At 64.3% G+C, this 57,548-nt stretch carries 52 protein-coding genes and 1 other RNA gene (2 of these 53 running past the window's edge); 26 read left to right on the forward strand and 27 right to left on the reverse strand.

All coding sequences use genetic code 11. The features are described 5' to 3' along the window. The 4 genes in view from ybgC to tolA are tightly spaced (at most 22 nt apart) and all read left to right on the forward strand, a layout consistent with a single transcriptional unit that may run on beyond the window. Positions 1–229 carry the 3' portion of a tol-pal system-associated acyl-CoA thioesterase gene (gene ybgC / locus C513_RS0101925; RefSeq protein WP_018714339.1) on the forward strand. Its footprint begins 200 nt before the window's first position, so only the last 229 of its 429 coding nucleotides appear in the window; its start codon lies beyond the left edge, outside the window; its stop codon occupies positions 227–229. 22 nt (positions 230–251) lie between these two features. After that, a complete protein-coding gene (gene tolQ / locus C513_RS0101930) occupies positions 252–932 on the forward strand; it encodes a protein TolQ (protein ID WP_018714340.1) in 681 nt (226 codons plus the stop codon). Positions 933–944: 12 nt separating this feature from the next. Then, positions 945–1,376: a protein TolR gene (tolR, locus tag C513_RS0101935; protein ID WP_018714341.1), complete on the forward strand. Its 432-nt coding sequence runs from the start codon at positions 945–947 to the stop codon at positions 1,374–1,376. A gap of 7 nt (positions 1,377–1,383) precedes the next feature. Beyond that, the gene (gene tolA / locus C513_RS12455; protein WP_018714342.1) at positions 1,384–2,484 is read left to right on the forward strand and encodes a cell envelope integrity protein TolA; all 1,101 of its coding nucleotides are present in this window, start codon (positions 1,384–1,386) and stop codon (positions 2,482–2,484) included. Between the two features lie 93 nt (positions 2,485–2,577). Here the strand turns inward: tolA and dnaE are convergent, their stop codons facing one another. From dnaE to C513_RS0101965, 5 genes are all read right to left on the reverse strand, one after another. Then, positions 2,578–6,105 (reverse strand): DNA polymerase III subunit alpha, encoded by a 3,528-nt coding sequence (dnaE, locus tag C513_RS0101945; protein ID WP_018714343.1) that lies wholly within the window; start codon positions 6,103–6,105, stop codon positions 2,578–2,580. A gap of 62 nt (positions 6,106–6,167) precedes the next feature. Then, positions 6,168–6,563: a hypothetical protein gene (locus C513_RS0101950; protein WP_018714344.1), complete on the reverse strand. Its 396-nt coding sequence runs from the start codon at positions 6,561–6,563 to the stop codon at positions 6,168–6,170. A 3-nt stretch (positions 6,564–6,566) separates the two neighbouring features. Next, on the reverse strand, positions 6,567–6,797 hold the full coding sequence (locus C513_RS0101955; RefSeq protein WP_018714345.1) for a hexameric tyrosine-coordinated heme protein: 231 nt from the start codon (positions 6,795–6,797) through the stop codon (positions 6,567–6,569). Positions 6,798–6,897: 100 nt separating this feature from the next. Next, positions 6,898–7,458, reverse strand: a complete 561-nt coding sequence (locus tag C513_RS0101960; RefSeq protein WP_018714346.1) for a flavodoxin family protein — start codon at positions 7,456–7,458, stop codon at positions 6,898–6,900. A 47-nt stretch (positions 7,459–7,505) separates the two neighbouring features. Continuing rightward, positions 7,506–7,940 carry a DoxX family protein gene (locus tag C513_RS0101965; RefSeq protein WP_018714347.1) on the reverse strand — a complete coding sequence of 145 codons (435 nt, stop codon included), beginning with the start codon at positions 7,938–7,940 and terminating at the stop codon, positions 7,506–7,508. Positions 7,941–8,074: 134 nt separating this feature from the next. Between C513_RS0101965 and C513_RS0101970 the strand changes: the two genes are divergently transcribed. The 6 genes from C513_RS0101970 (at position 8,075) to adk (ending at position 13,606) form a co-directional block, all read left to right on the forward strand. Next, a complete protein-coding gene (locus tag C513_RS0101970) occupies positions 8,075–9,034 on the forward strand; it encodes a LysR family transcriptional regulator (RefSeq protein ID WP_018714348.1) in 960 nt (319 codons plus the stop codon). A 27-nt stretch (positions 9,035–9,061) separates the two neighbouring features. Further along, a complete protein-coding gene (gene gluQRS, locus C513_RS0101975) occupies positions 9,062–9,976 on the forward strand; it encodes a tRNA glutamyl-Q(34) synthetase GluQRS (RefSeq protein ID WP_018714349.1) in 915 nt (304 codons plus the stop codon). Between the two features lie 109 nt (positions 9,977–10,085). After that, a complete protein-coding gene (locus C513_RS12460; RefSeq protein WP_245552783.1) occupies positions 10,086–10,328 on the forward strand; it encodes a hypothetical protein in 243 nt (80 codons plus the stop codon). Positions 10,329–10,437: 109 nt separating this feature from the next. After that, on the forward strand, positions 10,438–11,193 hold the full coding sequence (trmB, locus tag C513_RS0101985; RefSeq protein ID WP_026320447.1) for a tRNA (guanosine(46)-N7)-methyltransferase TrmB: 756 nt from the start codon (positions 10,438–10,440) through the stop codon (positions 11,191–11,193). 70 nt (positions 11,194–11,263) lie between these two features. Next, positions 11,264–12,760, forward strand: coding sequence for a malonyl-CoA decarboxylase (locus C513_RS0101990; RefSeq protein WP_018714352.1), 1,497 nt, complete (start codon positions 11,264–11,266; stop codon positions 12,758–12,760). A gap of 189 nt (positions 12,761–12,949) precedes the next feature. Beyond that, on the forward strand, positions 12,950–13,606 hold the full coding sequence (adk, locus tag C513_RS0101995; protein WP_018714353.1) for an adenylate kinase: 657 nt from the start codon (positions 12,950–12,952) through the stop codon (positions 13,604–13,606). A gap of 147 nt (positions 13,607–13,753) precedes the next feature. On the opposite strand, the gene C513_RS0102000 is transcribed toward adk, so the two are convergent. Next, the gene (locus C513_RS0102000) at positions 13,754–14,740 is read right to left on the reverse strand and encodes an asparaginase (RefSeq protein ID WP_033394738.1); all 987 of its coding nucleotides are present in this window, start codon (positions 14,738–14,740) and stop codon (positions 13,754–13,756) included. A 105-nt stretch (positions 14,741–14,845) separates the two neighbouring features. Between C513_RS0102000 and lexA the strand changes: the two genes are divergently transcribed. From lexA to ffs, 5 genes are all read left to right on the forward strand, one after another. Further along, positions 14,846–15,496: a transcriptional repressor LexA gene (gene lexA / locus C513_RS0102005; RefSeq protein WP_018714355.1), complete on the forward strand. Its 651-nt coding sequence runs from the start codon at positions 14,846–14,848 to the stop codon at positions 15,494–15,496. 135 nt (positions 15,497–15,631) lie between these two features. Then, entirely contained in the window at positions 15,632–16,069 is a 438-nt protein-coding gene (locus C513_RS0102010; protein ID WP_018714356.1) for a hypothetical protein, read from the forward strand. A gap of 150 nt (positions 16,070–16,219) precedes the next feature. Then, the gene (locus C513_RS0102015) at positions 16,220–17,245 is read left to right on the forward strand and encodes a D-2-hydroxyacid dehydrogenase family protein (RefSeq protein WP_018714357.1); all 1,026 of its coding nucleotides are present in this window, start codon (positions 16,220–16,222) and stop codon (positions 17,243–17,245) included. Between the two features lie 99 nt (positions 17,246–17,344). Next, positions 17,345–17,662 carry a DMT family transporter gene (locus tag C513_RS0102020; RefSeq protein WP_018714358.1) on the forward strand — a complete coding sequence of 106 codons (318 nt, stop codon included), beginning with the start codon at positions 17,345–17,347 and terminating at the stop codon, positions 17,660–17,662. 67 nt (positions 17,663–17,729) lie between these two features. Then, positions 17,730–17,826, forward strand: an RNA gene (gene ffs / locus C513_RS13820) — signal recognition particle sRNA small type. 167 nt (positions 17,827–17,993) lie between these two features. Here the strand turns inward: ffs and C513_RS0102025 are convergent. From C513_RS0102025 to C513_RS12465, 3 genes are all read right to left on the reverse strand, one after another. Further along, entirely contained in the window at positions 17,994–18,854 is an 861-nt protein-coding gene (locus tag C513_RS0102025; protein ID WP_026320449.1) for a ferritin-like domain-containing protein, read from the reverse strand. 129 nt (positions 18,855–18,983) lie between these two features. Continuing rightward, the gene (locus C513_RS0102030; protein WP_018714360.1) at positions 18,984–22,313 is read right to left on the reverse strand and encodes a UvrD-helicase domain-containing protein; all 3,330 of its coding nucleotides are present in this window, start codon (positions 22,311–22,313) and stop codon (positions 18,984–18,986) included. Further along, a complete protein-coding gene (locus tag C513_RS12465; protein ID WP_051084369.1) occupies positions 22,310–24,979 on the reverse strand; it encodes a PD-(D/E)XK nuclease family protein in 2,670 nt (889 codons plus the stop codon). The genes C513_RS0102030 and C513_RS12465 overlap by 4 nt, the downstream gene beginning before the upstream one ends. A gap of 136 nt (positions 24,980–25,115) precedes the next feature. Here C513_RS12465 and trxA point away from each other — a divergent pair, with 136 nt between their 5' ends. Together trxA and rho are read left to right on the forward strand one after the other, a co-directional pair. Then, positions 25,116–25,448 carry a thioredoxin TrxA gene (gene trxA, locus C513_RS0102040; protein ID WP_018714362.1) on the forward strand — a complete coding sequence of 111 codons (333 nt, stop codon included), beginning with the start codon at positions 25,116–25,118 and terminating at the stop codon, positions 25,446–25,448. 283 nt (positions 25,449–25,731) lie between these two features. Continuing rightward, on the forward strand, positions 25,732–26,994 hold the full coding sequence (gene rho, locus C513_RS0102045; protein ID WP_018714363.1) for a transcription termination factor Rho: 1,263 nt from the start codon (positions 25,732–25,734) through the stop codon (positions 26,992–26,994). An 88-nt stretch (positions 26,995–27,082) separates the two neighbouring features. On the opposite strand, the gene C513_RS0102050 is transcribed toward rho, so the two are convergent. Further along, on the reverse strand, positions 27,083–28,069 hold the full coding sequence (locus C513_RS0102050; RefSeq protein WP_018714364.1) for a diaminopimelate dehydrogenase: 987 nt from the start codon (positions 28,067–28,069) through the stop codon (positions 27,083–27,085). A 213-nt stretch (positions 28,070–28,282) separates the two neighbouring features. Between C513_RS0102050 and C513_RS0102055 the strand changes: the two genes are divergently transcribed. The 3 genes from C513_RS0102055 to C513_RS12470 all read left to right on the forward strand — a co-directional run bounded on the left by C513_RS0102055 (position 28,283) and on the right by C513_RS12470 (position 31,822). After that, positions 28,283–28,531, forward strand: a complete 249-nt coding sequence (locus C513_RS0102055; protein ID WP_018714365.1) for a type B 50S ribosomal protein L31 — start codon at positions 28,283–28,285, stop codon at positions 28,529–28,531. A 172-nt stretch (positions 28,532–28,703) separates the two neighbouring features. Then, positions 28,704–30,452: a hypothetical protein gene (locus tag C513_RS0102060; protein WP_018714366.1), complete on the forward strand. Its 1,749-nt coding sequence runs from the start codon at positions 28,704–28,706 to the stop codon at positions 30,450–30,452. A gap of 20 nt (positions 30,453–30,472) precedes the next feature. Next, positions 30,473–31,822, forward strand: a complete 1,350-nt coding sequence (locus C513_RS12470; protein WP_018714367.1) for an MATE family efflux transporter — start codon at positions 30,473–30,475, stop codon at positions 31,820–31,822. 6 nt (positions 31,823–31,828) lie between these two features. Here C513_RS12470 and phoR read toward each other — a convergent pair whose 3' ends face one another. From phoR to pstS (C513_RS0102105), 8 genes are all read right to left on the reverse strand, one after another. Continuing rightward, positions 31,829–33,223, reverse strand: a complete 1,395-nt coding sequence (phoR, locus tag C513_RS12475) for a phosphate regulon sensor histidine kinase PhoR (protein ID WP_051084376.1) — start codon at positions 33,221–33,223, stop codon at positions 31,829–31,831. A 126-nt stretch (positions 33,224–33,349) separates the two neighbouring features. After that, a complete protein-coding gene (phoB, locus tag C513_RS0102075) occupies positions 33,350–34,060 on the reverse strand; it encodes a phosphate regulon transcriptional regulator PhoB (protein WP_033394740.1) in 711 nt (236 codons plus the stop codon). A gap of 23 nt (positions 34,061–34,083) precedes the next feature. Then, entirely contained in the window at positions 34,084–34,788 is a 705-nt protein-coding gene (gene phoU, locus C513_RS0102080) for a phosphate signaling complex protein PhoU (RefSeq protein WP_018714370.1), read from the reverse strand. 27 nt (positions 34,789–34,815) lie between these two features. Continuing rightward, the gene (pstB, locus tag C513_RS0102085; RefSeq protein ID WP_018714371.1) at positions 34,816–35,592 is read right to left on the reverse strand and encodes a phosphate ABC transporter ATP-binding protein PstB; all 777 of its coding nucleotides are present in this window, start codon (positions 35,590–35,592) and stop codon (positions 34,816–34,818) included. A 21-nt stretch (positions 35,593–35,613) separates the two neighbouring features. After that, positions 35,614–36,489 (reverse strand): phosphate ABC transporter permease PstA, encoded by an 876-nt coding sequence (gene pstA / locus C513_RS0102090; protein ID WP_018714372.1) that lies wholly within the window; start codon positions 36,487–36,489, stop codon positions 35,614–35,616. After that, positions 36,486–37,400, reverse strand: coding sequence for a phosphate ABC transporter permease subunit PstC (gene pstC / locus C513_RS0102095; protein WP_245552795.1), 915 nt, complete (start codon positions 37,398–37,400; stop codon positions 36,486–36,488). Before pstC ends, pstA begins: the two co-directional genes overlap by 4 nt. A 210-nt stretch (positions 37,401–37,610) precedes the next feature. Then, on the reverse strand, positions 37,611–38,729 hold the full coding sequence (gene pstS, locus C513_RS0102100) for a phosphate ABC transporter substrate-binding protein PstS (RefSeq protein WP_018714374.1): 1,119 nt from the start codon (positions 38,727–38,729) through the stop codon (positions 37,611–37,613). A gap of 240 nt (positions 38,730–38,969) precedes the next feature. After that, entirely contained in the window at positions 38,970–40,007 is a 1,038-nt protein-coding gene (gene pstS / locus C513_RS0102105; protein WP_018714375.1) for a phosphate ABC transporter substrate-binding protein PstS, read from the reverse strand. 212 nt (positions 40,008–40,219) lie between these two features. Between pstS (C513_RS0102105) and C513_RS0102110 the strand changes: the two genes are divergently transcribed. Then, a complete protein-coding gene (locus C513_RS0102110) occupies positions 40,220–41,722 on the forward strand; it encodes a Ppx/GppA phosphatase family protein (protein ID WP_018714376.1) in 1,503 nt (500 codons plus the stop codon). 10 nt (positions 41,723–41,732) lie between these two features. Here the strand turns inward: C513_RS0102110 and C513_RS0102115 are convergent, their stop codons facing one another. From C513_RS0102115 to rplM, 7 genes are all read right to left on the reverse strand, one after another. Then, positions 41,733–42,194 (reverse strand): SixA phosphatase family protein, encoded by a 462-nt coding sequence (locus C513_RS0102115; protein WP_018714377.1) that lies wholly within the window; start codon positions 42,192–42,194, stop codon positions 41,733–41,735. A gap of 203 nt (positions 42,195–42,397) precedes the next feature. Continuing rightward, complete coding sequence (locus C513_RS0102120; protein WP_018714378.1) at positions 42,398–43,291, reverse strand: GNAT family N-acetyltransferase; 894 nt, start codon at positions 43,289–43,291, stop codon at positions 42,398–42,400. Between the two features lie 142 nt (positions 43,292–43,433). Continuing rightward, a complete protein-coding gene (locus tag C513_RS0102125; protein WP_018714379.1) occupies positions 43,434–44,375 on the reverse strand; it encodes a cation diffusion facilitator family transporter in 942 nt (313 codons plus the stop codon). 137 nt (positions 44,376–44,512) lie between these two features. Beyond that, positions 44,513–45,955, reverse strand: coding sequence for a multidrug transporter subunit MdtD (gene mdtD, locus C513_RS0102130; RefSeq protein ID WP_018714380.1), 1,443 nt, complete (start codon positions 45,953–45,955; stop codon positions 44,513–44,515). 87 nt (positions 45,956–46,042) lie between these two features. Beyond that, positions 46,043–46,423: an iron-sulfur cluster insertion protein ErpA gene (gene erpA, locus C513_RS0102135; protein ID WP_018714381.1), complete on the reverse strand. Its 381-nt coding sequence runs from the start codon at positions 46,421–46,423 to the stop codon at positions 46,043–46,045. Positions 46,424–46,575: 152 nt separating this feature from the next. Beyond that, positions 46,576–46,968 carry a 30S ribosomal protein S9 gene (gene rpsI, locus C513_RS0102140; RefSeq protein ID WP_018714382.1) on the reverse strand — a complete coding sequence of 131 codons (393 nt, stop codon included), beginning with the start codon at positions 46,966–46,968 and terminating at the stop codon, positions 46,576–46,578. A 12-nt stretch (positions 46,969–46,980) separates the two neighbouring features. Then, the gene (rplM, locus tag C513_RS0102145) at positions 46,981–47,409 is read right to left on the reverse strand and encodes a 50S ribosomal protein L13 (RefSeq protein WP_018714383.1); all 429 of its coding nucleotides are present in this window, start codon (positions 47,407–47,409) and stop codon (positions 46,981–46,983) included. A gap of 250 nt (positions 47,410–47,659) precedes the next feature. Between rplM and C513_RS0102150 the strand changes: the two genes are divergently transcribed. Continuing rightward, positions 47,660–48,541: a 23S rRNA (adenine(2030)-N(6))-methyltransferase RlmJ gene (locus tag C513_RS0102150; RefSeq protein ID WP_026320453.1), complete on the forward strand. Its 882-nt coding sequence runs from the start codon at positions 47,660–47,662 to the stop codon at positions 48,539–48,541. A 146-nt stretch (positions 48,542–48,687) separates the two neighbouring features. Next, complete coding sequence (locus C513_RS0102155) at positions 48,688–50,136, forward strand: tryptophanase (protein WP_018714385.1); 1,449 nt, start codon at positions 48,688–48,690, stop codon at positions 50,134–50,136. A 76-nt stretch (positions 50,137–50,212) separates the two neighbouring features. Here C513_RS0102155 and C513_RS0102160 read toward each other — a convergent pair whose 3' ends face one another. Together C513_RS0102160 and C513_RS12480 are read right to left on the reverse strand one after the other, a co-directional pair. Beyond that, a complete protein-coding gene (locus tag C513_RS0102160) occupies positions 50,213–51,310 on the reverse strand; it encodes an anhydro-N-acetylmuramic acid kinase (protein WP_051084377.1) in 1,098 nt (365 codons plus the stop codon). 74 nt (positions 51,311–51,384) lie between these two features. Further along, positions 51,385–52,770, reverse strand: coding sequence for a M23 family metallopeptidase (locus C513_RS12480; RefSeq protein ID WP_018714387.1), 1,386 nt, complete (start codon positions 52,768–52,770; stop codon positions 51,385–51,387). Positions 52,771–53,193: 423 nt separating this feature from the next. Here C513_RS12480 and tyrS point away from each other — a divergent pair, with 423 nt between their 5' ends. The 3 genes from tyrS to C513_RS0102180 form a co-directional block, all read left to right on the forward strand. After that, positions 53,194–54,384, forward strand: a complete 1,191-nt coding sequence (tyrS, locus tag C513_RS0102170) for a tyrosine--tRNA ligase (protein WP_425386757.1) — start codon at positions 53,194–53,196, stop codon at positions 54,382–54,384. A 133-nt stretch (positions 54,385–54,517) separates the two neighbouring features. Further along, positions 54,518–56,695, forward strand: coding sequence for a PhoX family protein (locus C513_RS0102175; protein WP_018714389.1), 2,178 nt, complete (start codon positions 54,518–54,520; stop codon positions 56,693–56,695). 183 nt (positions 56,696–56,878) lie between these two features. Next, positions 56,879–57,548, forward strand: the 5' portion of a protein-coding gene (locus tag C513_RS0102180) for a DUF808 domain-containing protein (RefSeq protein WP_018714390.1). It continues 242 nt past the right edge of the window; the window shows 670 of its 912 coding nt (coding positions 1–670); it begins with the start codon at positions 56,879–56,881; its stop codon lies beyond the right edge, outside the window.

The raw sequence follows: 57,548 nt of genomic DNA on the forward strand, positions 1-57,548 counted from the left end.
GGCACGACTGGACGATGTGCTGTATGTCAGTGCGGAACCGGTGCAGCTGGGCCGAGCCTCGGTCGTGATCGGCCAGACTGCACGTCTGGGCGCACCGGACGGACCCCTGCTGTGCGAAGGCACCATCCGCATCGGCTGGGTGGATGCCGCGCGCATGCAATCGGCACGCCTGCCGGCCGGACTGCTGCAGGCGCTGCAATCCGGTAACGCGGACGACAGTGCTGCCTGAAGGCAGCCAACAAGGGATCAGGATGAACAACGACATGAATATCGTGCAGCTGGTGCTGAATGCCAGCTGGATCGTGCAGGCCGTGATGGCGGTGCTGCTGGTGGTGTCGGTGGCCAGCTGGGCCGCCATCTTTGCCAAGATCGGCCAGCTGCGCAAGGCACGTTCGCAGAACGCCGAATTCGAGCGCAGCTTCTGGTCCGGCAAGAGCCTGCAGGAACTGCATGCCGCCGCCAGCCAGAATGCCAGGCTGGCCGGCCCGATGGAGCGCATGTTTGCCAGCGGCATGCGCGAGTTCCTGAAACAGCGCGAGCGCCAGGTCGATGAGGCCACGGCACTGGATGGCACGCGCCGTGCCATGCGCGCCAGCTACCAGCGCGAAGTGGATGCGCTGGAAGGCAAGCTGTCCTTTCTGGCGTCGGTCGGCTCCATCTCGCCCTATGTCGGCCTGTTTGGCACTGTCTGGGGCATCATGCACGCCTTTACCGGCCTGTCAGCCATGGAGCAGGTGACCCTGGCCAGCGTCGCGCCCGGCATCGCCGAAGCGCTGGTTGCCACGGCGCTTGGCCTGTTTGCCGCGATTCCGGCCGTGCTGGCCTACAACCACTTTGCGCGCGACATCGACCGTCAGTCGGTGGACATGGAAACCTTTGCCGAGGAATTCCTCAACATCCTGCAGCGCCAGAACCACGCTGCAGCGCACTGAGCGGAGCCCGCCATGCCCGGATTTGCGCCCCGCAGCCGTCGCCGCCGCGCCATGAACGAGATCAACATGGTCCCGTTCATTGACGTGATGCTGGTGTTGCTGATCATCTTCATGGTCACCGCCCCGATGATCCAGCCCTCGCGAGTGGATCTGCCCAGCGTGGGCAACAGCGCCAGCCAGCAACAGGACGCGGTACGCGTGGTGATCCGTGCCGATGGCGCGATCAGCGTCGGCCGCGACCGCCAGGGCCAGCCGCAGGATATCGGCAGCTCCGGTCTGGCGGCAGCCGTGCAGGCGGCCCAGGCCGGTTCGCCCGAGGTGCCGGTGCTGATCAGCGCCGACAAGACGCTGCCCTACGACAGCGTGATGCAGGTCTACAGCCAGCTGAAGCAGGCTGGTGTACAGCGGATTGCCCTGGCGGTGCAGCCGGTGACAACACGCTGATTCGCCCATGACCAGCCTGCAGTCCGCCCACGACAGCCTGATGCCGCCGGCCACGCCCCGCCGCGGCCTGTCACTGGTGGCTGCGCTGCTGGTGCACGGCGTCCTGATCGGCCTGCTCGCACTGGGAGTGCAATGGCAATCCGCGCCTCAGGACAGCGATTTCGTGGCCGAGATCTGGGATGCCCAGCCGCAGGAAGAAGGTGCGCGCGGGGATGACGGTACGCCGCCGCAACAGCCCCAGCCACCCGCCCCCGATGATGCAGCCGAACAGCAGGCCCGGGCCGCCGCCGCGGCACAGCGCGAGGCCGAGCAGCGCCAACAGGCTGCTGCCGCCGAAGCGCAACGTGCAACCGAACAGCGCCAGCAGGCCGCCGCCGAACGCGCAGCCGCCGCCCGCCAGCGCCAGGCGGAAGCCGCTGCAGCGCGCCAGTCTGCTGCCGAGCAGGCGCAGCGCGAGGCTGACATTGCCGAGCGCCGCCGCAAGGAACAGGAACAACAGCGCCAGGCCGCACAACAGAAGCAGCAAAAGCAGCAGGAACAGCAGCGCCAACAGGCCGCCCGCGACAAGGCCGAAGCCGATCGCAAACAGGCCGAAGCACGCCAGCAACAGCAACAAGCCGCTGCAGCTGCCGCCGAGCAGAAACGCAAGGCCGCCGCTGCTGCCGCAGCCGAACAGAAGCGCAAGGCCGATGCAGCCGCAGCAGCCCGTGCGCGCGCCGAAGCCGCCGATCACGCGGCGCAGCTGGCACGCCTGCAGGCACAAGCCGGTGGCAGCGGTAGCGGATCGGCCCAGGCCAGGGGCACGCAAGGCAGCGGCCAGGCCGCCCGCAGCAAGGGCGGCCCGTCAGCCGGCTATGCCGCCAAGGTACGCGCCCGCGTTCGCCCGCATATCGTCTATACCGATAACGATGGCGACAACCCGCGCGCCGACGTGGAAGTCCGCGCCGCGCCTGATGGCACCATCACCAGCCGGCGTCTCGTCCGCCCCAGCGGCAACAAGGCCTGGGACCAGGCCGTGCTACGCGCTGTCGACAAAACCGGCACCCTTCCCAAGGATGTGGATGGCAGCGTGCCGGGGGTGATGATTCTGGAGTTCAGGCCGAGGTAAGTCGCCCGGTGTCAGCACATCAACCGGCACTCCCAGGATTTCCTGCATCTCATCCTGGAAGCCCCCAGATAGCAAACCCGCGATCCCCCTGCCTCACTCGTACACCACCCGCACCTCCCCCCGAGGCAACAACGCCATCCACCCGGCCAATGCCGCATCGCTGGGGTAAAACCGCGAGGCATCGCCCAGCTTGAGCATGCCCTGCACCTGCTCCTCCGGGTAACGCTGCAACAGCTGCAGACGCACCGGCAGGCCGCGCACGATCTCATCACCGGTATCGAGCACTTCCCGTTTGGCGGGATGCTCACGCAGCACGCGCTGCAGATCCGGGCCGGCGGCATCGCCCGCCAGCTGCACGCTGGCCAGCAGGTACTTGCCAAAGCGCACGCGCGCCGAGGGCAGATCCCAGATCTGCTCCAGGTTCAGGCGCAGGTTGCCGCTGAAGCGGTCAAAGCGCGTGACTGCCTGCACGATGATCAACGCATCGTCCTTGAGCAGGCTGGGCTGGCGACCCCAGACCTGCTCGTCGGCGCTGACTTCATACACTGCCGACTTGTCATCCAGCTTGAACAGCGCCAGCTTGCCGCTGCGGCCATTGATGACACGGAAATCGCTGACGATGCCGGCCAGCACCACGGTGTCGCGGCTGTCGCTCAGGTCGTCCAGGCGGGTGCGCGCAAAGCGGCGGATTTCGATTTCGTGCTCGTCAAACAGGTGGCCGGACAGGAAGAAGCCGATCGCGGTCTTCTCCTGCACCAGCCGCTCCTTGATGCCCCACGGCGCGGTTTCGACCAGCGGCGGCTCGTCGGTGCTGGAGCCGGGGCCATCGAGCATGTCGAACAGGCCGCCCTGATTGGCGTTGGCCGCCTGCGTGGCGGCAAATTCAAAGGCCAGATCGACGCTGGCAATCAGCTCGGCACGGTTCAGGTGCAGGTTGTCGAAGGCACCGCCACGGATCAGCGCTTCCACCGTGCGCTTGTTCAGGCGCGTGCGGTCCACCCGGTTGCAGAAATCGAACAGGCTGGTAAACGGCCCGCCCTCCTCGCGCGCGTCGGTGATCGCCTTGATGGCGTTCTCGCCCGTGCCCTTGATCGCGCCCAGGCCGTAGCGGATCACCTGGTCCGTCACCGGCTCGAAGCGGTAGTTGCTGCGGTTCACATCCGGCAGCTCGAAACCCATGCCCATCTTGCAGGCATCTTCGTACAGCACCTTGAGCTTGTCGGTGTTGTCCATTTCCACCGTCATGTTGGCGCAGAAGAATTCGGCCGTGTAGTGCACCTTGAGCCAGCCAGTCTGGTAGGCCAGCAGCGAATAGGCGGCAGCGTGCGACTTGTTGAAACCGTAGCCGGCAAACTTCTCCATCAGGTCGAAGATCTCGTCGGCCTTCTGCTCGCTGATGCCGTTGCCGGCGGCGCCCTTGCGGAAGATCAGGCGGTGCTCCGCCATTTCCTCGGCCTTTTTCTTGCCCATGGCACGACGCAGCAGGTCGGCACCGCCCAGCGTGTAACCGCCGAGAATCTGTGCCGTCAGCATCACCTGCTCCTGGTAGACCATGATGCCGTAGGTCTCGCTCAGCATGTCGGCCACCAGCGGGTGCGGGTATTCCACTTCCTCGCGGCCGTGCTTGCGCGCGACAAAGCTCGGAATCAGATCCATCGGGCCCGGACGGTAGAGCGCGTTCAGCGCAATCAGGTCTTCCAGCCGCGTCGGACGCGCATCGCGCAACATGCCCTGCATGCCGCGGCTTTCAAACTGGAATACGGCTTCGGTCTTGCCTTCCTGGAACAGCTTGTAGGTTGGCTTGTCGTCCAGCGGAATATCGTCAAAGCTGAAGTTCTCACGGCCCTGGTGGCGCTGGCGGATGAACTCGCGCGCCAGTTCCATGATGGTCAGCGTGGCCAGCCCCAGAAAGTCGAACTTGACCAGACCAACCGCTTCCACGTCGTCCTTGTCGTACTGGCTGACGGCCGATTCGCTGCCGGGCTGCTGGTACAGCGGGGTGAAATCGGTCAGCTTGCCCGGCGCGATCAGCACGCCACCGGCGTGCATGCCGATGTTGCGCGTCACGCCCTCGAGCTTCTGCGCCATCTCGATCAGGGTACGCACCTCGTCATCGTTCTCGATGCGTTCGGCCAGCTGCGGCTCGGCCGCAATCGCGTATTTTTCCAGCGCCTCGCCGCTCAGGCCCTCGGGCGGATACTGGATTGTCACCGGCTTGCCCGGCTTGTTCGGAATCAGCTTGCTGATGCCATCGCAAAAGGTATAGCTCAGGTCGAGCACGCGGCCGACGTCGCGGATCGCGGCGCGCGCCGCCATCGTGCCGAAGGTGGCAATCTGGCTCACCGCCGCGCGGCCGTACTTGTCCTTCACGTAATCGATCACGCGATCACGGTTGGTCTGGCAGAAGTCGATATCGAAGTCGGGCATGGAGACCCGTTCCGGATTCAGGAAACGCTCGAACAGCAGGCTGTACTCCAGCGGATCCAGATCGGTAATCTTGAGCACATAGGCGACCAGCGAGCCGGCACCGGAACCCCGGCCCGGCCCCACCGGGCAGCCGTTGTTCTTGGCCCAGTTGATGAAGTCCTGCACGATCAGGAAGTAGCCCGGGAAACCCATGTTGATGATGGTGCCGAGCTCGAACTCCAGCCGCTCCACATAGCGCGGGCGTTCGGCATCGCGCCTGGCCGGATCGGGATAGAGATGTTGCAGGCGCTGTTCCAGCCCCTCGAAGGAGAGCTGGCGGAAATACTCGTCCATGGTCAGGCCATCGGGAATCGGGTAGTCCGGTAGCTGCGCCTTGCCCAGCGTCAGTGTCAGGTGGGTGCGCTTCGCAATCTCGACGGTGTTTTCCAGCGCCGAGGGAATATCGGCAAACAGCGCCTGCATCTGGGCGCTGCTGTGGAAATACTGCTGCTCGGTGAAATGGCGCGGGCGGCGCTGGTTGCCCAGGATTTCGCCTTCGGCGATACAGACGCGTGCCTCATGCGCCTCGAACTCGGCCGGGGTCTGGAACTGGATCGGGTGGGTGGCCACCACCGGCAGCTGCATGCGCTGCGCCAGCTGCATGGCGGCGATCACATGCGGTTCGTCGGTGCTGCGGCCGGCACGCTGCAGCTCCAGGTAGAAACGGTTCGGAAAAGCCTGCACGCATTGCATGGCCACGTCATGCGCCTGCTCCGGATCGCCGGCGAGCAAGGCCGGGCCAAGCGGACCGGCCTGCGCGCCCGACAGCATGATCAGGTCATCGGACAGCTCCTGCAACCATTCCCAGCGCAGGCTGGCCTGGGCCTTGTTGCCAACGTGGATCCAGCCACGCGACAGCAGCTCGCACAGGTTGAGATAGCCCTGGTGCCCCTGCGCCAGCAGCAACACGCGCGGCAGCGGACGGTCCTTGACGGGCGGCAGCAGGTCTTCCAGCATCACCTCCGCGCCCAGAATCGGCTGCACGCCCTTCTTCTGCGCCGTCTTGTAGAACTTGACCGCGCCAAACATGTTGTTCAGATCGGTCAGAGCCATGGCCGGCTGGCCATCGCTGGCCGCAGCGGCTACGGCGTCATCGATGCGGACGGTGCCATCGACGACAGAGAATTCGGAGTGGAGGCGGAGGTGGACAAACATCCGGGCATTTTAAGCCGCGGGCTGTGTCCCGGCTGGCTGCCGGCAGGTAACAGCGTAGCGGCTCAGGGCCACTGCAGTTGGTGGTCAGGACGGTCGTGGCGCGCCTCGGTCCAGCGCAATGCTGCCTGGCAGCCCTGGCGACGCAGAAAGCGGGCAATTTCGCGCGAATAATGGCTCAGGCTGTCAAAGGCATCTTCACCACGCGAATGCAGGTACAAGGTGTAGCCTTCCAGGTAGCCCTGCACGCCGCCGGCATAGACGATGGCGCGCTCCACGCCATCTACCCGGGCACGATCCTGGTGCTGCTGCGCCACCCAGTCCGCCAGCGCCTGGGCGCAGGCCGGATCATGGCCGGCATCGGCCAGCAGCAGCACATCGGTATGGACATCCCAGCGGCCGCCACGGCGCGACCAGTCGTAGTCGAGCGGCCAATACGCCTTGTCTGGTATCGAGGTCATGGCTTACTGGCGCCAGTAGTTGTTGGCGGCAGCCACGGTCTGGAAGTTCACCGCAATCACCTGCGAGGCTGCTGTCAAGCCATCGGCCGAATTGGCATAGTCGGCCCGCAAGCGCTTCAGCACCTCGGGATCAGGCTGGGTGGACTTGACGCCGCGCCGGCTGAGAGTAATGGCCAGCTCAAAACCTTGTTGCGGGGTGTCGGTGATCAGGGATGTCAGCCAGATATCGCTCATGGGGGGCTCCTTGCAGCCAGTGGGGCTGTGGCCCATGCTAGCCGATTTGCCAGGTCTGGGCAGCGATATGCCCACTGAAAGCAGGGAGGTTTCGGCAGATTCAGCCCTGTTTCCAGCGCGCTGCCACCGCCGCCACACGCTCGCCATAGGCTCGCGCCGTATCCAGATCGCCCTGCAGCATGTCTTCCACGCTGGCGTCGGAAGGCGTTTGTGCCATGGCGCCGGCATAGGCTCCCAGGTAATTGGGATCGTGGCGGCCTGCCTCCTTGCTGCTGGACGGCAGGACGCCCAGGCTGATCCAGAGGCCGCCGTGCTGGCTGGCCAGCGCCTGCAGGTATTGCAGGGTGTTCTGCTTGTCCCCGTTCATGCCGGCGCTGTTGGTAAAGCCGCCAAACAGCTTGTCTTTCCAGGCCTGCACAAACCATTGTTTGGAGGTGGCATCGGCAAAGCGCTTGAACTGCCAGCTCGGGCCGCCCATGTAGGTCGGGGTACCCAGGATGATGGCGTCTGCGGCATCCAGCAGCTTCCAGGCCGGCTCGGGCAGCTGGCCGTCGGCATCGATGGCAATGGCGCGTGCGCCCGCCCCGTCCGCCACGGCCTGGGCCATGCGCTGGGTATGGCCGTAGCCGGAGTGGTAGACGACAACAATCTTGGCGGACATGGGCAGCTTCTCCTGGGAATCGGTCAGGCAGCTAGCTTAGCAAACTCTCAGGCGCGGCGTGCGTCGATGGACAGACGGCCTGCACCTGCAGCAGCCAGCACCAGCAGACCACCCACAACGGCGATGTTCTTGTTGAACAGCAGCTGTTGCACCATCTGCGCATCTGCCGGAGCCGACCAGTAGGCGTGGAAGAAGAAGCTGGCCACCAGCGTGAAGCCGCCCAGTACCAGGGCTGCGATGCGGGTGCGGAAACCGATGATCAGCGCCAGTGCGCCCAGGATTTCGACAGCCGCGCCCACAATGGCCGCCAGCTCCGGCAGCGGCATGCCGACCGACTGGATATAGCCTACGGTACCGGCAAAACCGGTCAGCTTGCTGATGCCGGCCGGCAGAAACAGTGCTGCCAGCAGCAGGCGACCGATCAGGTTGGCGGAATCGGCCGCCGTGGTGGAAACAGTCTGGGAAGTCGTAGTTTGGGACATGATGAATACTTGTATATGAAAATGAATGAAGGATTGGTCCAGACCTTCTGGCCGAACCACGATGTGTATGGTAGAACCCGATACATCAACGAATAACAACCTTAATTGATCTCATCGATCAAATTTTTTGAACCATGAATCTCGACCACCTGCATGACCAGCTCCACCCGGCGAATCTGCGCATGCTGCAGGCGATTGCCGATCACGGCAGTTTTGCCGCCGCGGCGCGTACGCTGGATCTGGTACCCAGCGCCCTCAGCTACCGCGTGCGCCAGATGGAAGACGCGCTCGATGTGCTGCTGTTCAACCGCCAGGGCCGCCGCGCCATCCCCACGGCCGCCGGCCTGGAACTGCTGCAGGAGGGCTCCCGGCTGCTGAGCGAAACCGGCCGCATTGCCCAGCGCGTGCGCCGCATCGCCACCGGCTGGGAGTCGCACCTGAATATCGTGATGGACAACCTGATTGATACCGGCACCGTGCTGGAGTTGTGCCAGGCGTTTTTCGAACTCGGTGCGCCCACGCGCATCCGCATCCGCGAAGAGGTGATGAGCGGCACGCTGGAGGCGCTCAGCCTGGGTCAGGCCGATCTGGCAATTGGCGCAGTGCTGGACACCGGCTGGAGTGACCATCTGATCGATGCCCGCCATCTGGGCGATGTCGAGTTCATCTACGCGGTAGCCCCGGACCATCCGCTGGCCATGCTGGAGCAGCCGCTGACACCCGACGACCTGCGCCAATACCGTGCCGTTGCTGTCGCCGACAGTGCCGCACACGGCCAGGGACGCACCGTCGGCCTGCTCGCCGGACAGGAGGTGCTGGCCGTGCCGAACATGGCGGCCAAGATTTCCGCCCAGCTGCGTGGCATCGGTGTCGGTCATGTACCGCTGCACCTGGTGCAGCCGCATCTGGACAACGGTACCCTGATCCGCAAGCAGCTGGCGCAGGAGCAGCATGAAACCCATTTTTCCAGCTACTACGCCTGGCACCGCGGCAAGCAGCTGCAAGGCCAGGCCCTGCAATGGTGGCTGCAGCAACTGGACAGTTCCGCAACCCAGTGCGCGCTGCTCTCCGGCCACGCGCATCCGCGCGGCTGAGGTGCTTGCTACACTGCAGGCTGCACCATGACCATCGGCCGATTCGCTCCTTCCCCCACCGGCGCGCTGCACGCCGGCTCGCTGGTGGCCGCGCTCGCCAGCTGGCTGGATGCGCGCGCCCAGGGCGGGCGCTGGCTGGTGCGTATAGAGGACGTCGATACCCCGCGCTGCAGCCCGGCGCACACCGCGCAAATCCTGCAGCAGCTGCACGATCACGGCATGCGGCCGGATGAAGCACCGCTGCTGCAATCGCAGCGCCACCCCCATTACGAGCAGGCCCTGCAGCAACTGACCGATGCCGGCCTGGCCTACCCCTGCGGCTGTTCGCGCAAGGACATTGCGGCCGTCCTGGCCCGCAGCGGCCAGCAGCAGGCCCGTCATGGCGAACTGGTCTATCCCGGCACCTGCCACCCCTCGCGCGGTGGCCTGCAGGGCCAACCGGCACGCGCCTGGCGACTCGATGTGGCCGCCTGCCTGCAGCGCAGCGGGCAGCCCCCCGATGCCATCGTGTCCTGGCACGACCGCCGCCTGGGCGCACAACAGCAGCCGGTGCGGCAGGCCGTGGGCGACTTCGTGCTGCGCCGCGCCGATGGCCTCTGGGCCTACCAGCTGGCTGTCGTCGTGGACGACGCACTGCAGGGCATCACCGACGTCGTGCGCGGCGAAGATCTGGCCGACAACACCGCGCGCCAGATCGTGCTGCAGCAGGCGCTCGGCCTGCCCACGCCGCGCTATCTGCACACGCCGCTGGTACTGGGCCCGAATGGCGAGAAACTCTCCAAGCAGAATGCGGCGCAACCCCTGCCCGCCGGACAGGAGCCGGACAACCTGCAGCGCGCGGCCCAGGCGCTCGGCCTGCCCGCCGGCCAGACCGGCACACCGGACGCCCTTTTGGCGGGCTGGATCCCGCACTGGCAGCAGCGCTACCCGGTTACGCCCTGACACCACTTGCCCACCCGGAGTCACACCAGCATCACACGGTCCTGCTAAGGTGGTCCGGTGGCATTTGCATCTGCCCGTCCCTGTCCTTCTGATGCGCAAGGAGATTCCCGTGAGCGATACCGCAAAGCTGCTGGCTGCCGCCGATCTGGCTGACCGCTACATCGAAACCATCCTGTCCACCCAGCCTGATCTGCTGGTAGGCGATATCGTCGATTGCGACAGCTCCGAAGTCGGCGCACTGGCCGAACGCCTGGCGCACTACCGCGAAGCCCTCATCAACGAGCTGCAGGGCCAGCCGCTGCCCTACGATTACTACGAAGACGAAGACGACGAGGAAGAGAGCGAGGACTGAGTCACATCAGCGCCCTGCCGGGATCGCCGATCCCGGCGCGCATCGGGTACGATGCAGTCTGACCGGTCGCCCCTGCGGGCGGCCTCCCTGCATTGCCGCTCCTACATCCATGAGTTCCGATACCCCGTCCCAGCCATCCCCAGATTCCCCCGATGCCGCCCAGCCCCCGGAAGGCGTGGCGCATCCGCGTACCATCCGCAGCTTTGTGCGCCGCACCGGCCGCGTCACCACCGGCCAGGCCAAGGCCTATGCCGAGTTCGGTGACCGATTCCTGCTGCCCTACGCCGCCGAACCCCTGGACATGGAACAGGCCTTCGGCCGCCCGGCCCCGGTCGTGCTGGAAATCGGCTTTGGCATGGGCGAAGCCACGGCGCATATCGCCGGCGTGCTGCCCGACACCAACTTCCTCTGCTGCGAAGTGCACGAACCCGGCGTGGGCGCCCTGCTCAAGCGCATCGGCGAACAGGGCCTGCAGAATATCCGCATCTGCGCGCACGATGCCGTGGAAGTGATCGATCACATGCTGCCGCATGGCAGCCTGCATGGCGTGCACGTGTTCTTCCCCGACCCCTGGCACAAGAAGCGCCACAACAAGCGCCGTCTGATCCAGCCGGCACTGGTGCGCAAGCTGGCCGAACGCCTGGCTCCCGGTGGCTATATCCACTGCGCCACCGACTGGCAGCCCTATGCCGAACAGATGCTGGAAGTGCTGGGTGCCGAGATCCTGCTGCGCAACACCAGCCCGCACGCACAGGGCTACGCCGACAAGCCGCACTACCGTCCGCTGACCAAATTCGAAAACCGCGGCCTGCGCCTGGGCCACGGCGTCTGGGATCTGGTGTTCGAACGCCAGCCACTGGATTGAGCCTCTCCCGTTGAAGCCGCCCTGACCACCCCCAGCTACAAAGATCACCCACAGTACCAGGAGGAAACCCATGCCCGCATCCAGCCCCACCAGCAGCACCTTCAGCCGCCATCTGGCCCGCCTGCTGCCGCAGGCGCTGTCTAGTGTGGGCATGAGCGGTCTGGTCGATGCGCCGCGCCAGGGCAGCAGCCAGCCGGACCCGCACACCCCCGGCCGCTCCACCCAGGAGCGCATGGATGCCTACCTGCGCGTGGAGCCGGAGCAGCTCAGTCCCCGCAATCTGCGCAAGCTGCTGGCGGATCTGCAGGCCATTGTCGAACCGCGCATCAGCGAGGCCGAGGCGATCCGGCAGGCCCAGCCTTTCGTCGACTGGTACCTGGAAGCCGACACCGAAGCCCGCGCCGATGCCTGGCGCCTGATGACCGAGCAGTTTGCGCCGGATGCCAGCAAGGTACGCCAGGCCAAGGAGCAGTACGATGCCGCCCTCGGCACCGCCGAAGAGGCCCAGGCCGAAATCCGCCTGCGCAAGGCCTTTCACTCGCCGCGCACGCGCCTGCTGCAGCGCATCAGCGCCACCCGCCACGGCATGCGCTTCCTGCTGGATCTGCGCACCGAACTGATGCGCCAGCTCAAGCGCGAACCGGCGCTGCTGCCGCTCGACGCCGAGCTGGAACACCTGTTCACCGGCTGGTTCGACATCGGCTTTCTGCAACTGCAGACCATCAACTGGGATTCGCCCGCTTCGCTGATCGAAAAACTCATCAAGTACGAAGCCGTGCACGATATCGTCAGCTGGGACGATGCCAAGAACCGGCTGGACCACGACCGCCGCTGCTTTGCCTTCTTTCACCAGCGCCTGCCCAACGAACCGCTGATCTTCGTCGAAGTGGCCCTGACGCGCGAACTGGCCGACAACATGGTCCCGCTGCTGGACGTCAGCGCCGGCGATGTCGACCTGGCGCGTGCCAACACCGCCATCTTCTACTCCATCAGCAACACCCAGACCGGCCTGCGCGGCGTCGGTTTTGGCGATTCGCTGATCAAGCGCGTGGTCGAGGCATTGCAGACCGAGCTGCCGCAAATCAAGCGCTTTGCCACACTGTCGCCGATTCCGGGTTTCCGCAAGTGGCTGGAGCAGGCGCAGAACGCCGAAAGCGTGGCCCAGGCGGTGTCGCCAAAGTTGCGTCAGCCACTGGTCGAGGCCAGCGGCCTGTCCGAGGAAGACTGGCTGCGCCAGTGGCCAACCGGCATCGACAGCACACAGCCGCGCGATGCCAACAACCCGGCCCAGCTGCTGCTGCGTGGTGCCGCCGCACGCTACCTGAGCCGCCTGAATGAACGCGGCCAGCCGCTTGATCCGGTGGCACGCTTCCACCTGGGCAACGGTGCCCGGCTCGAGCATGTGCATTGGCTGGCCGACCCCTCGGCCAAGGGGCAAAAGCAGTCCTATGGCCTGATGGTCAACTACCTGTACGACCTGGGCCGGCTGGACCGCCACCGCGCCATGCTGGCCGAAGGCAAGACCGCCCTCTCGCGCGAAGTGATGCGGCTGGCCCAGCTCGGCTGAAGCCACTCGGGCAAACCCTAGGCATCGTGCACTGACAAACTGTTGTTACAGCTGGTTGCCATGGTATTCTTGGGTGTTCCCTTGCGCCAGTTGGCGCGGGAGGAAGACAGGTCGCCTGCGGGCCGCCCATGACAAACACGCATCCCGGAAGGCATTTCCGGGCTCCGAACCAGACCAAGGATCCACACCATGAAACTGATTCTCCTGGGCGCACCCGGCGCCGGCAAAGGTACGCAAGCCAACTTCATCTGCCAGAAATACGGCATTCCGCAGATTTCCACCGGTGACATGCTGCGTGCTGCCGTCAAGGCCGGCACCCCGCTGGGCATCGAGGCCAAGAAGGTGATGGACGCCGGCGGTCTGGTCAGCGACGACCTGATCATCAATCTGGTGAAAGAGCGCATCGCCCAGCCCGACTGCGCCAACGGTTTCCTGTTCGACGGCTTCCCGCGCACCATTCCCCAGGCCGAGGCCATGAAGGAAGCCGGTGTCAACCTGGATTACGTGCTGGAAATCGACGTGCCCTTCGAGGCCATCATCGAGCGCATGAGCGGCCGCCGCAGCCACCCCGCTTCCGGCCGCACCTACCACGTCAAGTTCAACCCGCCCCAGGCCGAAGGCGTGGATGACATCACCGGCGAGCCGCTGGTGCAGCGCGACGACGACAAGGAAGAAACCGTCAAGAAGCGCCTGGAAGTCTACAGCCAGCAAACCCGTCCGCTGGTGGACTACTACAGCAACTGGGCCAAGGAAGATCCGGCTGCCGCTCCCAAGTACCGCGCCATCAGCGGCATGGGCAGCGTAGAGGAGATCACCGCCAGCGCCTTCCAGGCCCTGGAAAGCTGATTCCCCCTCCCTCATCCTGCAAGGGGCTGGCAACAGCCCCTTTTTTGCGCAAGGGCTTTCATGAGCACACCGCCCGTTCCTGCCAGCTGGCACGCCCCCAGCCAGGCCTTGTGGCAGGTGCAGCACCTCAACCAGTGCGGCCCGGCCCTAACCTGCCTGCAGCAACAACTGCAGCAACAGCGCGATACGCGCCTTCACCGGCGACAAGGGCTGCCCCTCCTGCAACGCCAGCGGAATCGCGCTGCTGCCGCCAGGCACCACCTGACCAGCCAGACATCGGCTGCTGCGCCAGACCGGCACCCCTTGCTGCTGCGCCAGCACTGCGGCCTGCTCCAGCTGGTGGTGCACGGTGGCATTGCCGGTACCGGCCAGTACCAGCCCGTCCACGCCCGCTTGCACCAGCGCCTGCAATGCACGTGCGCTGCTGCCGGCATGGCTGGACAACAGTTCCACCCAGGGCCAGTCATCTGCCGGGGTATCCTGCACCCGGCGCCACAACTCGCTGTCCGTTCTTGGCCACGGCGGCGCAGCGCGCAGCCAGCGCACCTCGCCCTCTTCCAGCCAGGCCAGCAGGCCGGCATCACCGGCTGAAAACGCATCCAGCCGATAAGGATAAATCTTGCTGATGTCGCGGGCTGCAAACACCTTGCCTGCCACCACCGCCAGCACGCCACAGGCCGCCGGATCAGAGGCCAGTGTCAGGGCATCGGCCAGATTCTGCGGCCCATCACTCAGACGGGCCGTCGCCGGACGCATCGCTGCCGTCAGCACCACCGCCTTGCCCTGCGCCTGCCAGCCGCCCGGGGCCGCAGCCAGTACGCGCTGCAGGAAGTAGGCGGTTTCTTCCAGTGTGTCGGTGCCGTGCGTGATCACCACGGCACGCACATCCCCACGCGCGAGAGCATCGGCACAGGCCTGCGCCAGCTGTTGCCAGACCGCCATGTCCATGTCCTTGCTGTCGATTTGCACCAGCTGTTGCGCCTCCAGCACCTGGCGGCCATCACCCAGTACGCTGGCAGCTGCCAGCAGGGCTTCCACCGGGCGCTGTGCGGCCTGATAGCCAACCGCATCTGCCGCGCTGGCGGCTTCGCCGGCTATCGTGCCCCCTGTGGCCAAAACAACAATTTTTCCCATTTGGGCGATTTCCTCTTGCCAAAGACAAAAAGCTGGTTAAAAATACAGGTACTGTATGTGCAAACAGCATGTATGCATCCCCAAATCCAACCAGCAGTGTAGACCATGAAACCCGCCATCAAACTCACCGCTCGCCAGCAACAGATCCTGGACCTGATCCAGCAGGCCATTGCCAATACCGGCGCACCCCCCACGCGTGCCGAAATCGCCGCCGAACTGGGCTTCAAGTCGGCCAACGCCGCCGAAGAACACCTGCAGGCGCTGGCACGCAAGGGGGCCATCGAACTGGTCAGTGGCACGTCGCGCGGCATCCGCCTGCGCCACCCGGAGGGTGACGCCCAATCCGGCATACTCGAGGCCCTGTCACAACTGGCCCTGCCGCTGATTGGCCGCGTCGCGGCCGGTTCGCCGGTCCTGGCGCAGGAGCATGTCGATACCGTCTACCACGTGGCCCCCACGCTGTTTGCCCACAAGCCCGACTACCTGCTGCAGGTACGTGGCATGTCCATGCGCGATGTCGGCATTCTTGATGGCGACCTGCTTGCCGTGCAGGCCACGCAAAACGTGCGCAACGGCCAGATCGTGGTCGCCCGCGTGGGAGATGAAGTCACCGTCAAGCGCTACGAACGCCGTCCGGACCACATCGCCCTGCACGCCGAAAATCCGGACTACCCCACCATTGTGGTGCAGCCCGGCGAACCCTTCGCCATCGAAGGTCTGGCCGTCGGCCTGATCCGCAACAGCGTGCTCATGTAAGCACCATTCCCCATCAGGCTGCCACAAGGTGGCGGGCGTTGTACATGCTGCCTTGCAGGTGGCAGGGACAACCCTTGCGGTCAGCCAGCATTCCAATCCTGCCTATGTGTCAACACCGCCCATAGGAGCAACACCATGAATGCCGCAACCACCTTCCAGACCATCCGCAACTGGTTCACCGGCCAGCAGGCCGATCCCGTCCAGCGCCCCATGGCCATCCTGCGCGATGCAAGCCAGGCCTACAAGTCCGATGCCGACATCGCGGCCACCCATCCACCGCAGCCGGCAGCGCGCCCCTGCAGTGCCGCCGCCCGCCTCGCGCTGCGCCAGGCCAGACAAGCCCAGCTGCCCTTGTCCCCAATGCCCTTGCAGCTGGTCCCAGCCCCTCTGCAACACGCCCCCGCACGCCTGTATGCGGCAGCAGGCACACCTGCACTGCAAACCGGCGCCCGTCCGCATCCGCTGCCTGCCGCCACGCCGGATCGTCTCTACCTGAGCGGCAAACTGGCGGACGTCTGCCAGCAACTGGAGCAGCTCGTCGCCCAGGAAGAGCATTTCCTGCGTCTGGGCTAAGCCGCCTGTTGTGCACCTCCCGGCCCGGGGCATCTTCTGCACGGAGCGCACCGCACCGGCAGATGTGTCAAATTGCAAGCTTTCTGCAGTGAATGCAAATTTGCCCTCTGCCATCGCGGTTTTTACTTCAGCTTTAGGCACAATGTGCGCATGAACATTGTGATTCTGGACGACTATCAGGATGCCGTGCGCAAGCTGCCCTGCGCCAGCAAGCTGGATGCCTTTAACGCCAAGGTGTACACCAACACCGTCAAGGGCATCGGCCAGCTGTCCGTACGCCTGAAGGATGCCGACATCATCGTCCTGATCCGCGAGCGCACGGCACTCAACCGCGCCCTGCTGGAAAAGCTGCCGCGCCTCAAGCTGATCGTGCAAACCGGCCGCGTAGGCGACCATATCGATCTCAATGCCTGTACCGATTTCGGCATTGCCGTGGCAGCCGGTACCGGCTCCCCCTATGCCGCTGCCGAACTGACCTGGGGCCTGATCATGGCCGCCAGCCGACGCATTCCGCACTACATGGCCAACCTGCGCCATGGCGTCTGGCAACAATCCGGCCTCAAGGCCTTGTCCATGCCACCCAATTTCGGCATTGGCACCGTGCTCCGTGGCAAGACGCTCGGCCTGTGGGGCTTTGGCCAGATCGGCAAGCTGGTAGCCGGCTACGGCAAGGCCTTCGGCATGCAGGTGCTGGTGGGCGGCAGTGATCGCGCCCGCAATGAAGCCACGCAACTGGGTTATACGCCGGCACTCAGCCAAGAGCAGCTGTTCAGCGACAGCGACTACCTCAGCCTGCATCTGCGCCTCACGCCCGAGACCCGCGGCACTGTGCGGCTGGAAGACCTGCTCCGCATGAAGCCCACGGCCACCCTGATCAACACGGCACGTGCCGAACTGCTGCAGCCCGATGCGCTGATCACCGCCCTCAATCGCGGTCGTCCCGGCATGGCCGCCATCGATGTGTTCGAAAACGAACCGGTGCTGCAGGGCCAGGCCCTGCTGCGACTGGAAAACTGCCTGTGCACGCCGCATATCGGCTATGTCGAACAGGAAAGCTACGAGCTGTATTTCAGCCAGGCGTTTGACAGCATCCTGGCCTGGCTGGACGGCAAGCCCATCAACCTGGTCAATCCGCAGGCACTGGAAATCCGCGACCGCCTACTGACCAACCGCTGACCACCTGGCTGCCAGCTCTTTCTTGCAGGAGGACGACCTCCCCCATTCCGGGCACATGTTGCGGGACGACCCGACCACTACCTGGAAAGGCGTCTCCTCATGGCATGGATTGCCCTCTTGTTCGCCGGTCTGCTCGAAATCGTCTGGGCCACCGGCATGAAGCTGTCTGACGGCTTTACCCGTCTGATCCCCTCCCTGGTCACACTGGTCACGATGGCGCTGAGTTTCTGGCTGCTCAGTGTCGCCATGCGCACCCTGCCACTGGGCACCGCCTACACCATCTGGACCGGCATCGGTGCCGTGGGTTCGTTTCTGGTCGGCATCCTGGTACTGGGCGAGCCGGTCAACGCCATGCGCCTGCTGGCCGCGGTGCTGATCGTCTCCGGCATGGTGCTGATGAAACTGTCAGCCTCGTAACACACCAGCGGACAATCAATGCCCCCTGTTACGGTTCAGGGTGGCATCCTGGTCTACAATGGCGGGTGACGGGCCTTCCCGCATGGTGAAGCGGCCAACCGGGTCAGGTGGGGAACCAAGCAGCCCTAACTGCGTAGCCAGTGCCGGGGTCAAGGCTCGTCACCCTCATTACCGCCTTTGGATAATCCATGGGCAAGCCATTTATATGCCAGCCTGGCATGTACCAGCCCCTGCGTATTTCCACGTCAGGGGCTTTTTGTTGGATGCACCACAGCGTGCCCAGCTCTCGGCCAGATCACTGACAGGGCAGGTTTGTCCCGGATCCGCACCCTCACTCGGCAGCCACAATCCGCCGTGCCACGCGCACCAGCGTCGGGCTGATCCACTGTTCCAGCCGCGTGGGCAGCTGCAGTGGCTTGAGCAGCATGCGCACCGCCAGATCGGCCGGCAGCTGACGGCTCACAGTCTGGTAGATCCGCTGGCTGATCTCGCCGAAACTCTGCGCGCCGTTGGCAAACAGGGGGCCCTTGTTCGCCCAGACATGGCGCAGCGCCACGTCCGAATCGCTTTCACGCAGCTCCAGCAGGCGCTGGTAGAGCACGCGCGCCACGCGCACGCGCGACACCGGCTGCTGCGCCGAGAGCTGACGGAAATAGGCGAGAAAGTGCTTGTAGTGGCTGACCTCGTCAGCGCGTACCTGGCTCAGCAAGCCGGTCAGCACCGGCTCCCTGCTGAGTTCGCGCAGCGTGTGATAGTAGGTGGTAGTGCCCATTTCCACCACGCAGCGTGCCGCCATTTCGAGTGACGGCTCCGGGTCCAGCTCTTCTACCGTGCACATCGGGCCATATTCGGCCATGAAGCCTTCAAACGCCTGCTGCCAAGGGAACTGCGGCCAGGCGGCCTGCACATAGGAGGCAAAGGCACGGCCATGCTGCAGCTCCTCCTGCTCCCAGTGCGCCGCCAGCCATTGCGCCACATCAGGCCAGCGCGCATAGTGGCCGATCAGGTTGCGCGTGTACAAGTCCGAGCCGGATTCGATGAACGAGGCGCTGGTCAGCAGGTAGAACAGCAATTCATCATCGGCGATACGAGCATGGTCGATGGCATTCCAGTCGATCTCTTCAACGCGCCAGCGCATGGCGGCGGCAGGGCCCTGCGTGGCAGCAGGAGCGGGGGAAACAAGGCTATCCATGGTGGTCAAGGTACTGCAAGGTGCAAGGCGATCATCCAGCATAGCGCAGCCTGCCGGTCAGGCACGCGCCAATTCGGTGACAAATCATGACAGGCGATCCGCCCGCAGGCCCGCGGCCGGCAACCGGCCTCAGTCCAGTTCGCGGATCTGCCCGTCCTGGGTCAGAAAAGCGGCACGCACCAGTGCTTCCGGATACAGCGCCTGCACCGCCTGTTGGTAGTCCTGCATCTGGCGGCGCAAGGCTAGCTGCTCCTGCGGAGCCAGCGAAGACTTGAAGTCCAGCACCCACCAGCAAGCCGGCTCGCCGGCCTGCGCACGCCGGTGCACCAGCCGGTCAATGCGCAGCACCTGCCGATTCCAGGCCAGATCGATTTCATTCGCCTGCCAATCCACCTGCTGCTCGTCCCAGGCCCAGGCCGCATCTCCCTGCAGAATGCCTTGCGCCTGTGCCAGCACCCGGGCCGCCTGCGCGGCATCCAGCTGGTAGCGCTGCTGCAAGGACTGGCGCTGCTGTTCCGGATCCTGTTGCATGGCGCCGTGACGATGCCATTCCAGCACCTTGTGCATGGCCTCGCCGAGCGTGGCCTGCAGCGCCCGATCCGCATCACGCGCCGCCAGATCTGCGATGGTCAGTTGCACATGGCGCTGCAGTTCTGCGGCCAGCGCTGGCAATTCCAGTACCTGGCCAGCCCGGACCGGTGCAGCCTCCTGCGCATCCGGCTTGTGACGGATGGCCGGCCAGTCGTCTGGCACTGGCAGCTGACCGGCATCGTCCGGCTGCAGCGCCAGTGCATCGGCATGCTGCAGCCATTGCTGCCACCAGCCGTGCTCCTGCGTGCTGCGCGGTTCGGCACTCGAAAACGCCAGCACCTGGCGCGCGCGCGTCATCGCCACGTAAAGTGCGTTCGATTCCTCGCGCTCCTCGGCCTGCAGTTCCTGCTGCACCAGCGGCTGCACCGACGGTGGCGGGTTGGAAAAGCTCTGCAGGAACACCAGCTGTGTCGGGTGTGACTGGCTACCGGGCCAGTCCACCAGCACGTCCATCGACTTGCTGCGGCCCTTGGCGGCATCGGTATCGAGCAGCAGCACCAGGCCGGCTTCCAGCCCCTTGGATCCATGCACCGTCAACAGGCGCACGCCCTGCCCGCCCACGGCCGGCGTACCGGTCGGGTCGCCGCCGCGCATGGCGCGCACCCAGCGGTAGGCGCTGACAAAACGGCCGCCATCGAGCGCCAGCATATGCCCGGGCAGGGCCTGCAGCCGCTCCAGCACACCGGCACATAGCGCCGGCGGCGTGCTGGCAGCGTAACGCGCCAGCAGGTCGCCATCGCGGAAGATGGCATCCAGCGCATCATGCGGCAGCCGCTGCTGCAGCCACTGCTGCCAGCGCAGCAACCGGCGCGCCAGCGGCTGCCAGGGCGATAGCGCCGGATCGGCATCAGCATGCGCCAGCAGCCAGTCCAGCCAGCTGATGGCCAGCGGTTCCGTCTGCTGCGCCGCCTGCTGCACGCCCAGACGGATTTCCACCAGTTGCGCATCGTCCAGCCCGACAATAGGTGACTTGAGTGCACGCGCCAGCGACAGGTCGTGCCGCGGCGATAACAGCGCATCGACCAGCGCCACCACATCCTGCACCTCCGGAGCCTCTGCCAGCAACAGCTTGTCAGCCTTGAGCGCCGGCAGGCCGGCCTCGGCCAGCGCATGCTGCATCGCCGCCACGCGCGCGTTCTTGCGCGCAATCACCAGAATGTCGCCGACCGGTGTGCCGGCCTGCACACAACGCTGCAGCCATTGCGCCGCCTGACGGCATTCGCGCGCCATCAGCGCCTCTTCTTCCTCGAGTTGGGGCGTGGTCAGGCTGTCGCGCCAGCCGCTGGCGGCATCGGCTTCGGCTTTTGGCGCACGCGCAATGGGTGGCAGTGTCAGCACGCAGCCGGCCACTGTGGCAGCCGTGGTGTGGGTGCGAAAATCGGCATAACGCCCCTCGTCCTGTGCCGCCTGCATCAGCGCGTTGACGGCATCGATCACCGGCTGCGCATTGCGCCGCGTGTGATCACATTCGAGCACGGCCCCGCCCAGCGCCTGCTGCACAAAGCGGCGCGCTTCGCGGAACACCTCGGGATCGGCACGCCGGAAACGGTAAATGCTCTGCTTGGGATCGCCCACGATGAACACGCTTGGCGGCGTTGCGGCTCCGGCGTAGCCGGACAGCCAGCCCTCCAGCGCATGCCACTGGATCGGGTTGGTGTCCTGGAATTCGTCGATCAGCAGATGGCGCACCTGGGCATCGAGCCGCTCCTGGATCCAGCCGCTCAGCAGCTCATCGCCTAGCAGCTGGCCGGCGCTGACCTCGATATCAGCCATGTCGATCCAGCCATGCTCGCGCTTGACCTGGGCGTAGCATGCCAGCAGCAGCAGCGTCAGCCGTACCATGCGCTGCTGGTACAGCCAGGCGGCGTGTTGCGCCTGGGCGCGGCAGAGCAGCTGCAGCTCGGCTTCGGCCTCCTGCGCAGCATCGTATTTCTGCAGGTTTTTCGTCAGCCGGTCTTCATCCTTCACGAAGAAGGCCTTGCGCAGCTGCTGCAATCGCAGTTCCGGATCCTGCTGCTCAAACGCCTCGACCACCTGTGCTGCCGCCTGCTGCGGTGTCTTGTTTTTTTCCGTCCCCAGCGCCGCCGAACGCGCATGCCAGCGCTGCGCCGCCGCCTCGCCCTCCAGCGATGCCGCCGGCGAGGCATGCTCCTTCAGTTCCGGCACCAGCGCCTGGAACGGCAGCACCGATTGTTCCAGTACCCCGTGCTGCTGCGCCAGCTGGAATTCGACGCGCTTGGCTAGTGCCGCTTCCAGCGCCTTCAGCGTGTTGCTGCGGCCATGCAGCTGCACCAGCGCATCAAAATCGGCACGCGCAGAATCATCGCGCAGCAGTTCCTGGAAAAAGGGCCGCCAGACCTCGGCCACGGCACGCGCATCGTCCTGCAGCAATTCGTATTGGCTGGGCAGGCCCTGCTGTTCCAGCACCTGCAGGGGGGCAGCACGCAGCAGCGCCGCAAACCAGCTGTGGAAGGTGCGGATCTGCGGACTGCGGCCATGCTGCAACAAGCGCAGGTACAGACCCTGCAGGGCCGGCGCCTGCTGCTGCGCCTGCTCCGGCGTCATGCCGCGCATCACCAGTTCCGGCACCAATTGCTCCGGCGTCTTGCCGGCAAAATCGGCCAGCCATTCGTTCAGGCGCTGGCGCATTTCGGCAGCGGCCTTCTTGGTAAAGGTGATCGCCAGGATCTGCTGCGGTTCAGCCCCTTCGAGCAGCGCCCGCAGGATGCGGCTGACCAGCATCCAGGTCTTGCCGGCCCCGGCACAGGCTTCGACCACCACATGGCGCGCCGGATGGCATGCCACGGCATAAAAAGCCTGGTCCGGCACGATGTCGCCGTTGACCCGGTAGGCGTGGGCGCTGCTCATGCCTGCTCCTCCATCCAGAAATCGCGCCGGCACAGGCCGCGCATCGCACAGTAATCGCAGCGCGCACCCTGGCCCAGCGCTTGCAGCGGCTGGCCATCGGCAATGCGCTGCAGGTCGTACGCCAGGCTGCGCATCAGCAGCCGGCTCTGGCGCTGCACACCCTCCAACTCATGCATTTCGGTGCTGCCGTTTTCGCCCACATTGACATAGGCCACGCGCACCGGATCGGGTGCCATCATGGCGGCATAAAAGGACAGCTGGGCATCCTCGTCGCCATCCCGGACGCGGTTGCGCGTCTTCTGCAGGCTTTCCGACTTGTAGTCCAGCAGCAGCCAGCGCGCCGCATCGTCCGGGGCCGTCAGCGCATCCACACGATCGATGCGGCCATGCAGCGATACCGGCGGTATCCGGGCCGGATCGCAGGCAATCGCAGGCTCGCCCTCTGCCGGCTGATCCGCGTCCAGTCCGGCAAACACCTCGGCCAGCGGCTTGTCGCGCCACTGCTCGCCATGGGCATAGCGCGCCTGTTCCTGCTGCCGATACGCCATCAGCCAATCCAGATAGCCATCGCGCAGGCGCGGCCAGACCGCCTGCCAGGGCACAAAGTCCACCGCATCCAGCCCTTCCTGGCGCAAGGCCTCGTCCGCCGCCTGATCCAGCCACTGGCGCAGCTGCGCCTCGGCGACATCCTGGCCACCGGCCTGCTGCCAGTACTCGTGGAACAGGTAGAGCAGCTGATGCAGCCAGTTGCCAACATCACGCTTGTCGAGCTCGGCCGTCAGCTCGTTCACCTCGCGCAGGCGCAGCTGCTGCTGGCCAAAGAACTGGTAAGGGCAGGCGCGCAGCGTGTCGTAGGCACTGGCAGAAATCCTGGCCAGCGGCAGCCGCTGGCCCGGTGCCTGTGGCATCGCGACCGGATCGGGCGGCAGGGTCCGCAGCACGCGCAGGTCGGCCGCCAGCTGTACATGGCGTCCGGACCCCATGGCCGATGGCAGCAGCGCCTCCAGCAGCAAGGGGCTGGACAGCAGGGTTTCGCCGGCCCCGTCGCTGTCGCTGGTCAGCAGCGCCAGCTGCGGAAACTGCCAGGCGTGCAGCCAGGCGGCACGCTGCGCCTGCTGCAGCTGCTGCCGCGACGGCAGACCGATCAACTCGCGCTGGCTGCTGGTCCAGTCGCCGGGCGGCTCCGGGGCCGCCGGCAGATGCTGGTCGTCGCAAGCCGGGATCACCACGGCAGCAAAGGAGCGCGCCAGCAGCTGGCTCAGCGGCAGAATCACCACCTGCTCCTCCAGCGGGTACGGCGGCTTGAAGCTGCCGGCTTCCAGCACGTCCTGCACCCAGCGCACGAAATCGGGCTGATTCCAGAGCTGCGTATCCACCGCCAGCGGCAACGCTCCCGGCTGCAGATGCAGCGCCTGCAACAACTCCTTGCCGGCGGCATCGTGCTGCAACCAGTCCCACTGGCCGCTGTGCTGCAGCGTATCCTGCAGATCGGTCAGCCATTGCGCCAGGCGGCGCGGCTTCTGCAGCGCCTGCCGCCAGTCCTCGACTTGCAGCGCCTGCACACGGCAGGCATGCTCCCACTGCAGCCAAGCCTGCCGATGCGGCCATTGCGCCTGCTCGCGCTCACGCAGCCAGGCTTCCAGCGGCTGCACCCAGCCGGCCGACACCGCCGATCCCGGCACGGTCTGCGCCAGCTTCAGCCATTCCAGCACGGCATCACTCCCGGCCTGTGGTGCACAGGCGCGCAGCAGGCTCATCAGCTGGCTGGCCGCACGCGTGGTCGACAGTTTCCAGCCGGTCTCGTCACGCACCGTCAGGTGCTGCGCCTCCAGCTGGGCACGGATGCGGCGCGTCAGGGCGCGGTCGCTGTCCACCAACGCGACCAGGCCGGTGCGCCCTTCCACTGCCTGCTGCACGCAGGCAGCCGCCCGCGCCGCCTGGTCCTCCAGATCGCGCGCGCGATGCCACTGCACCGGTGCCATCGGCGCCGTCTCGCCGGCCTTCTCCCAGAACTGCGGCAGGTCGATCGCGCAAGCGGCCTCCGGCTGCTGCTCCAGCCAGCGTGCATACAACGCCTCGGAGAGCGGATCGCGCTGGTAGCCCCGCAGCAGGATCAGCGCATCGGGCGCTTCCTGCTCCAGCGCTTCGAACAGGATGTCGGTGCCATAGGACGAACTGCCGACCCAGGCCAGCGCCACCTGCGCCACCAGCTGCTCGTAACGCATCGGGGCCGCACCCAGGCTGTCCAGCAGTTGCGGCAGCAGCGCCTGCATCCAGGCCAGCCGCTGCTGCGGTGGCTGCGCCTGCGCCAGCGCTGCCAGCTGCTGCGCCGCCTCGCGCACCCGCCCGGCCAGCCAGGAGGCCTGCTGATGCAAACCGGCCGCCTGCAGCAGCTGGCCGGCTGTCAGCAGGTCCTGCGCCGCATCCTGGCTGTAATCACCAGCAGCCGGCACATGCGGCGCCAGCCGCGCCGCCCAGTTGAACGTCGTCTCGATGCGCGGCAGCAGCCCTGCCTGTGGCAGCTGCGCCCAGTGCGCGCGCACCACCGGCAGCAGCTGCGCATACGGCAGCAGCACCACCGTGCGTGCCGGATCGGCCCCGAGCCGCTGCAACTGCTGCTGCAGCTCCGCGCACAAGGCCAGCCATCTCTCCTGTGTGATTGCCATCATCCCTCCTCCCTGCCCTTGATCCTAGCGGATCCGCCCACATCCATCATGAGGTCACCTGTTTCTGTCACAATAAGACCATCATGGCAGCTCCCGTAGCCGGATGGCTGCTGCATTACCTTCAAAGGAAATATCCATGGCCAGCGACCTGATCAAACACACTTCCGACGCCACTTTCCAGGCAGACGTTCTCCAGTCCTCCACCCCCGTGCTGCTGGACTTCTGGGCCGAATGGTGCGGCCCGTGCAAGGCCATCGCCCCGGTGCTGGACGAGATCGCCAAGGAATACGAAGGCAAGCTGCAGATTGCCAAGATGAATGTCGATGACAACCGCAACGTGCCGGCCCAGTTTGGCATCCGCGGCATCCCCACGCTGATGCTGTTCAAGGACGGCCAGGCTGTTGCCACCAAGGTCGGCGCCCTGGCCAAGCCGCAGCTGATCGCCTTCATCAACGAACAGCTGGGCTGATCTCGCGGGCGGAGCTCGTCCGCACGGGCCGGATGGCCAGCACAAGCCATCCGGTCGTTTCCTGCAGCGCAGCTTTTGTGTCTATAATCTGCGCACACCTTGTGCATACCCGTCAGATACCGGCAATCGGTATCTCCGGCACAGCCAGCATACCCTGCTGCCGCTGATTGTCAGGCCGGTATCCAGATCACCTCCCAGTTTTTGGTTTTCCCCGGTATTCGCCCTGTACCCTGGCGTACAGCCGCGCCACACCGCCCCTTTTTCCTCTTTTCTAGACGCACACATGCATCTGAACGAACTCAAGGCCCTGCACGTTTCCGAAGTGCTGAAACAGGCCGAAGAACTCGAGATCGAGAACACCGGCCGCATGCGCAAGCAGGAGCTGATGTCCGCCATCATCAAGAAGCGCGCCCGCGCCGGCGAACAGGTGTTTGCCGACGGCGTGCTCGAGATCCTGCCCGACGGCTTCGGCTTTCTGCGCAATCCCGACAGCAACTACACCGCCAGCACGGATGACATCTACATCAGCCCGAGCCAGGTGCGCCGCTTCAACCTGCACACCGGCGACATGGTGGAAGGCGAAGTGCGCACGCCCAAGGACGGTGAACGCTACTTTGCGCTGAACAAGCTGGACAAGATCAACGGCCTGTCGCCCGAGGCGAACAAGCACAAGGTGATGTTCGAAAACCTCACGCCGCTGTTCCCCACGCAGCAGATGAAGCTCGAGCGCGACATCAAGAGCGAGGAAAACATCACCGGCCGCGTGATCGACATCATCGCGCCCATCGGCCGCGGCCAGCGCGCCCTGATCGTGGCCCCGCCCAAGAGCGGCAAGACCATGATGATGCAGAGCATCGCCCACTCGATCACCGCCAACCACCCCGATGTACACCTGATGGTGCTGCTGGTGGACGAGCGCCCGGAAGAAGTGACCGAGATGCAGCGCTCCGTGCGCGGCGAAATCATCGCCTCCACCTTTGACGAACCCGCCACCCGCCACGTGCACGTGGCCGAGATGGTGATCGAACGCGCCAAGCGCCTGGTCGAGCTCAAGAAAGACGTGGTGATCCTGCTGGATTCCATCACGCGCCTGGCCCGCGCCTACAACAACGTCGTGCCCTCTTCCGGCAAGGTGCTGTCTGGTGGCGTGGATGCCAACGCGCTGCAGCGTCCCAAGCGCTTCTTTGGTGCCGCACGCAAGATCGAGGAAGGCGGTTCGCTGACCATCATCGCCACCGCGCTGATCGATACCGGCAGCCGCATGGACGAGGTGATCTTCGAGGAGTTCAAGGGTACCGGCAACAGCGAAATCCACCTGGACCGCCGCCTGTACGAAAAGCGCATCTTCCCGGCCATCCAGCTCAATCGCAGCGGCACCCGCCGCGAGGAACTGCTGCTGCCGCCCGAGATCCTGCAGAAGACCCGCATCCTGCGCCAGTTCATGTACAACATGGACGAAATCGAGGCGATGGAACTGGTGCTCAAGAGCATGAAGCAGACCAAGAATAACCACGAGTTCTTCGACATGATGCGCAAGGGCGGCTAAACCCTCCCCCGCACCATGCAGGAAGCCCGCCAGACATCACTCTGGCGGGCTTCTGCGTTTGACAGGCCGGCACCAGGGCCGGCCGGACTTACAGCTGCTCGGCACGCAGCTGTTCGGCACTCTTGGGCGACAGCAGGCCGGGTGCCACGTCAAACACGGTCTTGGCACCGATGTCGCCCTGCTGGTGCAGGCGATGCACGGCGCGCGCGTAGGCCACCAGCACGCTGGAGGTGAATTCCGGGTTGCTGCCCAGCTTCAGGCCGTACTCGATCACCTGGCTGTTCGCATCGGAGGTATTGCCGCTGCGGATCACGAAGCCGCCGTGCGGCATGGCGGCATGGTCGCGGCGCAACTCCTCGGCGCTGATGAAGTTCACCGTGGTGTCGTACTCGTCAAAGTAGTGCGGCATGGTCACGATGGCCTGGCGCACGGTCTCGGCGTCTGCGCCTTCGGCCAGTACCACATAGCAGTCGCGGCGATGCTTCTCGCGCGTGGTCAGCTCGGGGCGCGAACCGCTGCGCACGCGCTCCACCGCTTCTTCCACCGGCAGCGTGTACTGCACGCCGCCAGCCACGCCCGGCACGCGGCGGATCGCATCGGAATGCCCCTGGCTCAGGCCCTTGCCCCAGAAGGTGTAAGTGGCACCGTCCGGCAACAGCGCCTCGCCGATGATGCGATTGATCGAGAACATGCCCGGATCCCAGCCGGCAGAGATCAGCGCCGTCTTGCCGTTGGCGCGTGCCGGGGCATCCACCGCGGCAAAATATTCGGGGATGCGCGCATGGGTGTCAAAACTGTCCACGGTATTGAACAGCGCGGCCAGTTGCGGCCCCTGCTGCGGCAGGTCTTCCTTGGAGCCACCACACAGAATCAGCACATCGATCCTGTCCGCATGCTGCGCCAGCTCATCCATGCCGAACACCGGCGTACCGGCCACCAGCGGCTGCAGCTGCCCGGGCGGGCGACGCGTGTAGATGCCCACGAGCTGCATGTCGGGATTCTTGCGGATGGCGGCTTCGACACCGCGGCCCAGGTTGCCATGACCGGCAATACCGATGCGGATGGGTTGACCCATGCTGTTGTTCCTTTGTGACTGAAATGAAGACAGACCGGTCCGGATCGGCCGGCGACTGTTGCATTTTCCCAGAAACAGGCCGTGCATGGCCGGCAGCATCGGCAGAAACCTTTGCGAACCTGACCTGAAAATGCGATAATGTCGGATTAAAGTCGCGGAAAGTACGCTGGAATAGGCCGGCACGGCTCCCGCAACGACCATCAAGGAATTCCCATGAAAGAAGGCATCCACCCCGAGTACCGTGAAGTCTGCTTTGTTGACCTGTCCAACGGCTACCAGATCGTCACCCGTTCCTGCGTGAACACCAGGGAAACCATCAAGCTGGAAGACGGCCGCGAACTGCCGCTGTTCAAGCTGGATACCTCCAGCGAATCCCACCCCTTCTACACCGGCACGCAAAAGTCGGTGGACAACATGGGTGGCCGCGTGGAGCGCTTCCGCAACCGCTACGCCAAGCGTTAATTGGCAACAGTCAGGCACGGGCACCCCGTGCCGGCTCGCAAAGGCAGCCCAGGCTGCCTTTTTTCGTGCAATCGGCGACGATTCCCGCTGTCAGCCCGGACAGCGCCACCGCTTTTGCCCCGACAGCGTGTACCATGCCGTCGATGACCCTCCTCTCCACGAGTCCCCTACCGTGAACCAGCCCAGCCCTGCCATCGTCGCCCAGGAAGGCGTGCGCCGCCTGCCGCGCTGGGGCCTGCTGCTGTTCTGCGCGGTCTATGTGCTGTTCGGCTTTCTGTGGCGCGATCCCTGGCGCCGTGCCGATATCTCCAGCTTCGGCATCATGCTGGAACTGGCGCAAAACCCTTCCCACTGGCTCGCGCCCACGCTGCTGGGCCAGGCGGCCGACACCAATGCGCTGCTGCACTACTGGCTGGGCGCGGCCGCCATCCAGCTGCTGCCGCTGGAGCCTTTTGTCGCCGTACGCGTGCTGTTCGTGCTGATGCTGTGGCTCACGCTCGCTGCCACCTGGTACGGCATCTACTACCTGGCGCGCGGCCCGAGCGCGCGACCGGTCAGCTTTGCCTTTGGCGGCGAAGCCCATCCCACCGATTACGCGCGCACCCTGGCTGATGGCGGCCTGCTGGCCCTAACCGCCTGCCTGGGTCTGGCGCAGCCGAGTCACGAAGTGGCCGCCCCGCTGACCCAGCTCTGCTGTGCCTCCTTCATGCTGTATGCCTTTGCCGCACTGCCTTACCGCACGGTGCTGCCGGCCCTGTTCGGCACGCTGGGCACGCTCGGCCTGGCGCTGGCCGGTGCACCCAGCATGGCACTGCTGTTCAGCCTGGCCGCCACCCTGATCTACGCCGGCAGCCGGAGCGAATGGAACCGCCTGGTCGAAGCCGACGGCTACGAGACCGACCCCGTCCTGCTGCAGGCCCATGCGCGCCGCCGCTGGCTGTGGGTGGCTGCCCTGGCCCTGCTGACCCTGCTGGTCGCGTTGCTGGCCAGCCAGCTCGATCTGTGGCGCTGGCACCTGCAGCCGCTGCCCTCGCGCTGGGTCGAATGGCGTGACCTGATCAAGCTGCACATCTGGTTTACCTGGCCGGTCTGGCCGCTGGCGCTCTGGACCATCTGGCGCTGGCGCACGCACTGGCGACGCGGCCGCGCCGCGTTTTCGATCACGCTGCCGCTGGTAGCCGGCCTGATCTGCAGCATCGCCGGCTGGATCGGTGACAGCCCCAAGGACAGCCTGCTGCTGGGCCTGCCGGCCTATGCCGCGCTGGCCGCCTTCGCCCTGCCGACCTTCAAGCGCAGCGCCCAGGCCTTCATCGACTGGTTCTCGCTGATCGTGTTTACCGCCGCAGCCACCGCCATGTGGCTGATCTGGATCGCCATGCAGGCAGGCTGGCAACTGCGTGTCGTGGAACGGGTACTGGCTGCCGTGCCGGGCTACGTGCCGGTGTTCAACTGGAGCCTGTTCCTGTCGGCCCTGGTCGCCACGCTGGGCTGGCTCTATCTGGTGCGCTGGCGTACCAAGCGCCTGCGCCCGGCACTCTGGAAAAGCATGATCCTGCCGGCCGGTGGCGTCACCCTGTGCTGGGTGCTGATGATGACGATCTGGCTGCCCGCCATCAACCATGCGCGCAGCTACACCGTGGTCGCCGAAGGCATTAGCCAAACCATGCACTCAGCCGATCCCGCTGCGCCATGTCTGGAAATCATCGGTCTGGACGAGGCCCAGACCAGCGCCCTGCGCTACCACACGCCGTTCGAGATCCGCCGCGCCGGTACCAGCCTGCAGTGCCGCTGGCTGGCCACCGACGAAAGCCAGGTCATGCTGCTGCCCCATCTGCACGACATGCAGCCCTGGCGTGAAGCCGCCGTGATCTACCGGCCGGGCCGCAGCGAGGCCATCCACCTGTACCACCGTCTGCCCTGAGACAAGCGCAGACCTGATCCGTGAAGCTGTTCGATTTGCGCGCCATCGGTAGCCATGCTGCCACGATCTGGATCGGGCAGCTGGCCGTGATGGCGTTTGCCGTCACCGACACGCTGGTCGCCGGCCAGTACGATCCGCAGGCACTGGCAACCCTGTCGATCGCTACCGCCCTCTATGTCAGCATCAGCATCGGCCTGCAGGGCTATGTCCAGGGCCTGCTGCCGATCTGGGGCCGCCTGTACGGCCAGGGGGCCACCCGCGCGCTCGGTGACAGCGTGCGCCAGGCACTGTATGCCCTGGCGATTTGTTCGACCCTTGGCGTGCTGCTGCTCTGGCTGAGTCCGGCACTGCTGCAGCTGACCGAGGTTCCGGCACACCTGCACCAGCCGGTCAGCCACTATCTGGCCATCCAGGCCATCACGCTGCCCATGAGCATGCTGGTGCGCGCCTTCAACACCTTCAGCCAGAGCATCGGCCAGCCACGCTGGGTGGCACGGCTGCAGGCCGGCGCCCTGCTGTGCAAGATCCCGCTGACGATCTGGCTCAGTTTTGGTGGCTGGGGCATGCCGGAACTCGGCCTGGCCGGCTGCGCCTGGGCCACCTGCATCACGCACATCGGGCTGCTGCTGGTCATCTGCTGGCTGCTGCGCCGGCATCCGCTGTACCAGCCCTACCGCCTGTTGCAGCGGCCACCCCGCCCGGACTGGGCGACGCAGCGCCAGTTTCTGGCGCTGGGCCTGCCCAGCAGCATCGCGATCTGGGTCGAGGTCACCTCATTCACCGCACTGTCCCTGCTGATGGCCCCGATGGGAGAAACCGCCTCCGCGGCACAGCAGATTGCCAGCACCACCGCCGCCCTGCTCTACATGTGGCCCCTGTCGCTGGCCATTGCCGGCAGTGCCCGCGTCAGCTACTGGCAGGGCCGACAGCAGGCCGCCTCGGCGCACCGGGCACAACGCAGCACGCTGTTGCTGACACTGGCCAGTGCCAGCCTGTTCGCCCTGTTGCTGGCGCTATTGCGCCAGCCCATGGCCAGCCTGTACGTGCAGGATGCCGCCGTGCAGCAGCTGGCCGCCTCGCTGCTGCTGATCGTGGCCGCATACCATCTGGCCGATGCGTTTCAGGTCTGTGGCCTGTTCCTGTTGCGCTGCTACCATGTGGTGCGCCTGCCCACGCTGATCTACAGCGTGATGCTGTGGGGCCTGGGTCTTGGCGGCGGCTACTGGCTGGCCTGGCATGGTCCGCCAGCCTGGCGCGGCCCGCATGCCTTGTGGATCATGGTGGCCCTGGCGATGACGCTGGTCGCCGGCCTGTTCCTGTGGCTGCTGCAGCGCGTCTCGCGCCCGGTTGCAGGCCAGCCGGATCACTAGCGCGTTTCAGATCACCCTGGGCTTCAGCTCGGGACGCGGCGGCGTGGCCGCCTCATGCCGGAACAGGCGATGCTCGGGAAAATCCAGTGCAAACAGCGCGCCGTCCCCCGGCTTGCTTTCCACATGCAGGCGTGCGCCATGGCGTTGCGCCACATGCTTGACAATGGCCAGGCCGAGCCCGGTACCGCCGGTTTCACGCGAACGGCTGCGATCCACCCGGTAAAAGCGCTCGGTGATGCGCGGCAGGTGCTCTGCCGGAATACCCGGCCCGTGATCCTTCACGTAGAGCGCCACCCCTCCTTCGGCACTGCGCTGCAGGCCAGCCACAATCTCGCTGCCCTCCGGCGTATAGCGCACCGCATTGCTGAGCAGATTGCCGATGGCACTCTGCAGCTCGCTGACACTGCCGAACACCTCTTCCGGTACATCCGGTTCTATGCGGCAGACAATCCGGTGCGGCATCTCCCCTTTCTCTGCCGCCAGCACTTCAGAGAGCGCACGGGCATCATTGGCACCGATTTCCAGTATTTCCGCCAAATGGGCGCGCTCGCTGTGATCGGGGGGCGGGCTGCCTTCCAGACGGGACAATGTCAGCAGATCCTGCACCAGATGCTGCATGCGACGGGCCTGCTGTGCCATCAGCTCCAGATAGCGCTGACTCTCTTCCGGGTTCAGGGGAACGCTTTGCATGGTTTCGACAAAGCCGGACAGCACCGTCAGCGGGGTACGCACCTCGTGCGAGACATTGGCCACGAAATCGCGGCGCATGCGCTCGGCCTGCTCGACCGACGTCACATCGCGCACCAGCAGCATGCGGCGACCCTGGCCAAACGGGAAGGCCTGCACCGACAGTCGCACCGGGCGCTCCAGCGAATGCTGGCGGCCATTCATAGTCACACCGCCCGGTTGCCCCTCCGGCGCTGCCCAGTAGCGCGCAAAAGCCGGATCACGCACCAGGTTGCCTAGATGCTGGCCATAGTCTTGCGGGCTCGCCAGTCCGAAGAATTCACCCGCGGCCGGGTTCAGCCATTCGATACGGCCCAGCTCGTCCACCAGGATGACGCCGTTGGGCGTAGCGCTCAACGCGTCCAGGAACACCAGCATCTGGCGCTCGGAGTCCTCGACCCGGCGACGCTGCTTGCGCATGCTGCGGTAGGCCGCCACGACCAGTTCCTGCCAGATGCCATGCAGATCCGGCTCCGGACTGGGCAGTTCGCGTCGCATCCAGCCCAGCAGGCGCTGCGCCTGCCAGGTATCCAACAACAGCCAGAGCATATCCAGCAACAGTATCGCAGCCAGCAGCCAGAAGGCCGGGATCAGCTGCCCCTGCCCGTACAGATACCAGGCCAGTCCCAGGCCTCCAAAGTGCAACAATACGTTCCAGATAATGCGCAAGCTCATACGCGATTCCAGCAAGTCCATCAAAAAAACTGGCCAGGATCCATGCGACCCTGGCCAGTCATGGTGTCAGCAGACAGTTGCGCCCAGGCGCAGTAGTTGGCAACAATTATTACACCATCCGCGATATTATCCGCGCGATGCCGCCGACTCGTTCAGCGCGGTAATGCGGTAGCCGGCACCGCGCACCGTCTCGATCATGGTCGAGGCAGCACCCATGGATTCGCGCAGGCGCTTGACATGCACGTCCACGGTTCGCTCCTCTATGAACACATGGTCGCCCCAGACACGATCCAGCAGGTGGGCACGGCTGTGCACACGCTCGGCATTGCGCATCATGTAATGCAGCAGCTTGAACTCGGTCGGGCCGAGCTTGAGCGGCTGGTCTCCATAGTGCACGCGGTAGGTACCGGTATCAAGCGAGAGCTGGCCCAGTTCCAGTACCGTGGATTCCGGCTCCGGCGCACGGCGACGCAGCACGGCACGGATGCGTGCCAGCAGTTCCTTGGTCGAGAACGGCTTGGTAATGTAGTCGTCCGCACCCACGTCCAGGCCGGCCACGCGGTCATTCTCGTCACCGCGCGCCGTCAGGATGATGATGGGTACCGCCTTGGTGCGCGGATCTGCACGCCAGCGCTTGGCCAGCAGCAGACCGCTTTCACCAGGCAGCATCCAGTCCAGCAGGATCAGGTCAGGCAGGCTGTCATCCAGCTCACGCTGTGCGCTCTTGCCGTCCGTTGCCCAAGTGATCTGATAACCGTTATGGCGCAGATTGACTGCGATCAGTTCGGCAATGGACGCTTCGTCTTCGACTACCAGGATTCTTGGCTGCAATCTCATCTTTCAGTCGTCCGTCGCTCTGCTTACACCAGCTTGTCTTCGATGTCTTCCAGCGTGCTGTGACGCACATCCAGACCCTGCACGATGTAAATCACGCACTCCCCGATGTTCTTGGAGTGCTCGCCGATGCGCTCCAGCGCCTTGGCCACGGTCATCAGCTCCAGGCTGACACCAATGGTGCGCGGATCTTCCATCATGTAGGTCACCAGCTTGCGCAGGTAGCCCTCGTATTCCACGTCGATCAGCGTATCGGCCTTCAGGATTTCCAGCGCGATACGCGTATCCAGACGCGCAAACGCATCCAGCGAACGACGCAGCAGATCCGATGCCATTTGCGCAGCAATGCGCAGCTCGGAGGTCGGCAGCACGCGGTGGGCGTTGCCGTGCGACAGCACCTTCTGCACGTTGCGGGCGATGCGGTTGGCCTCGTCGCCGGCGCGCTCCAGGTTGGCCGTGATGCGCGCAATCGCGATCAGCAGGCGCAGGTCGCGCGCTGTCGGCTGACGGCGGCTGATGATGGAAGTCATCTCGTGGTCGATCGTGACCTCCATCTCGTTGACGCGCGGCTCGTTGTTTTCAACAACGCGCGCCGCTTCCAGGTTGTGCTCCAGCAGCGCCTCGACCGCCTGGGCCATCTGCTGCTCGACCAGACCGCCCATCTCCATCACCTGGCTCGACACCATGTTGAGTTCGGCGTCGAACTGGCTGGACAAATGTTTTTCCGACATGCGAGTCTCCTCTCCCTGCTAATCAGATCAGCCGAAACGGCCGGTAATGTAATCTTCGGTTTCCTGACGCTTCGGCTTGAAGAACATCTCCTTCGTGTCGCCGAATTCGATCAGGTCGCCCAGGTACATATAGGCGGTGTTGTCAGAGCAGCGGGCAGCCTGCTGCATGTTGTGCGTCACGATCACCACGGTGTAATCGCCCTTCAGTTCGGCGATCAGTTCCTCGATCTTGGAGGTGGAAATCGGGTCCAGTGCCGAGCAGGGCTCATCCAGCAGCAGCACTTCGGGCTTGACCGCGATACCGCGGGCAATGCACAGACGCTGTTGCTGACCGCCGGACAGGCTGGAGCCGCTTTGCTGCAGCTTGTCCTTGACCTCGGTCCAGAGCGCGGCCTTGCCCAGCGCCCATTCCACGCGGTCGTCCATCTCGGACTTGCTCAGGTTCTCGAACAGCTTCACGCCGAACGCGATGTTGTCGTAGATGGACATGGGGAACGGCGTGGGCTTCTGGAACACCATGCCGATCTTGGCGCGCAGCAGCGACACGTCCTTGCTCTTGTCCAGCAGGTTGCTGCCGTTGAACAGGATCTCGCCTTCGGCGCGCTGCTCGGGGTACAGCTCGAACATGCGGTTGAAGATGCGCAGCAGCGTGGACTTGCCGCAGCCGGACGGGCCGATGAAGGCAGTGACCTGCTTCTCGGGGATGTCCAGGTTGATGTTTTTCAGGGCGTGGAACTTGCCGTAATAGAAGTTCAGGTTACGGCAGGAGATCTTGGGCTGGGGGGGAGTAATGATATCGCTCACGATGAAACCTTTTCAGATTGATCAGGACTTGCGCGTCAGCAGGCGCGCCAGGATGTTGATGGCCAGCACGGTGACCGTGATGACGAACACGCCTACCCAAGCCAGCTCTTGCCAGTTGCCATAGGGGCTCATCGCGAAGTTGTAAATCATGACCGGCAGGCTCGCCATCGGGCTCGACATGTCGGTGCTCCAGAACTGGTTGCTCAGCGAGGTGAACAGCAGCGGTGCGGTTTCGCCGGCAATGCGGGCCACGGCCAGCAGCACACCGGTTACCACGCCTGCCATGGCAGACTTCAGGGTGATGTCCTTCACCACGCGCCACTTGGGCGTGCCCAGGGCGTAGGCCGCTTCACGCATGGCAGAGGGAATCAGGTTCAGCATGTTCTCGGTGGTACGGATCACCACCGGAATCACGATCAGTGCCAGTGCCACGGCACCAGCCCAGCCGGAGAAGGTCTTCATCGGAGCCACCAGCATGGCGGCCACGAAGATACCGATCACGATGGACGGAGCCGACAGCAGCACGTCGTTGACGAAGCGCGTGGTCTTGGCCAGCCAGCTGCTCTTGTCATACTCAGCCAGGTAGATGCCGGCCATGATGCCGATCGGCGTACCGATCACGGTCGCCACGATCACCATCATCAGCGAGCCGACGATGGCGTTACCGATACCGCCGACCTCGTTCGGTGCCGGCATGCTTTCGGTAAAGACGTGGACGCCCAGGCCCTGGATACCCAGCATGAAGGTATCCCACAGGATCCAGAACAGCCAGACAATGCCGGAACACATGGCCAGGAAGGACAGCGTCAGGGCGATGGTGTTGACCGTCTTGCGCCTGTTGAACTTGGCGACGCGGTAGTCGTGTTGGGGTGCGCTTGCAGTGGTTGCGGTGCTCATGATTTGGCTCCTTCGCCCTTCTGAAGCTTCATCAGCAGCAGCTTGGACAGGCTCAGCACGATGAAGGAGATGATGAACAGCACCAGACCCAGATAAATCAGGGATGCACGGTGCAGGCCTTCGCCGGCTTCGGCGAATTCGTTGGCCAGCGTGGCAGTAATGCTGGTGGCCGGTTCGAACAGGCTGAGCGAGGCAAACTGGCTCATGTTGCCGATGACGAAGGTCACGGCCATGGTCTCGCCCAGGGCACGACCCAGACCCAGCATGATGCCGCCGATCACGCCAGCCTTGGTGTAGGGCAGCACGACCTTGTAAACCACTTCCCAGGTGGTGGAACCGATGCCATAGGCCGATTCCTTCAGCAGCGTCGGCGTGACTTCAAACACGTCACGCATCACGGAAGCGATGTAGGGAATGATCATGATCGCCAGGATGATGCCGGCGGAGAAGATACCCATGCCCACGGGCGGGCCGGAGAACAACATGCCCAGACCCGGCACTTCGCCAAACGCCGCCTGCAGCGGTGCCTGCACATAGGTCGCCAGGATCGGACCGAAGACCATCAGGCCCCACATGCCGTACACGATGGACGGAATGGCAGCCAGCAGTTCGATCGCGGTACCGATGGGACGCTTCAACCAGGTCGGCGACATTTCTGTCAGGAACAGCGCGATGCCGAAACTGACCGGTACGGCGATCAGCAGCGCGATGATGGAAGTGGCCAGCGTACCAAAAATCATGGCCCAGCCACCAAAGTTCTGGTTGACCGGATCCCAGGTGCTGGTCCACAGGAAGGCGGCACCGAACTGCTTGATGGCAGGCCAGGCACCGATGATCAGGGACACGATAATGCCCACCAGCAGGCCCAGCGTGATGTACACGGCCAGCTTGGCACCGCCACCGAACAGCATGTCGGCGATGGCACCAACGCGACGCGGCTCGGGCGGGGGAGATTGCAGCTTCTTCTGATGCTGCTTCGTGCGCTCTTCGGTCATGGTGTGTGCGGTTGAAGCTAAGGAAGACATGAGTATCTATCCATAAAATGGGTCAAGTGCCCATGCCGCGCCATTCTGTCCAGCCACGTGAACGGAATGCCACGGCATTGGCGGGATCAACAGGGATTACTTGTAGGCAATCGGGTTGCCGGAAGCATCCTTGATGTTGGCCCAGGATTCGCGCACGATGGCCTTCACGTCGTCGGGCATCGGCACATAGGTCAGATCGTTGGACATGGCATCGCCATTGCTATAGGCCCAGTCAAAGAACTTCAGCACGCCAGAGGCCGCTTCCGGCTTGTCCTGGGCGGAGTGCATCATGATGAAGGTCGCTGCCGTGATCGGCCATGCCTGGTCAGCCGCCTGGTTGGTCAGGATCTGGTAGAAGGAGCTCTTCCAGTCAGCGGAACCGGCAGCAGCCTTGAAGCTGACATCGTCCGGAGCGACCACGTTGCCAGCTGCGTTCTTCAGCTTGGTGTAGGTCATGTTGTTCTGCTTCACATAGGCGTACTCGACGTAGCCGATGGAGTTGGGCAGACGGCTCACGAAAGCGGCCACGCCTTCGTTACCCTTGCCGCCGGTACCGGTGGGCCAGTTCACAGCCTTGCCTTCACCAACCTTTTCCTTCCACTCGGGGTTGACCTTGCTCAGGTAGTTGGTGAAGTTGAAGCTGGTGCCGGAACCATCGGCGCGGCGCACCACGGCGATCTTGGCATCGGGCAGCTTGACGTCCGGGTTGGCGGCAGCGATGGCCGGGTCATTCCACTTCTCGATCTTGCCCAGGTAGATGTCGCCCAGCAGCTGGCCGTCCAGCGTCAGGTCGCCCGGCTTCACGCCTTCGATGTTCACCACCGGCACCACGCCACCTATCACGGTGGGGAACTGCACCAGGCCCTTGGCCTTCAGGTCCTCGTCTTTCAGCGGCTCGTCGGAAGCGCCAAAGTCAACGGTCTTGGCCTCGATCTGCTTCATGCCGGCACCGGAACCCACGGACTGGTAGTTCACCTTCACGCCGGTGGTGTTGGCGTACTCGGCAGCCCACTTGGCGTACAGCGGAGCCGGGAAGGAGGCGCCAGCGCCAGTGATGTTGCCAGCGCCGCCGGTAGCTGCCGGAGCAGATGCCGTCTGCTGGGCAGCAGAAGCGCCCTGCTGGCTGGTTTCGGTCTTCTGGCCGCAGCCAACCAGGCCATAGGCAACAGCAGCAGCTGCTGCGCTGAACAGGGCGATACGACGAGTTTGTTGCATGAAAGCACTCCTGAAGAGGAAATAAAGAGTTTTGTCTGTCTGATCGCGGATCAAGGAAAACCCGCATCACGCTACGAACTGTAAAAACAGTTCATGACATAAATATGACAATTCAATGATGTTCTGACAGGCTATCCGGAGAGATGTTGCATCTCCGCCCAAAAAACAGGGCCCTGGCGACAAAACTGCACCACGGCCCTGCTGCAACATCACGGGTCAGCGCCGTGATGCCTGCTGGAATCAACGATAGGAAACGCTCTTGCCGGAGCCATCCTTGATGTTCACCCAGGAAGCGCGGATATGGTTCTTCACGTCAGCCGGCATGGCCACGTAGTCCAGGTTGCTGGCGCCTGCGTCACCGGTGCGGTAGGCCCAGTCAAAGAACTTCAGCGCTGCAGCGCCGTTGGCCGGCTTGTCCTGCTTGGCGTGCATCACGATGTAGGTCGCTGCCGTGATCGGCCAGGCGTTGCGGCCGGACTGGTTGGTCAGGATCTGGTAGAAGGAAGACTTCCAGTTGGCGGAGGCGGTTGCAGCCTTGAAGCTGTTCTCGTCCGGAGACACCACCACGCCAGCCGCGTTCTTCATGCGGGCGTAGGTCATCTTGTTCTGCTTCACGTAGGCATACTCGACATAGCCGATGGAGTTCGGCAGGCGACCCACGTAAGCGGCCACGCCTTCGTTACCCTTGCCACCCACACCGGTGGGCCAGTTCACGGACTTGCCTTCGCCAACCTTGGACTTCCACTCGGCGTTGACCTTGCTCAGGTAGTTGGTGAAGTTGAAGCTGGTACCGGAGCTGTCGGCACGGCGCACCACGGCAATCTTGTTGGCCGGCAGGTTCAGGCTCGGGTTCAGCGCCCTGATGGCGGGATCGTTCCACATGGTGATCTTGCCCAGGTAGATGTCACCCAGCACCTGGCCGTCCAGCACCATGGCACCCGGAGCGATACCGCGCACGTTCAGCACCGGCACCACGCCGCCAACCACGGTCGGGAACTGCACCAGGCCCTTGGCGCGCAGGTCGGCGTCCTTCAGCGGCTCGTCGGTGGCACCAAAGTCCACCGTCTTGGCCTCGATCTGCTTCATGCCGGCACCGGAGCCGACGGACTGGTAGTTGATCTTGCTGCCAGTAGCCTTGGCATAGTCGGATGCCCACTTGGAATACAGCGGGGCCGGGAAGGAAGCGCCGGCGCCAGTGATGTCCTGGGCCTGGGCCAAGGAAGCCAGGCCGAGGGTCAGGGAGACGGCCAGCAGGGAAACTTTGGGAGCGAATCGCATGGGGAAATCCTTGAAATCGAAAAATAGTGAAAACAACCGGTACCGTACGCACCGACCTCCACGGCGTCACTCTAGAAAGCCTCTATGACGGCTCCGTGACGCTGTGGGTTTTTTCCATACATGTCACATGAACGTCATCATTGCCGGACCTGCCGGACTATGATGTAAGGACATATATCCTTCACAAATCCTGAACAGCAACAAACAGCACCATGCGCAACGGCACCCGCCTGGCAGCCCTCGACCTGGGTTCCAACAGCTTCCGGCTGGAAATCGGAAAATTCGAAAACGGCCAGATCACCCGCGTCGAATACCACAAGGAGTTCGTGCGCCAGGGCAGCGGACTCGACGACAACAACCTGCTGTCGCTGGAGGCCATGGAGCGTGGCTGGAGCTGCCTGGAGCGCTTCAACGAACGTCTCACGCGATTCCGCAAGGACCATATCCGCGCCGTGGCCACGCAGACACTGCGCCAGGCCGAAAACCGCGACGTGTTCCTGTCCAGGGCCTGCCAGATCCTCGGCTTCCCGATCGATGTCATCTCGGGGCGCGAAGAAGCGCGCCTGATCTACCAGGGCGTGGCCAACCTGCTGCCACGCTCCAGTGACCGCCGCCTGGTGGTCGATATCGGTGGCCGCTCCACCGAGCTGATTCTGGGCAAGAACCTGGATGCCAACCAGCTGCAGTCCTTCCAGCTTGGCAGCGTGACCTGGTCGATGAAGTTCTTCCCCGGTGGCAAGCTGGGCAACAGCGCTTTCAAGCAGGCCGAAATCGCGGCCATGGCCGAGCTGGATGAAGCCAGCCAGATCTACCACCCCGGCAAGTGGGATATCGCCTATGGCTCCTCGGGCACCATCGGGGCCATTGCCGAGATCCTGACCGCTGCCGGTCAGCCGCCCGGCATCATCACGCGACAGGGGATGGAATGGCTGAAGAGCCGGATGGTGCGCGCCAAGTACCTCGACAACCTGCAGCTCGATACCCTGAAGGACGAACGCAAGCCGGTACTGGCTGGTGGCCTGGCGGTGCTGATCGCCATTTTCGACGTGCTGCAGATTTCCGAGATGCAGCATGCCCTGGGGGCATTGCGTCAGGGCGTGCTGTACGACCTGCTCGACCGCGAACAGCCCACCACCGACCTGCGCAGCACCACCGTCACCAACCTGATGCAGAAGTTTGCGGTCGACAACGCCCAGGCCACGCGCGTGGAGCGCACCGCCCTGCAGCTGTTTCGCCAGTATCCGCTGATCGAAGGCATGACCAAGGTGCGCGAGCGCACCGAACGCAAGATGCGCTGGGCCGCGCGCCTGCACGAGATCGGGGCGCACATCTCGCACAGCAGCTACCACCGCCACGGTGCCTACATCATGGACAACGCCGAGGCCCCGGGCTTTGCCCTGCCGGAACTGCACAACCTGAGCCAGCTGATCCTGGGGCAGCGCGGCAAGCTGCACAAGCTCGATGCCGATTTCAGCGAGGTGCCGTTCTGCTCCCAGCTGCTGGCGCTGCGGCTGGCCGTGATCCTGTGCCACGCACGCCGCAATCCGCAAATGGACGGCATCCTGCTGCAGCGTCGTCTGCTGCCGGTGCTGAACTTCACGCTCAGCGTCACGCGTGAATGGGCCGAAGCCCACCCGCAATCGCTCTACCTGCTGCGTCAGGAGGTAGAGGCCTGGAACCGGATCGGCCCCAATTTCAGGCTGCAGGTGCGCTGACCCGCTGCTGTTACAGCATGCGCGGGTTCTGCACCGCCTTCAGGATCACCTGCTCCTGGCCTTCGCGCACGCGCAGCTGCAACCACCAGACTGCACCCTTCTTGATGGCGCAACTCATGCGCATGCCCAGCAGCCGCTGGGCCACATCGCCCAGCGTGGGCTGATGGCCCACCACCAGCACGGTGCCGCCGGCCTCCGGCCAGCCGGCGGCCTGCAGCAGGTCATCGGCATTACGGTCCGGTGCCAGCTCGGGCACGAGGGTGTAGTTGCGCTTGGTCAGGCGCAGCACGGTCTGGCGCGTACGCAGCGCCGGGCTGACCAGAATGCGCGCATCGGTCGGCATATGGCGTGCCAGCCAGGCGGCCATTTCGGCGGCCTGATGCTCTCCCTCCTGGGTCAGTGAACGTTTCAAGTCATCGATCGTGCCATCGGCATCCACCGCCTGGGCATGACGCCACAAAATCAGTTCCATGTCATCTCCTGTCTGTCCGGCCCTGGTCTGATACCGCAACCTGGTGCAGCCCGGCCTTTCTTGTTGCCTGTTTCATCGTACTCCGCCGCCCTGCCCGATCCGGCAGCTGTCCCTGCAATAAAACGTGCCTGCACGGCAAGACACCGCAGCAGGCACGGGAACAGATCGGGCGAGCCACTGGCTGGCCTGCCCGGTGCGGAAAATTACAGGCCGAACTGGCGGCGGTAACGGGGCGGCAGCTCGGGCACGCGCACCATCATCGGCAGGTCGGCGGTATTGAAGTCCGGGTCCCAGGCCGGGGCTCCCAGCACCTTGGCACCCATGCGCAGATAGCCCTTGATCAGCGCCGGCGGATCCACCTGCACGTCACACTGCAGTTCTTCCACCGGCAGCGGCAGGCGCGGCGTGACACGGTATTCGATCGGCGCCAGATGCTTTTCGCGCACCTGTTGCCAGATGCTGGCGGCCGCATGGCCACTGGGCAGACCCTGGTGCTGCATCGGGATGCTGGCACAGCCGACCATGGTGTCGAGCTGGTTGCGCGACATGAACTCGGCCAGCGCACCCCACAGCGCCAGGATCACGCCACCCGAACGGTGCTCTGCATGCACGCAGCTGCGCCCCAGCTCCACCATATTGCTGCGCAGATGGCGCAGGCGCACCAGGTCAAATTCGGTTTCGGTATAGAAGCCGCCAATGCGGCGCGACTGCGCCGGTGTCAGTACGCGGTAGGTGCCGACCACCATGCCGCTGTCGGCATCGCGCACCAGCAGGTGCTCGCAATAGTCATCGAACAGGTCGATATCGTGTTCCGGCAGGTCGGACTTGAGACGTGCGCCCATTTCCAGCGCAAACACCTGGTAGCGCAGACGCTGGGCCTCGCGCACCTCGTCCAGGTGACGCGCCCACTGGATCTGGTAGGGCTGCTGGCGCACGGATGCCTCAGTGCGCACAGGGCTGGCCGGCAGGGATGGCGGCGCTACCGCTACCGTACGGACTGCAGCCGTTCCCGTCATCAGCAGCGGCTTGCGCAACAGGGCCGGCAGGCCGCGCTTGCGTGGCGACAAGTCCAGCGTGGGAGTAGGCAGATCTTTCATCGGGACATCCTGTCATCTATCGTTCAATTCCAGCAGTTTGGCTGCAGCATATGACAGGAATGATGCGTTTCCATGAAACTTGCATGACGAAAGTGTCACCCTCTGTATCCACCGGCAACAATCTACAGGCCCCGCAGCCGGTTCAGGCCGTGGTGCTCGCGGTTGGCTCCGGCACCGCTGCGGCTGCGTCGGTCTCTGCGGCATCGAACAGCGACTGGTGCGGCTCCACGTCAAACGGCAGCATCTCGATGGTGGCATGCAGGTGCGGGTGCGCCTGCATCAGCGCATGCTCCAGATCGTTGCGCAGTTTGGCCGACTTGCCAATCGACCAGTTCGACGGCATGTGCATGTGCATGGAAACAAAGTTGCGCTGGCCAGCCGCACGCGTGGCCACATGGTCAAAACGCAACAGCTCCCGGCCTTGCGCATCACGCTCGCGGTTCACGTAGTCGTCCAGGATCTGCTGGATCTGCGCCTGCTCCTCGGGCTTGAGTGCCGTGTCCATCAGGCCGTTGCCGGAAACACGGATCAGGTGCCAGCCTTCCCGCATGATGTTCAGCGCCACCACGATGGCCACCACCGGATCCAGCCAGAGCCAGCCGGTCAGGTGCACCAGCGCGACACCGACAATCACGCCAATCGAGGTCCAGACGTCGGTACGCAGATGGCGGCCATCGGCCTCCAGCGCCGGCGAACGGTGATGCCGCCCCGCCTTGATCAGTACCCAGGCACCGATCGCATTCAGTACCGTGCTGGCCACCGACAGCGCCATGCCCCAGCTGAGCTGCTCCAGCTCCTGCGGATGAAACAGGCGATCGACCGCGGCCCAGAGAATGGCGGCAGCCGCGCCGAAAATCAGGATGCCCTCGAAGCCCGAAGAAAAGTACTCGGCCTTGTCATGCCCGAACGGGTGCATCTCGTCCGGCGGCTGCTCGGCCACCGTCACCATGGCCAGCGCAAACACTGCACCGGCCAGGTTGACGAAGGACTCCAGGCCATCAGACAGGAAGCCGACCGACCCGGTCAGATACCAGGCCATCATCTTCAGGCCAATGGTGATGATGGCGGCCACAGCCGACAGCATCAGCAGGACTTTGGGAGGAGGAAAGCGGAATGCCACAGAACACCTGAAAAATGGGATGGTGTGCGCTAGTGTAGTCCCGCCCCGGAAAAAAACACACCGCGGACCGATGGCCCCACGCACCAGTCCGGCACCAGCGCCTATTCGGTCACATCCAGCCGCTGCAACCTGCGCGTGAGGCGCGATTCGGGTGATTGCTGCCAGAAAATCCAGGTCGATGCCAGCGTCATCAGACCCATGCAGAGATAGGTACCCTGCAGCGCCAGCACCACGCCTTCGCCATGACCATCCAGCTGCAGCCTGTCGCTGAACGCCCCGAGCACGGCCCCGGCCAGTGCCACGCCCAGGCTCATCGCCAGCATCTGCATCATCGAGAACAGGCTGTTGCCGCTGCTGGCCTGGTGCGGATCCAGATCATGCAGGGTGAGCGCATTCATGGCAGTGAACTGGATCGAGTTGCAGGCACCGAACACGGCCAGGTGCAGCAGCATCAGCCAGACATTCTGGTACAGCGGCACCAGCGCAAAGCTGGCAATCAGCAGGCCCAGCAGCACGGTATTGGTTACCAGCACCGTGCGATAGCCGTAGCGGGTAATGGTACCGGTGGCCAGTCGCTTGACCAGCATGCCGGCCAGCGCCATCGGCAGCATCGTCATGCCGGCCTGGGCCGGCGAATAGCCCATGCCAAGCTGCAGCAGCAGGGGCACCAGAAACGGCATGGCACTGCTGCCCAGCCGCGAGAACAGGTTGCCCAGCAAACCGATGGTGTACGAAGGCACGCGGAACAGCCCCAGGGGGAACAGCGGCTGCGCCTGACGCGAGGCGCGCACGAAATAGGCGGCCAGACAGGCCAGTCCACTCACCAGCATCACCACCGCTGCCACCACCGGCAGGCCATAGCTGTGCACGCCATCCACCGACAGCGACACCATCACCATGGACAGCGCCAGCAGCAGATAGCCGGCCACATCGAGCCGTACCCTGCCCTCGCCGCGGAAATCCGGCAGATAGCGCGTGGCCGCCAGCCAGCCGAGCAGGCCGACCGGCACGTTCACCAGGAACACCCAGTGCCAGGAAGCCGCCTCGGTCAGCCAGCCTCCCAGCGTCGGCCCGATCAGCGGCCCGATCAGGCCGGGAATGGCGACAAAGCTCATCGCCGCCAGAAACTGCTCCTTGGGATAGGCCCGCAGCACCGACAGCCGCCCTACCGGCAGCAGCAGCGCCCCGCCCGCACCCTGCACCACCCGCGCCAGCACCAGTTCGCGCAGGCTGCCGGCCATGCCGCACAACAGGGAGCCGAGCACGAACACCAGAATCGCCCCCATGTAGATGCGGCGCGTGCCAAAACGGTCGGCCAGCCAGCCCGAAATCGGGATCAGCGTAGCCATGGTGAGCGAGTAGGCCACGATGACCGACTGCATGCGCAAGGGACTTTCGTTCAGGTCGCGCGCCATCGCCGGCAGCGCGGTGTTGACGATGGTGCCATCCAGCGTCTGCATGAAGAAGCCGACCGCCACCAGCCACAGCAGGATGCGCAGCGAACGGTCATCGGCCGGGGCAGGTGCGGAAGGATTCTGGTTCACGAAAGGATTCCTACAGTCATGAAAAAGGCCACCTTGCAAGGCGGCCCGTTGCTGGACGCCTGCACGCTGGCAGGCCGATCCAGTTGATTACATGGTAAAGCTGGAGCCGCAGCCGCAGGTGGTGGTCGCATTCGGGTTGCGGATCACGAACTGGGCACCCTGCAGGTCTTCCTTGTAGTCGATTTCGGCACCGACCAGATACTGGAAGCTCATGGCATCGATCAGCAGGGAAACGCCGTTTCTGGTCATCACGGTATCGTCTTCGTTGGTGATTTCGTCGAAGGTGAAACCGTACTGGAAGCCGGAGCAGCCGCCGCCCTGCACAAACACGCGCAGCTTGAGATCCGGGTTGCCTTCTTCGGCGATCAGGTCAGCCACCTTGGCGGCAGCGCTTTCGGTGAACAGGATCGGATCGTCGGAAGCAGGCGCATCAGCCACAGGAGTGCTGACATCGGTAGCAGTGGTCATGGTGTTCTCGTCTATCAAATAATGGGAATGCCCAATAGTACAGCAATCTACTCAACCATTGGCCGGGTGGGGACAAGTGCTGTTGCCGCACGGGCACAAAAAAAACCGCACCAGCCAAAGCCAGTGCGGTTTTCTGCCGGATCGGGCCAGTATCAGCGCTTGCTGAACTGCTTGGCACGGCGGGCGCCGCGCAGACCGATCTTCTTGCGTTCCACTTCGCGGGCGTCACGCGTCACGAAGCCGGCCTTGCTCAGCTCGGGCTTCAGCGCTGCGTCGTAGTCGATCAGCGCACGGGTGATACCGTGGCGGATGGCGCCAGCCTGGCCGGATTCACCGCCGCCGTGCACGTTGACTTGCACGTCGAAGGCTTCCAGGTTTTCAGTCAGGGCCAGCGGCTGCTTGGCGATCATGATGGAGGTCTGGCGGCCGAAGAACGATTCGATGTCCTTGCCGTTGACCGTGATCTTGCCGGAGCCTTTTTTCAGAAACACGCGGGCGACGCTGGATTTGCGACGGCCGGTGCCATTGTTCCAATCACCAATCATTGTGATGCTCCTTTAGACTTCCAGCACTTTGGGTTGTTGGGCGCTGTGCGGATGCTCAGCACCGCCATACACCTTCAGCTTCTTGATCATGGCGTAACCCAGAGGACCCTTGGGCAGCATGCCCTTGACGGCCTTCTCGAGTGCACGGCCAGGATGCTTGGCTTGCAGGTCGCGGAAGTTGGTGGCAGTGATGCCGCCCGGGAAACCGGAGTGACGGTAGTACATCTTGTCCAGGCTCTTGGTACCCGTGACCTTGAGCTTGGAGGCGTTGATGACGACGATGTAATCGCCGGTGTCAACGTGAGGCGTGTAAATGGCCTTGTGCTTGCCGCGCAGACGGAGGGCAACTTCGCTGGCTACCCGTCCGAGCACCTTGTCGGTGGCGTCAATCACAAACCACTCATGTTGCACCTCAGCGGGTTTTGCGCTGAAAGTTTTCATGGTTTCATTTCCTTGGGAAAAGTGGTTTGGTGGCTATTTCGCTAGCCTGCCGTGCACCATGCACGACGCGGGCGTCCGGCCTATTCCACGGTCGGTGTTCTTCTGACGGAACCTCTTAGGTGGGGGTACTGCTCTTGCCGCGGGCCGAAATCGCAAGCAAGCCTGTGATTATACGAAGAAATCCGTGGTCTGCGCAAATTTCCCGCTGTAGCGTCCTTTGGCGCACAAAGCCCTGTACCATTTGCACATCATGTTCAGCTACCGCCACGCCTTCCATGCCGGCAACCATGCCGATGTGCTCAAGCACCTGACACAACTGGCCATCCTGCGCTATCTCGTCAGCGCCAAGGACACGCCCCTGCTGTTGGCCGATACCCACGCCGGCACCGGCGTCTACCGGCTGGACAGCAGCGATGCCCAGACCAGCGGCGAAGCCGTCGAGGGCATTCTGCCGCTGTGGGAGCAATACGGCCCTGGCGGCAAGCCGGCCCCCGAAGCACTGCAGGATTACCTGGATCTGCTGGCCGGCTTCAATCCGGGCGGCGGTCTGCGCAAATACCCCGGCTCACCCTTCATCACGGCCAGCATGATGCGCCCGCAGGACCAGCTGCGCCTGTTCGAACTGCACCCGACCGATGGCCGGCTGCTGTCCAAGCACATGGAGGAGTTCGGCAAGGGGGCGCAAATCCAGGTGATCCGCAATAACGGTTTCATGGGCCTGAAGGCGATGCTGCCACCGGCCAGCCGCCGCGGCCTGATCCTGATGGACCCCAGCTACGAGCTCAAGACCGATTACGGCCAGGTGGCCAGCTGCATCGACGATGCGCTGCGCCGCTTCGCCACCGGCTGCTACATGATCTGGTACCCGGTGATTCCGCGCCCGGAAGCCCATGAGTTGCCGCGCAAGCTCAAGAGCATGACACAGCGCGCCGGCCGCTCCTGGCTGCACGCCACGCTCTCCATCGGCCGCGATGATGAACAGCAGGCCCACCCCGGCCTGCGCGCCAGCGGCGTGTTCGTGATCAACCCGCCCTTCGTGCTCAAGGGGCAGCTGGATGCCGCGCTGCCGGCCGTGCACCAGTGCCTGAAGCGCGGCAGCGGTGCCGGCTGGCTGGTCGAGAGCGGCGGCTGATCCTGCATCCGTAGCGCCATCCGGCACGCCCTGGCGGCTGCATGCTTTATGCAGGCGCATAATATGGGGCTACCTATCCGATAGCCTGGCCTGAAGCGGCCAGGTGTCGTTCCGCTTTCACATCCCCCTCTTTCGGAGATTTCCCCATGGCCAAGGTCTCGTTCTTCAGCGGCAAGCAGATCCCGCTGGAAATGCACAAGGTGCGCATCGTCCAGAAACTCAATCTGCCGCCAGTCGAACAACGCCTGCAGGCCATGACCGAAGCCGGCAACAACACCTTCCTGCTGCAGAACGAGGATGTGTTCATGGACATGCTGACCGACAGCGGTGTCAACGCCATGAGCGACCGCCAGCAGTCCGCCATGATGGTGGCCGATGACAGCTACGCCGGCAGCGCCACCTACACCCGTCTGGCCGACAAGCTGCAGGACATCTTCGGCATGGACTATTTCCTTCCGGCGCACCAGGGCCGTGCCTGCGAAAACATCCTGGCGCAGACCTTTGTCAAGCCCGGCACCATCGTGCCGATGAACTACCACTTCACCACCACCAAGGCCCACATCGTGCTCAATGGCGGTACGGTCGAGGAAATCATTGCCGACAAGGGCCTGCAGGTCACCAGCAGCGAGCCGTTCAAGGGCGACATGGACATCGCCAAGCTGCAGGGCCTGGTGCAGCAGCACGGCGCCGACAAGATCGCCTTCGTGCGCATGGAAGCCGGCACCAACCTGATCGGCGGCCAACCGATTTCGCTGCAGAACCTGCGCGAGATCCGCCAGGTGTGCCAGCAGCACGGCCTGCTGCTGGTGCTGGACGCCAGCCTGCTGGCCGACAACCTGTATTTCCTGAAGCAGCGCGAGGCAAGCTGCCAGCCGCTGTCGATCCGCGAGATCACGCGCCAGCTGGCCGACCAGTGCGACATCATCTATTTCTCGGCGCGCAAGCTGGGCTGTGCGCGTGGCGGCGGCATCTGCATCCGCGACAAGGCCCTGTTCGAGAAGATGCGCGGCCTGGTGCCGCTGTACGAAGGCTTTCTGACCTATGGCGGCATGTCGGTGCGCGAAATGGAAGCGCTGACCGTGGGCCTGGACGAAACCATGGATGAGGACGTGATCAGCCAGGGCCCGCAGTTCATCGCCTACATGGTGGACGAGCTGCAGAAGGCCGGCGTGCCGGTGATCACCCCGGCCGGTGGCCTGGGCTGCCACATCAACGTGATGGAGTTCCTGGATCACATTCCGCAGCAGGAGTACCCCGCCGGTGCCATGGCTGCCGCCCTGTACATCGCCAGCGGCGTGCGCGGCATGGAGCGCGGCACCATGTCCGAGCAGCGCGATCCGGATGGCAGCGAGCCGATGGCCAACATGGAGCTGCTGCGCCTGGCCATGCCGCGCCGCGTGTTCACGCTGTCGCAGGTGCAATATGCCATCGACCGCATCGTCTGGCTGTACCAGAACCGCCAGCTGATCGGCGGCCTGCGCTTTGTCGAGGAGCCGGAAATCCTGCGCTTCTTCTACGGCCGCCTGGCGCCCATCGGCGACTGGCAGGACAAGCTGGTGGCCAAGTTCCGCGAGGACTTTGGCGACAGCCTGTAATTGACAAGACGGGGACATCGCTCCCTGAACGATCAGGGACGCCCATGGGCGTCCCTTCCTGTTGGCAGCGCAGCGCTCAGGCCGGGTAGATGCAGCCCAGCACACGCGGGCCCGCCGCACCGGTCACAGCCGACAGATCCAGCGGCTGGCGCAGCCAGCAGTTCCAGGCCAGCCAGGCGAAGGCCATGGCTTCGACCGCCTGCGGGTCCATGCCGTGGTCAGCCGTGGAGCTGACATGCACACCGGGCAATCCGGCGCGCAGATGCTGCAGGATGGTCTGGTTGCGCACCCCGCCGCCACAGACCAGCAGGCGTTGCGTATCGGTCGCCTGCTGCTGCACGGCCTGGATCGCCGCCCGGGCGGTGTAGGCGGTCAATGTGGCCTGCACATCGACGGCGGCCGCATCGGCATGGCCCTGCAGCTGCTGCATCAGCCAGTCCGGGTTGAACAGGTCACGACCGGTACTCTTGGGCGGTGGCTGCTGCAGATAGGGCTCGGCCAGCAGGCGCTGCAACAGCGGCTGCAGTACCTGACCCCGGGCCGCCCACTGGCCGCCGGCATCGTAAGGCTGACCGGTATGGCGCTGGCACCACCAGTCCAGCAAGGCATTCGCCGGGCCGCAATCAAAACCCAGCGGAGCCTGGCCGGGACGCAGAAAACTCAGATTGGCGATGCCGCCCAGATTCAGTACCGCCAGCGGCTGGTCAGCTCCCCAGATCGCCTGATGGAACGCCGGTACCAGCGGTGCGCCCTGCCCGCCTGCGGCCACATCACGGCTGCGGAAGTCGCAGGCCACGGCCATGCCGGTCAGTTCGGCCAGCAAGGCCCCGTTGACCAGCTGCAGCGAGTAGCCCGTGCCGTCAAACTGGCCGGGACGGTGGCGTACAGTCTGGCCATGCGCTCCCTGTACGGCCACCTGCTGCGGCGCTATGCCGGCCTCGCGGCACAGCTGCAGGCTGCAATCGGCGTACAGGCGCATCAGGCCATTGGCGGCCAGGGCGGCACGGTGCAATTCGTTGTCGGCAGGGGTGTTGAGCGCCCAGAGCTGTTCACGCAGGGCGGCAGGCATCGGCAGACTGACCAGCGCGCGCTGGTGTAGCTGCGGGCTGCCGTCGGCGGCGACACGGCATTCGGCCAGCACGCCATCGACACCATCCATGGAGGTGCCGGACATCAGCCCGATGCACAACAGCCCGCCCGCCGCAGATGCGGCAGCAGCGGGCTGCTGGAAGGCAGGATCAGCGGCGATCACTCGGCGCTGGCTAGCTGGATGGCTTCGGCCATATCCCAGTTGCGCTGGGCCTGGGCCACCACCTGGCGGAAGGCCTCGCGTTCAGAAGCGGCGATGCCGGTGCTGCGCTGTTCGGCCAGTACCACCATCGGATCCTCGGCCACGCCGTTGTTGCGCGTTTCGAAGTGCAGATGCGGTCCGGTCGACCAGCCGGTACTGCCGATCTTGCCGATCTCGACACCCTGCTCGACCTTCTCGCCAACCCGTACGCCAATGCTGCTCAGGTGGGCATAGAAAGTGGTCTGCTTGCCGCCATGCTGGATTTCGATGGCGTTGCCATAGCCATTCTGCCAGCCGGCAAAAGTGACCACGCCATCGGCAATCGTCTGTACCGGCGTGCCGGTGGGGGCCGCATAGTCCACACCGGTATGGGGACGTCCGACACCGAAGACCGGGTGAATGCGGTAGGAGGAGAAGTGGCTGGTGATGACGGCACCGGGTGCCGGTGTCGGCAGCAGTGCGGGCGTCAGGCCCTCGCCTTCGGGGGTGTAGTAATCGCCCTTGGCCGACTTGCGCGCCGGCTGGTACCAGACCGCCTGATGGCTGCCGCTCTTGACCTGCACGGAGGCGCTCAGCACACGGCCGGCACCCAGGATCTGGCCATCGAGCAGATAGCGCTCGTAGGCCACCTGCAGCTGGTCACCCTTGCGGATTTCGCGCTGGACGTCAGCCACCGGCTCGAAAATGTCGAGCACCTGGTTGGCGACGGCCTCGGGAATACCGGCCTGGGTGGTGGCGCGGAAGTAGGAGTCACGCACATTTACCTGGGCCAGCGCCACGGTCATCTCGGCCGAGCCGGTCTTGACCTGGTGCACAAAGCCCTTGTCGGTGCGCGTCAGGGTCATCTGGCGGTAGCGACCGGGACGCTCGGCATCGAGCCAGCTCACGGTGAGCTGCTTCAGGCGGTGATCGGGATAGACCTCGGCCTTGACCAGACGGTCTTGCGGGCCAAGCAGTTCGGTACGCACGGCATCCGTTTCGCGCACATAGCTCTCGGCCGCGCCATCCTGCACGGCCATGCGCTTCAGCAGCGCGCCAGCGGTATCGGTGCTGCGCGTTTCGGTGCTGCGGTAGAGCGTGAAGTCGTGGGCGCGCAAGGCGGCGGACTGCTGCTCGTAGCTGGTGACGGGCTGGACCACTTCCAGCACCTGGCGCACGACCACCTGGTCATTGGCCGGTTGCACCACGGCAAAGGCACCGCTGGCACCCAGTGCCAGGGAAACGACCAGACCTGCTGCACCAAAACCAGGATGGGTACGCAGCCAGTCGCGTGCCTCATGGGCAGCCTGACGCAGGGTACCCTGCTGTTCCTGGGACATGACGTCCTGTTCTTGTGTATTCATCAAGCAACCTGTTCTTCCGGAAGGCATGCACATGACCTGCATGTACGGCATTGCATGACAGCAGACCCTGTTGCCGGGCCGTTGCCTGCATTGCACGGCGAGCACGCAACCGGAAAAACCGGCGTGATGCCCTGTCCCTGGACTGTGCCAAGAGACGTTGCCGCTGCCTGCCACTGGCGCCCATGGATAAAATGGTGACCAGTCTTGCCAAACGATCGTCCTGCCCCACACAGTTGTAGGAACAGGACGACATGATTGTCGGAGTATGACAGCATTTGCCTGTCACAACCCTGAATTTGCTGCAAGAGCACATAACAGATCAGGGGCTTATTCCCGCCCGGAACATCCTGGAAATTTTTTATGACCGTGAACAATTCCACCGAAAACAAGCAGTTGGAACCCAGTGATCAAGTAAAACATGCCATGCAGACCACGTTGCGGGGATGCGACGAGCTGATTCCGCAAGATGACTGGCTGAAGAAACTGATCCGCTCCGAGCAGACCGGCACGCCGTTGCGCATCAAGCTGGGCCTGGATCCGACCGCGCCCGACATCCACCTGGGCCACACCGTGGTGCTGAACAAGCTGCGCCAGCTGCAGGACCTGGGCCATACGGTCATCTTCCTGATCGGCGATTTCACCAGCCTGATTGGCGATCCGTCCGGCCGCAACAGCACGCGTCCGCCGCTCACCGCCGAACAGATCCGCTTCAACGCCGAGACCTATTACCAGCAGGCCAGCAAGGTGCTGGACCCGGCACGCACCGAAATCCGCTACAACAGCGAATGGTGCGACCAGCTGGGCGCACGCGGCATGATCCAGCTGGCGGCACGCTACACGGTGGCCCGCATGATGGAGCGCAACGATTTCCACGACCGCTTCCACGCCGGCAACTCGATCAGCGTGCACGAGTTCCTGTACCCGCTGATGCAGGGCTACGATTCGGTGGCGCTGAAATCCGACATGGAGCTGGGCGGTACCGACCAGAAGTTCAACCTGCTGATGGGCCGCCATTTGCAGGAAGAATACGGGCAGGAGCCGCAGTGCATTCTGACCATGCCGCTGCTGGAAGGCCTGGACGGCGTGGAGAAGATGTCCAAGTCCAAGCACAACTACATTGGCGTGACCGAAGAGGCCAACACCATGTTTGCCAAGGTGCTGTCCATCAGCGATACCCTGATGTGGCGCTGGTACACCCTGCTCTCCTTCCGTGGCGAAGCCGAAATTGCCGCCCTGCGCGCCGAGATCGAGGCCGGCCGCAACCCCAAGGATGCCAAGGTGGCTCTGGCGAAGGAAATCACCGCACGTTTTCACAGTGCCGCCGCTGCCGAGGCGGCCGAACAGGATTTCATCAACCGCAGCAAGGGCGGCATTCCGGACCAGATCGACGAGCGCAGTCTGCCGCTGGCCGAAGGGGGTGCCGCAGTCGGCATCGGTGCCCTGCTCAAGCAGGCCGGCCTGACCGCCTCGACCGGCGAGGCCAACCGCCTGATCGATGGTGGCGGCGTGCGCGTGGACAGCCAGGTGGTCAGCGACAAGGGCCTGAAACTGAGTGCCGGCACCTACGTGCTGCAGGTGGGCAAGCGCAAGTTCCTGCGCGTGACGCTGGGCTGAGACAGCGCACGGTGACATGCGCCACCGGCCATGTCACCCAATCTTCAAGCAGGGTTCACCGATCCGTCATTTGGCAGGGGCATGATCTGCCGGCAACGCATTTTTTCGCCCCCAACCCTCTTACGGAGTCCTCATGCAAGACAAGACCCCCTCTGTCATCTACGACGATAACGAAATCGTCAACCACAGCAGCAACGCCCATTTTTCCGACGTGCTGGCTGCCAACCTGAACCGCCGCAGCGTGCTGCGCGGCAGTGTGGCCACCTCCGCCGGCGTGCTGCTGGGCAGCGTCGGTCTGACGGCTTGCGGTGGTGACGATAACAATACCCCTTCCACCCCTTCCACCCCCTCCACCCCGCCCGCCAAGGAACTGAAGCTGAGCTTCAACTCGGTTCCTCATACCAATGCCGACCTGGTGACGATCGCCGACGGCTACGAAGTCAGCATCCTGCACGCACTGGGCGATCCGCTGCACTTTGGCGATACCTCCTGGGGCGACAAGGGCCTGGAAACAGCCGAGTCCTATCAGCGTCGTATCGGTGATGGCCATGACGGCATGTACTATTTCGGCCTGAGCGATGACGGCAAGTTCGATGCCGGCCGTTCCGACCGTGGCCTGCTGTGCGTGAACCACGAATACGTGGTGGCACCGTATGGCCTGCACGCCAACGGCCGCACCGTGACGGACGGCGTCCGCCCGGCTGACGAGGTGATCAAGGAAATCTACGCCCACGGTGCCAGCGTTTCCGAAGTCAAGCGTAACGGCGGCAATGCCATGGAAATGGTGCGCGGCTCCAAGTACAACCGCCGCATCCACTCCGAAACGCCGATGGTGTTTGGTGGCCCGGCTGCCGGCAACGCCAAGCTGGTCAACAAGCTGTCTGCCGATGGCAAGCAGGCTTTCGGCATGAACAACAACTGTGCCTGCGGCTACACGCCCTGGGGCACCTACCTGACCTGCGAAGAGAACTTCCTGAACGTGATCGGCCGTGCCGAAGGTGACGATGCCCAGCGCAGCGAAGCCGAAGTCGTCGCACTGAAGCGCTACGGCCTGCCCGCTGGTCGCAAGAACCCCTATCTGTGGGATAGCCCCGAAGGCGAGCGCTTCCAGCGCTGGAACAGCCGCGTGTCCGGCGCTGCAGCCAAGGACGACTACCGCAACATCTTCAACACCTTCGGCTGGGTCGTGGAAATCGATCCCTTCCGTCCGGACAGCACGCCGGTCAAGCGTACCTACCTGGGCCGCTTCAACCACGAAGGCGCCTGGCCGGCTCCGGCCAAGGCTGGCGAGCCGATCGTGATCTACTCCGGTGACGACGCCCGCAACGAATACGTGTTCAAGTTCGTGTCCGATGCCAAGTGGGATCCGGCTGACGTGAACGGCGGTTCTGCCGCTGGCGACAAGTACCTGAACAAGGGCAAGCTGTACGCGGCCAAGTTCAATGACGACGGCAGCGGCGAATGGCTGGAGCTGACCCACGGCAAGAATGGCATCGACGCCAGCAACCCCGTGTACCCCTTCGCCGACCAGGGTGACGTGGTGATGCACTGCCGTCTGGCAGCCGACTTCCGTGGCGCTACCAAGATGGACCGCCCGGAGTGGGGTGGCGTGAACCCTCTGAACAACGAGGTGTACATGGCCATGACCAACAACTCGCAGCGTACGGCTGAAAACCTGAACGCCGCCAACCCGCGCGTCAGCAACGCCAACGGCCAGATCGTGCGCTGGAAGGAAGAAGGCGGCCAGGCCGGCACCAAGTTCCAGTGGGACATCTATGTGTTCGGTTCTGCCACCATGCTGCCGGAAGGCCACAAGAACCGCAGCGAAAACCTGTCCGGCCTGACGGCTGCCAACGACTTCTCCAGCCCCGACGGCCTGTATTTCGATGGCCGCGCACAGGAACACGGCCTGCTGTGGATCCAGACCGACGATGGCGCCTACACCGACGTGACCAACTGCATGATGCTGGCTGCGATTCCGGGTGAAGTGGGTGACGGCACCAAGGTGACGACCAAGGAAGGCCAGCAGACCATCATGGGTGCCAAGCCGACCGAGGACAATATCCGCCGCTTCCTGGTCGGCCCGTTCGACTGCGAAATCACCGGCGTGGTGGTCACGCCCGACGGCAAGACGCTGTTCTTCAACGTGCAGCACCCGGGTGAGGACAAGGGCGACTTCGCCACCAACACCTTCACCAGCCACTGGCCGGGCAACCAGCCGGGCATCACCAGCCACCACAAGGGCCACAAGCGCCCGCGTTCTTCCACCGTGGTGGTGACGCGCACCGATGGCGGCGTGATCGCCCTGTAAGCCGCAAGGCCTGATCCCAGGCCTGCAGCACGCCTGTGTCCCTCGCGGACACAGGCGTTTTTTATCTCCGTTCGCCGGACCTATCGCACACTCCGGGCCAGGCAGGCGTGCCCGGCGGCCAGCACGAGCGCCGCAAAATCCCTACAATTTCGCAACAATCCGCATTTTTCCGAAAGGTTTCCCATGGCTACCAGCCTGCTCGTTCTGCTTGACGATATTGCCACCGTACTGGATGACGTCTCTGCCATGACCAAGGTCGCGGTCAAGAAAACCTCCGGCGTGCTGGGGGACGACCTGGCGCTCAACGCCCAGCAGGTCACCGGCGTCAAGGCCGATCGCGAACTGCCGGTCGTCTGGGCCGTGGCCAAGGGCTCTTTCGTCAACAAGGCGATCCTGGTGCCGCTGGCGCTGCTGATCAGTGCCTTTGCGCCCTGGCTGATCACGCCGCTGATGATGCTGGGCGGCCTGTTCCTGTGCTACGAGGGCGTGGAAAAACTGGCGCACAAGTTCCTGCAGGGCAAGGAAGCCACCGACGCCCATCACGAGGATGTGCTGGCGCAGAACCAGGCGGTGGATGTGGTGGCCGCCGAGAAGGAGAAAATCAAGGGCGCGGTCCGCACCGACTTCATCCTGTCGGCTGAAATCATCGTGCTGACGCTGGGTTCGGTGGCCGGTGCGTCGATGAGCACGCAGATTCTGGTGGTCGTCGCCATGGCGATCCTGATGACGATTGGCGTGTATGGCCTGGTGGCCGGCATCGTCAAGCTGGACGACGCCGGCCTGTACCTGAGCCAGAAATCCGGTGCCTTCAGCCAGTGGCTGGGCAACGCCCTGCTCAAGGGAACGCCCTGGC

Source organism: Allobrachymonas chironomi DSM 19884 (genome assembly GCF_000374625.1).
In the GTDB taxonomy this organism is placed as follows: domain Bacteria; phylum Pseudomonadota; class Gammaproteobacteria; order Burkholderiales; family Burkholderiaceae_C; genus Brachymonas; species Brachymonas chironomi.

Bases quoted from the DNA above. Each gene is read 5' to 3' on its own strand.
- tolQ (WP_018714340.1), top strand. From the start codon at position 252: ATGAACAACGACATGAATATCGTGCAGCTGGTGCTGAATGCCAGCTGG.
- tolR (WP_018714341.1), top strand. From the start codon at position 945: ATGCCCGGATTTGCGCCCCGCAGCCGTCGCCGCCGCGCCATGAACGAG.
- tolA (WP_018714342.1), top strand. From the start codon at position 1,384: ATGACCAGCCTGCAGTCCGCCCACGACAGCCTGATGCCGCCGGCCACG.
- dnaE (WP_018714343.1), bottom strand. From the start codon at position 6,105: ATGTTTGTCCACCTCCGCCTCCACTCCGAATTCTCTGTCGTCGATGGC.
- C513_RS0101950 (WP_018714344.1), bottom strand. From the start codon at position 6,563: ATGACCTCGATACCAGACAAGGCGTATTGGCCGCTCGACTACGACTGG.
- C513_RS0101955 (WP_018714345.1), bottom strand. From the start codon at position 6,797: ATGAGCGATATCTGGCTGACATCCCTGATCACCGACACCCCGCAACAA.
- C513_RS0101960 (WP_018714346.1), bottom strand. From the start codon at position 7,458: ATGTCCGCCAAGATTGTTGTCGTCTACCACTCCGGCTACGGCCATACC.
- C513_RS0101965 (WP_018714347.1), bottom strand. From the start codon at position 7,940: ATGTCCCAAACTACGACTTCCCAGACTGTTTCCACCACGGCGGCCGAT.
- C513_RS0101970 (WP_018714348.1), top strand. From the start codon at position 8,075: ATGAATCTCGACCACCTGCATGACCAGCTCCACCCGGCGAATCTGCGC.
- gluQRS (WP_018714349.1), top strand. From the start codon at position 9,062: ATGACCATCGGCCGATTCGCTCCTTCCCCCACCGGCGCGCTGCACGCC.
- trmB (WP_026320447.1), top strand. From the start codon at position 10,438: ATGAGTTCCGATACCCCGTCCCAGCCATCCCCAGATTCCCCCGATGCC.
- C513_RS0101990 (WP_018714352.1), top strand. From the start codon at position 11,264: ATGCCCGCATCCAGCCCCACCAGCAGCACCTTCAGCCGCCATCTGGCC.
- adk (WP_018714353.1), top strand. From the start codon at position 12,950: ATGAAACTGATTCTCCTGGGCGCACCCGGCGCCGGCAAAGGTACGCAA.
- C513_RS0102000 (WP_033394738.1), bottom strand. From the start codon at position 14,740: ATGGGAAAAATTGTTGTTTTGGCCACAGGGGGCACGATAGCCGGCGAA.
- lexA (WP_018714355.1), top strand. From the start codon at position 14,846: ATGAAACCCGCCATCAAACTCACCGCTCGCCAGCAACAGATCCTGGAC.
- C513_RS0102010 (WP_018714356.1), top strand. From the start codon at position 15,632: ATGAATGCCGCAACCACCTTCCAGACCATCCGCAACTGGTTCACCGGC.
- C513_RS0102015 (WP_018714357.1), top strand. From the start codon at position 16,220: ATGAACATTGTGATTCTGGACGACTATCAGGATGCCGTGCGCAAGCTG.
- C513_RS0102020 (WP_018714358.1), top strand. From the start codon at position 17,345: ATGGCATGGATTGCCCTCTTGTTCGCCGGTCTGCTCGAAATCGTCTGG.
- C513_RS0102025 (WP_026320449.1), bottom strand. From the start codon at position 18,854: ATGGATAGCCTTGTTTCCCCCGCTCCTGCTGCCACGCAGGGCCCTGCC.
- C513_RS0102030 (WP_018714360.1), bottom strand. From the start codon at position 22,313: ATGAGCAGCGCCCACGCCTACCGGGTCAACGGCGACATCGTGCCGGAC.
- C513_RS12465 (WP_051084369.1), bottom strand. From the start codon at position 24,979: ATGGCAATCACACAGGAGAGATGGCTGGCCTTGTGCGCGGAGCTGCAG.
- trxA (WP_018714362.1), top strand. From the start codon at position 25,116: ATGGCCAGCGACCTGATCAAACACACTTCCGACGCCACTTTCCAGGCA.
- rho (WP_018714363.1), top strand. From the start codon at position 25,732: ATGCATCTGAACGAACTCAAGGCCCTGCACGTTTCCGAAGTGCTGAAA.
- C513_RS0102050 (WP_018714364.1), bottom strand. From the start codon at position 28,069: ATGGGTCAACCCATCCGCATCGGTATTGCCGGTCATGGCAACCTGGGC.
- C513_RS0102055 (WP_018714365.1), top strand. From the start codon at position 28,283: ATGAAAGAAGGCATCCACCCCGAGTACCGTGAAGTCTGCTTTGTTGAC.
- phoR (WP_051084376.1), bottom strand. From the start codon at position 33,223: ATGAGCTTGCGCATTATCTGGAACGTATTGTTGCACTTTGGAGGCCTG.
- phoB (WP_033394740.1), bottom strand. From the start codon at position 34,060: ATGAGATTGCAGCCAAGAATCCTGGTAGTCGAAGACGAAGCGTCCATT.
- phoU (WP_018714370.1), bottom strand. From the start codon at position 34,788: ATGTCGGAAAAACATTTGTCCAGCCAGTTCGACGCCGAACTCAACATG.
- pstA (WP_018714372.1), bottom strand. From the start codon at position 36,489: ATGAGCACCGCAACCACTGCAAGCGCACCCCAACACGACTACCGCGTC.
- pstC (WP_245552795.1), bottom strand. From the start codon at position 37,400: ATGCTGTTCGGTGGCGGTGCCAAGCTGGCCGTGTACATCACGCTGGGC.
- pstS (WP_018714374.1), bottom strand. From the start codon at position 38,729: ATGCAACAAACTCGTCGTATCGCCCTGTTCAGCGCAGCAGCTGCTGCT.
- pstS (WP_018714375.1), bottom strand. From the start codon at position 40,007: ATGCGATTCGCTCCCAAAGTTTCCCTGCTGGCCGTCTCCCTGACCCTC.
- C513_RS0102110 (WP_018714376.1), top strand. From the start codon at position 40,220: ATGCGCAACGGCACCCGCCTGGCAGCCCTCGACCTGGGTTCCAACAGC.
- C513_RS0102115 (WP_018714377.1), bottom strand. From the start codon at position 42,194: ATGGAACTGATTTTGTGGCGTCATGCCCAGGCGGTGGATGCCGATGGC.
- C513_RS0102120 (WP_018714378.1), bottom strand. From the start codon at position 43,291: ATGAAAGATCTGCCTACTCCCACGCTGGACTTGTCGCCACGCAAGCGC.
- C513_RS0102125 (WP_018714379.1), bottom strand. From the start codon at position 44,375: ATGCTGTCGGCTGTGGCCGCCATCATCACCATTGGCCTGAAGATGATG.
- erpA (WP_018714381.1), bottom strand. From the start codon at position 46,423: ATGACCACTGCTACCGATGTCAGCACTCCTGTGGCTGATGCGCCTGCT.
- rpsI (WP_018714382.1), bottom strand. From the start codon at position 46,968: ATGATTGGTGATTGGAACAATGGCACCGGCCGTCGCAAATCCAGCGTC.
- rplM (WP_018714383.1), bottom strand. From the start codon at position 47,409: ATGAAAACTTTCAGCGCAAAACCCGCTGAGGTGCAACATGAGTGGTTT.
- C513_RS0102150 (WP_026320453.1), top strand. From the start codon at position 47,660: ATGTTCAGCTACCGCCACGCCTTCCATGCCGGCAACCATGCCGATGTG.
- C513_RS0102155 (WP_018714385.1), top strand. From the start codon at position 48,688: ATGGCCAAGGTCTCGTTCTTCAGCGGCAAGCAGATCCCGCTGGAAATG.
- C513_RS0102160 (WP_051084377.1), bottom strand. From the start codon at position 51,310: ATGTCCGGCACCTCCATGGATGGTGTCGATGGCGTGCTGGCCGAATGC.
- C513_RS12480 (WP_018714387.1), bottom strand. From the start codon at position 52,770: ATGAATACACAAGAACAGGACGTCATGTCCCAGGAACAGCAGGGTACC.
- tyrS (WP_425386757.1), top strand. From the start codon at position 53,194: ATGCAGACCACGTTGCGGGGATGCGACGAGCTGATTCCGCAAGATGAC.
- C513_RS0102175 (WP_018714389.1), top strand. From the start codon at position 54,518: ATGCAAGACAAGACCCCCTCTGTCATCTACGACGATAACGAAATCGTC.